Here is a 57,671-nt window from a genome sequence, read left to right on the forward strand (position 1 = left end):
CGACCAGACCTCCGAGGCCGCACACGCCTCGCTCGATGCAGCCCGCGTCCGCGGCGCGGTCGCCACCCTGACCGACGTGCAGCGCCAGGCCGTCGAGCTCACCTACTTCGGCGGCTACACGCACACCGAGGTGGCCACCTTGCTGGACGTCCCGCTCGGGACGGCGAAGACACGAATACGCGACGGACTGATCCGCCTGCGGGACCTGATGGGAGTGGCGTCATGAGTGAGATGGACATCCACAAGCTCACGGGCGCCTACGCCATGGACGCTCTCGACGAGCTCGAGCGTGCGCGGTTCGAGCAGCACCTCGCGACGTGCGAGGACTGCAGGGCCGAGGTCGCCGAGCTCCGCGAGACGGCGGCGCTGCTGTCCGAGACCGTCGCGGTCCCGCCACCGGCGGCCCTGCGCGACTCGGTCCTCGCCGGCATCTCCCAGATCCGCCCGCTCGCCCCTGAGGTGACCGCCTCCCCGTCGCGCCACGCCGACCGCCCGGCAGCACGGGGGCGGGGCTGGATGCCCTTTCTGGTCGCGGCGGCACTCGCGCTCATCGTCGGGGTCGGCGCCCTGGTGACGCAGCCCTGGGCCCCGTCCGACGACGTCCAGCGCCTGACCGCGGCCGAGCAGGTCCTGCAGGCGCCCGACGCTCAGGCGGTCTCCGTCGACCTCGGCGAAGCAGGCAACGCGACCCTCACCCGGTCGAAGTCCCAGGACCGTGCGGTGATCACCACCGAGGACATGGCCTCCGCCCCCTCGGGCAAGGACTACGAGCTGTGGTTCATCGACGGCGACACGTTCGTCTCCGCCGGGCTGATGCCCGACGAGCCCGACCAGACGGTCGTCCTCGACGGGTCCGCCGGGGCAGCCGCCGCCGTCGGCATCACGGTCGAGCCGGACGGAGGCTCCAAGCAGCCCACCAGCGACCCGATCGCCGTGTTCGACCTGGCCGAGGCGACATGAGCGCCGCCACCACGCCACAGCGGATCGCCGTCGTCGGCTCCGGCGTGGCGGGGCTCACCGCTGCCTGGGTGGCCTCGCGCACCGCCCACGTGACCCTCTACGAGGCCGACGACCGCCTGGGTGGCCACGCCGACACCCACCGCGTCGCGACCCCCGACGGCGAGCTGGCCATCGACACGGGCTTCATCGTCCACAACCGTCGGACCTACCCCACCCTGCTGCGGCTCTTCGCCGAGCTCGGGGTGGCGACCCAGCCCTCGGAGATGTCCCTGTCGGTCAGCGACGCCGGCACCGGTGTCGAGTACGCCGGTGCGCTCGGCGCGCGCGGCCTGTTCGCCCAGCGGTCCTCGCTCCGCTCGCGCGACCACTGGCGGATGCTGCTGGAGATCCCCCGCTTCCACCGCCGGGCGAAGGCCGTGCTCGCCGACGGCGCTGCGTCATCCGGATCGGCACCTACTGGTGCGGGTTCGCATGACGCAGAGGCCGACCAGACGCTGCGCGACTTCCTGCGCGACGGCGGCTTCTCGCCCGGTTTCGTCCGGCACTTCATGGAGCCGCTGGTGGCGGCCGTCTGGTCGTGCGACCCGGCGACGTCCCTGGACTACCCCGCCCGCTACCTCTTCACCTTCCTCGAGCACCACGGGATGCTCGGCGTCTTCGGCTCGCCGGAGTGGCGCACCGTCACGGGCGGCTCGGCGACGTACGTCGCCGCGGTGGCCGCCGGCCTGCAGGAGGTCCGGCTGGAGACCAAGGTGACGTCGGTGCACGAGCTCGCCGACGGTGTCGAGGTCACCGACGGCAGCGGCGCCACCACCCGCTTCGACGCGGTCGTGGTCGCCACGCACCCCTCGCACGCGCTCGCGATGCTCGAGTCGCCCACCGACCTCCAGCGCGAGGTCCTCTCCGCGCTGCCCTACAGCAGCAACCCCGCGCTCCTCCACACTGACACCTCCCTGCTCCCGACCGCCCCCGACGCACGGGCGTCGTGGAACTTCCACCGCCCTGCGACCGAGCCTGCGACGTCGCAGGGCGGCGTCACGGTCACCTACGACCTCACCCGCCTCCAGCGGCTGCCCACCGACACCCACTACCTCGTCACCCTGGGCGGCGAGGACCTCGTCGACCCGGCGAGCGTGATCGACCGGATGGAGTACGAGCACCCGCTCTACACGCCCGCGGCGGTGGCCGCGTCGCGCCGGCTGCCCGAGATCAACACGTCGCGGATCGCCTTCGCCGGGGCGTACCACGGCTGGGGCTTCCACGAGGACGGCGCCCGCTCGGGTCTCGCGGCGGCCACCCACCTCGGCCTCCCCTGGGTCCGCACCACCCCGACGCTGCCGCGGCCGGGTCGCTTCGAGACCACCATCCGCCACACCCGGCGCAGCCCGTTCCGGCGCACCTTCGAGCACCACTCGACCTTCTGGCTCGTCGACCTCGACGACCTGCCCGACCACGGCGTGCTGGCGCGGTTCGAGGCGCGCGACCACCTCGGTGCGCCCGACGCCACGCTGCGCGACAACGTCGAGTCGTTCCTCGCCGACAACGGCGTCTCGCTCGGCGACGGCGACCGTCCCGGCACGATCCTGATGGCGGCGCACCCGCGCTCCCTCGGTCACTGCTTCAACCCGATCAGCGTCTTCTGGTGCTTCGACGACGAGGCCCGCCAGGCAGGCGTGGTCGTCGAGGTGCACAACACCTACGGCGACCGGCACGCCTACCTCGTCCACCCCGACGGGCAGGGCCGCGCCCGCACCGACAAGGCGCTCTACGTCTCGCCCTTCCACGGCGTCGATGGCTCGTACGACGTCGCCGTGCCCGTCCCGACCGACCGCCTCGACATCGCGATCACGCTGCGTGGTCACGACGACGGGTCCGCGCCGTTCAGCGCGAGCCTCACCGGCGCCCGCAGCGACGTGCCCGTCCGCCGGACTATCGGCGCGACCCTGCGTGGCAGCGCACTCATCCGCGCGCACGGCATCTGGCTGTGGGCCCGCCGGCTGCCGGTCCGCCCCCGACCACAGACCACCCACCGACAGGAGGGAGTCCGATGACCCTCGAGAAGAACCACGAAGACCGGTCTCGTGACAGGCGCCAGGGCGCCTTCCTCGACCACCGGGAGGAGCGGCGGGGCATGCCCGCCCTCGAGCAGCTGCCCGCCGGCCCCCGCACCGCGGTCTCGGCCGCCGTCGCGCGCCGCCTCTTCCGCGCCGCCGTCGCCCGCCTCGACATCACGGTCGTGGAGGAGCCGACCGGTCGCCGGTTCGGGCGCGGCGGACCGCTGATGCGCCTGCACCGGCCCGAGGAGTTCTACGCCCGGGTGGGCCGTGACGGCCTGATCGGCTTCGGCGAGGCCTACCTGACCGGCGCCTGGGACGCCGACGACCTGGCCGGCTTCCTCACCGTGCCGGCAGCCCGCATGTCCACGCTGGTGCCCGAGCCGCTGCAGCGCCTCCGCGCCCTCGTGATGCCCCGGCTGCCCCATCACCAGCGGAGCACCGAGGCCAACAGCCAGGCCAACATCTCGCACCACTACGACCTGTCCAACGAGCTCTTCGCGCTCTTCCTCGACGAGACCCTGAGCTATTCGTCCGCGCTCTTCGACACCTCCGTCCTCCCGGCCGGGGCGGGCCCCGGCTCCGTCGGTGACCACCTGGTCGCCACTCCACCAGAGCCCACCGACGACCGGGACCCGACCGTCCACAGCCCCGACCTCGCGGACGCGCAGGGTCGCAAGGTCGAGCGCCTCCTCGACGAGGCCGGAGTCACCGCCGGCACCCGCGTCCTCGAGATCGGCACCGGGTGGGGCGAGCTCGCCATCCGCGCCGCCCGGCGCGGCGCGAGCGTCCACACGATCACGCTGTCGGTCGAGCAGCTCGAGCTCGCCGAGAGGCGGATCGCCGCGGCCGGGTTCGCCGACCGCGTCCACGTCGAGCTGATGGACTACCGCGCGCTCGCCGCCACCGGTGCGACGTACGACGCCGTGCTGTCCGTGGAGATGATCGAGGCCGTGGGCCACGAGTTCTGGGGCACCTACTTCGGCACCATCGACCGCGTGCTGGCGCCCGGCGGCCGGGTCGCCATCCAGGCGATCACGATGCCGCACGACCGGATGCTCGCCACGCGCGACGGCCACACCTGGATCAACAAGTACATCTTCCCCGGCGGCTTCCTGCCCAGCGTCGAGGTCATCGACCAGGTCACCCGCGGCGAGACCACCCTCCGGCTGACCGGGCAGCTCGCCATGGGCGACCACTACGCCGAGACGCTGCGCCGCTGGGACCGCCGGTTCCTCGCCCAGCGCGACGCCGTCCTCGCCCTCGGCTTCGACGACCTCTTCATGCGGGTCTGGCACTTCTACCTCGCCTACTCGCAGGCCGGTTTCGCGAGCGGCTACCTCGACGTCTCGCAGCTCACCTTCACCCGGGAGGACCGGTGACACCCGCGACCCGGACCGCGCCGTCCGACACCACGCTGACCTCCGCGGGCGTCGCCGACCGCCTCGCCGCGGCGGTCCGCCCGTTCATCGGCGGCGACCTGCCGGTGCGCCTGCAGGCATGGGACGGCTCGGTCGCCGGACCGGCCGGCGCCCCGTTGGTGGTCCTTCGGTCGCCCGACGCGCTGCGCCGGCTGCTGTGGCACCCGGGCGAGCTCGGCGCTGCCCAGGCCTACGTGACCGGCGAGCTCGACGTCCCCGAGCAGGACGGCTGGGACCTCGGCTCCGCGCTGACGCACGCCTTCGAGGTCGGCGCCGAGCGCGGGCTGTCCGGCGTGCGCCTCTCGCCGCGCGCCCTGGTCGACGCGGTCCGCACCGCCGCCGGGCTCGGCGCGCTGGGCCGACCCCCAGCGCCCCCGGCCTCGCAGGCGCAGGTCACGGGACGGCTGCACAGCCTCGCCCGCGACCGGTCGTCGATCAGCCACCACTACGATCTCTCCAACGAGTTCTACTCCCTCGTCCTCGAGCCGCAGATGGCCTACAGCTGCGGCTACCACGCCTCCCCCGACGTCTCGCTCGAGGAGGCGCAGCGCGCCAAGCTCGACCTCGTCTGCACCAAGCTCGGCCTCGAGCCCGGCATGCGGATGCTTGACGTGGGCTGCGGGTGGGGCTCGCTGTCCCTGCACGCGGCCGAGCACTTCGGGGCGCAGGTCACCGGGGTGACGATCTCGGCGGAGCAGAAGGCGTTCATCGACGCCCGGATCGCCGAGCGCGGGCTGCAGGACCGGGTCGAGATCCGGCTGCAGGACTACCGCGAGGTGCCCGAGCGCGACCACTTCGACGCTGTCGGCTCGCTGGAGATGGGCGAGCACGTCGGTGCGCGCAACTACCCGACCTACGTCGAGGTGCTGCGCCGCTCGGTCCGGCCGGGCGGGCGGGTTCTCGTCCAGCAGATGTCGCGCCAGGGCGCCGGCGGCGGCAAGCACCCGGGCGGCGGCCCGTTCATCGAGTCGTTCATCGCCCCCGACATGACGATGCGGCCGGTCGGCGAGACCGTCGGCCTGATCGAGGCGGGCGGGCTCGAGGTGCGTGACGTGCACGCGATGCGCGAGCACTACGTGCACACCGTGGCGGGCTGGATGGCCAACTTCGAGGCCAACCTGCCCCGGCTCCAGGAGCTCGTCGGCGAGGAGGTCGTCCGCGTCTGGCGGCTCTACCTCGTCGGCGGCGCCCTCGCCTTCCGCGACGGCCGGATGGGCGTCGACCAGGTCCTGGCCGTCCGCCCCGGCGGTCCTCACACCCTGCCGGCGGTGCGCGCGTGCTGAGTGCCGCACTGGTCGCGCTCCTCGCCGCCGCCGTCGTCATGGGGTCGACGGCGGCGGTGAGCCGTCGTCTGGACCGGGTCGCCGTGGTCGACGTGGCCTGGGGGCTGGCGTTCGTCGCGATCGCCCTCGCCCTGGCGCTCGTGTGGCCCGACGCCCACTCCTGGCTCCTCGCCGCCCTCGTCACCGCGTGGGGCGGCCGCCTCGCGTGGCACATCGGGCGCCGCTCGCGCGGGCACGGCGAGGACCCCCGCTACGAGAAGATGCTCGGCGGGCCGGGCTGGTCCGCCGGCGCCGGACGCGTCGTCACCAAGGTCTTCCTGACGCAGGCCGTCGTCGCGTTCCTCATCTCCGCGCCGCTCCAGGTCGCGGCGGCGTACGACGTCCGCTGGTGGCCCGTGGTGTGGGCGGGTGTCGTGGTCTGGGCGGTGGGGGTGTTCTTCGAGGTCGTCGGCGACGCGCAGCTCGAGGCCTACAAGGCCCGGCCGCGCGAGTCGCGCCCACGGATCCTCGACACGGGCCTGTGGGGCTGGAGCCGGCACCCCAACTACTTCGGCGACGCCTGCGTGTGGTGGGGCCTCTGGATCGCGGGCGCGCTGGCGGTGGGCTGGCTACCGGGCCTGCTCACCGTGTGGGCGCCCGCCGCGATGACGTACTTCGTGCGCAACGTGACCGGCGCCAAGCTGCTGGAGCGGACGATGTCGCAGCGTGAGGGGTGGGACGAGTACGCCGCCCGGGTGCCGCTGTTCGTCCCGCGTCCCCCGCGGGGCTGAGGTCGGAGCGGGATCTCCGGGCGCCCGCAGGGGGGGTTCTGTGGGCGTGACGACCGTCTTCGGGTGACAATGCGCCGGTGGGTGAGCAGGAGGGGCTCGACTGCGCCGTCGAGGCGATGCAGGCGGGGGACGAGGCGGCGTTCCGCGTCGTCTACCGTCATGTCCAGCCATCGCTCCTGCGCTACCTCACCGTCCTCGTCGGCCCCGTCGAGGCCGAGGACGTCGCCAGCGAGGCCTGGGCGCAGGCCTTCCGCGACCTCGACCGGTTCAGCGGCGACGCTGACGGCTTCCGCGGGTGGATCACCACGATCGGCCGCAACCGCGCCCTCGACCACCTGCGCCACGCCCGGCGCCGGCCCGTCGCCGACGACTCGGTCGAGGACCTCGTGGACCTACCGGACGACGTTGACGTCGAGGCCGACATCATCGGCAGGGCCGAGTCCGAGGCGGTCATCCGACTGATCGGCAGCCTGCCCCGCGACCAGGCGGAGGCCATCATGCTGCGCACGGTGCTCGGCTTCGACGCCCCCACCGCGGCCCGCATCCTCGGCAAGCGCCCGGGCGCCGTGCGCGCTGCGGCCCACCGCGGCCTCAAGCAGCTGGCCAAGCGAATCTCCGAGGAGCCGTAACACCTGTGACTGCCGTGACGCTGAAGGGAGTGAGATGAGCACCCCGGACCCCCGCCTGTCCCGCCGTGATGCCGAGCGCCTGCTCGACGCCCCCGCGGAGCACGACAGCGTCCTCGGGTGGGCCCTCACCGCCGCCAGTGCTCCCGCACACCCGAGCGAGCTCCACGGCGAGGACGCAGCAGCAGCGGCCTTCCAGGCCGCGCGACTCTCGCCGGCACCGTCGACCAGGATCGGCTACGTCTCGCCCTCGCGCCTCGGGAGCCGCGCCGCCGCCCGGGCCGTGATCGCGACCGGCGCCGTCGTCGCCCTCACCTCCGGCGGCTTCGCCCTCGCCAGCACCACCGGCCTCCCGGGCCTGCCCGACCTGCCGGGGCTGCCCGCCCTTCCCGGCCAGGCGTCCGACCGGGCCAGCGACGCCACGGCCGACGCACCGCGCGGCGCGGCCGGCTCCGTCACTCCGGGTGACAGCGGCAGCACGGACGGCAGCCCCTCCGGGTCGACCAGCGGCTCGCCCAGCACCTCCGGGTCGACCGGTTCCTCCAGCTCGACGGCGTCGCCCGGGTCCCCGTCCGCCACTCCGTCCCAGTCACCGTCGGAGTCCCCGTCCGCGACCTCCGACGGTCCGGCCACCCCGTCGCCCAGCTTCGAGGGCCTCTGCCGGGCCTTCCAGGCCACCGACCGCTCCGACGTCGGCTCGTCGCTCGACAGCGCCGCCTTCCTCGCGCTCGCGACCCAGGCCGGCGGTGCCGACCGGATCGCCACCTACTGCATCGACCTCATCGGTCCGCCGAAGCAGACCGCCAAGCCGACCCCGTCTCCCGGCAAGCCCACCGACCAGCCTACGAAGGGCAACCAGGGCAACCAGGGCAACCAGGGCAACCAGGGCAACCAGGGCAACCAGGGCTCCGGCAACAACAACGCCGGCAGCAACGCCAGCTCGGGCAACAACAGCTCGGGCAGCCAGAACAACGGCTCGACGAACCAGCCGAACCCGAACAGCCAGACCAACAACGGCAACGGGAACGGCAACGGGCCGGGGAAGTCCGGCAGCTCGTCGAACCCGAGCCCGGTGACCACGCCGGCCACCCCCACCAGTCCTGCAGCTCCAGCCAGCCCGACCACCAGGCCGACCGGCCCCGGCAGCTCGGGGACCCCGGACAAGGGGGGCGGCGCACACACGTCCGGGTGACTCCCGGCGGCGGCCGCGTTCCGCAGGACCGGCTCTCGCACCCCGCACGTCGACCTCCCGCCGACGTACGGGATCCCCCCAGAACCGCGAGATCCACGTCCTACCAACGCACAGACGACGGCATGGCCCTCCCCCGGGGTCATGCCGTTGTCGTGTCCCCGTCGGCCCCGCACTGTCCGCGTCACGCGTTAGGTTCGGTGGCATGGGCCGCCCGCTCTCCGCGCAGGAGGACACCAACCGACGGATGCTGCGCGCCCGCGACGAGATGGACCGCCGCTACGCCGAGCCCCTCGACGTACCCACCCTTGCCGCCATCGCCCACCTGTCGGTGTCGCAGTTCGGGCGCGTGTTCCAGGACGTCTACGGCGAGACGCCCCACCGATACCTCCAGCGGCGTCGGGTGGAGCGGGCGATGACGCTGCTGCGCCAGACCGACCGACCGGTGACCGACGTGGCGTGGGACGTCGGCTTCGCCAGCCTCGGCACCTTCAGCCGCACCTTCAGCAACGTCGTCGGGTGCTCACCCACGGAGTTCCGCGCGGGCCACACCCCGGTCGCCGTTCCGTCGTGCTTCATCGCCGCATGGACGCGCCCCCGCGAGCGGCAGGCGCCGGCCGTGCCCAGCCGCGCTGAGGGGATGGCCGCCCCGAGGACAGCGGTTTCGGAGAAGCGGGAGGGGGTCGTCGCTGGCTAGCGTCGTCGCCATGAACACCAACCACATCACCAGCCTCCACATCCGCAGCGTGCCGGTCCTCGACCAGGACGAGGCGCTGGACTTCTACACCACCCACCTCGGCTTCGAGGTGCGCGACGACATCGACCTCGGCTTCATGCGCTGGCTGACCGTCGGCGTCCCGGGCCAGGACACCTCGATCCTGCTCGAGCTCGTCGGGGCGCCCATGCACGACGAGTCGACCGCCGCACAGGTGCGCGAGCTCGTGGCCAAGGGTGCCCTCGGCGGCGTCTTCCTGCTGAGCGACGACGTGCACGCGACCTACGCCGCGCTCCGCGACGCCGGCGTCGAGATCACCCAGGAGCCGGTCGAGCAGCCCTACGGCACCGACTTCGGCATCCGCGACCCGTTCGGCAACCACGTCCGCATCAACCAGCCGGCCACGGCCTGAAGGGACCTCGATGAGCTACCCACCGCCGATCTACCACGGCGACTCCGGCGAGGTGTCCGCCAGCGTCGTGCCGGCGGACGTCGAGCCCGCCGTCGTCTACCCCAACGGCAACAAGGTCTTCTACCTCGCCCAGGGCACGGGCACCCAAGGCACGTTCGGCCTCTACCGGTGGGAGTTCGCCGGCCCCGAGAGCGGCCCCGACGCGCACTTCCACCGCACCGTCACCGAGTCGTTCTACGTCCTCGAGGGCACCGTCACGATCTACGACGGCACCGACTGGGTGAAGTGCCACGCCGGCGACTTCGCGCACGTCCCCGCCGGCGGGATCCACGGCTTCCGCAACCAGGACGGGGCGGCCAAGATGCTCCTCCACTTCGCGCCGGGTGCGCCTCGTGAGGCCTACTTCGAGGGGCTGGCCGCCGGCAAGGGCAACCTCGACGGCGATGCCTACGACCGGTTCATGCGAGAGCACGACAACCACTGGGTCTGAGCGAGGTCGGGTGGATCAGGTCACTGCGGCGTTCGACGCCACCCCGCGCCGGGACTTCCTCCCGCGCGGGGTGCGGCGTCGAGCGTCGTACGACGGTCCGCTGGCGATCGCGGCGGACCAGACCAACTCCCAGCCCCGCACCGTCGACGACATGCTGCGGCTGCTCGACGTCCGCGCCGGCCAGCGGGTCCTCGACGTAGGGTCGGGGAGCGGGTGGACGACCGCACTGCTGGCGCACCTGGTCGGGCCGGCCGGGTCGGTGCTCGGCGTCGAGCTGGAGCCGGAGCTGGTGTCGTTCGGCACCGGCAACCTGGCGCGCACCGACCGCCCGTGGGCGTCGATCCGTCGGGCGGAGCCCGGGGTGCTCGGCGACCCCGACGGAGCGCCGTACGACCGCATCCTCGTCTCCGCGATGGCCGACGAGCTGCCGCTCGCCCTGGTCGACCAGCTCACCGATGACGGCGTCCTCGTGGTGCCGGTGGACGGGACGATGCTGCGGGTGACCAACCCGGGGGCCGTCGCCACCGAGCACGGGCGCTACCGGTTCGTGCCGCTGCGCTGAGGTTCTGGCCGGCCCGACCTCCGGGCCAGCCGGACCGGCAGGCTCGCCGCCGCCTCGAGCGGTCCGCGGACCCGGAGCAGCCGGAGCGCCGCCCCGATCGCCAGGAGCACCACGACGTGGGTGAGGTAGGTCGAGGGCTCCTCCGGCGGCCACACGGCATCGGTGCGCATCACGACGTGGAGCGAGTAGAGCGTGAGCGTCGCCGCGCCCGCTCCGAAGAGGACGGCGAGAACGGCGGTCGCCGGTCGGGGCAGCAGCCGCTCCACGAGCAGGCAGAGCGCGATCACCAGGACCGCGCTGCCGATGGTCTGGGCGAGGTCGATCGGCGTCGCCGAGTGGGGCGCGACGAGCAGCAGCCAGTGCCAGTCGCCGTCGGCGGGCGTCGTGCCGTACATCCCGGTGGCGTTCTCCGACGCGACCGCCGGGTCGACCAGCGACTGCGAGACCTGCGTCGCGAGCACCGCCACCGAGAGTCCGCCGAGGGCCAGGCCGCCGAGCAGCGAGGTGTCGCGCAGGTCGAGGCGCCCGAGCACGAGACCGGCGAGGAGGTAGGCCAGCCACGGCACGACCGGGTAGTAGCCGGTGAAGAGCAGCTCGCTCGCCAGCTGCCCGGGGTCGGCGAGCTGCTGGAAGGTCGGGCTGTCGAACCCCCGCTCCGGCAGGTGCGGTCGCACCAGGTGCGAGACCACCGGCGCGAGGGCGACCCACGCGACGGTGAGCGGCAGGAGCCAGCGGACACCCAGGAGCGTGAACGGCAGGCCCAGGACGAACAGCACGCCGTAGTAGGTGAGGATGATCGCGATGCCGGTGTCCAGGCCACCGAGCAGCAGGCCGAGCCCGCCGATCAGCAGCGCCCGGACGGCGATGCCGAGGGTGCGCAGCGCGAGCGGCCGACCCCGCAGCGGCTCGCGGGTCATCAGGGCGAGGCTCACCCCGGCCAGCACCGCGAAGAGCGCCGACGCCCGGCCACCGGCCAGCCACTGGGCGGTGGTGAGGTCCCCGGCAGGTGTGCGCTCGTCGAGCACGTGGGTGGCGACCATGCCGAGCAGCGCGAGGCACCGGGCGACGTCCAGCCCGACGAGGCGGCCGCTCCGGGTCCCGGTCATGGGCCCCATCCTGCCGGGCGGCTCGCGAACGGGCGGGTGGGCTCAGGCGTCGGGCCGGGCGACCTGGTCGGCGAGGCGTGCGGGCGCCTGGATGCAGTAGGAGTCGGTCAGCAGCTCGGCGAGCTCGTCCCAGTCGGTCTCGACGTCGAGGAGCATCCCGATGTAGTTGCCGCCCCAGCCGGCCCGGAAGTAGGGGTCACCCATGTGCTCGAAGGCGGCCACCTCGTCGGGCTCGCCGCGGAAGGTGATCCGGAAGAGCTGGTCCTCCCCGCCGAAGACGTGGGCCACCGTCGCACTGCCCACGCGCCACCGGGTGCCGGTCCACGCCGACTCCTGCCGGCAGCGCGGCAGCGCGCCGAGCACCGCGTCGATGCGCAGCACCCACTCCTCGGGCACGAGGGGACGGTCGGCGAGGGCCACGGCGCGATCCTGCCACCGCGCACCGACACCGACATCCCGCCGCCGGGGTCGGTTGGTCGGACGGACAGCAGGGTGGTGCCCGGCTCGGCCGGACACCACCCCGTGCGTCGCTGCGTCAGCCCAGGCGACCGAGCTTGACCACCCGCGCCGAGCGGGCGCCGTAGTTGGCGTCACCGCGGTAGGTGGCAGCCAGCTTCCACGAGCCGCGGGTCACCTTGGGCAGTGCCACGACGGCCTTGCCGCGGACCAGGGTGGCCCGGACCTTCTTGGTGACCTTGCCCGAGGTGAGCTTGACCAGCACCTTGCCGGTGGGAGCGACGCCGGTGGCGACACCGACGACCTTGACGACGGCCTTGCCGGCCTTCTTGGTCGTCGGCTTCTTCGTCACCGTGACCTTGACGGACGTGGCCCTGGCCTTGCCGACCACGAGGGTGCCCGTGCCGGCCGAGGTTCGCACGGACGCGTCGCCGGCGTAGCTCGCCGTCAGCGTCCGCGTGCCGGCGGCCAACGACGACGGCAGGGTGAAGACCGCCTTGCCGCCGCTCAGCGGCGCGGTGAGGTCGGACCCCGTCCCGGTGAGGGTGACCACTCCGGTGGGCTGGGCACCGGTCGCCGCGACGGAGACGGTGACGGTGGCGGCCTTGCCGTGCGTGGTGGAGGGGGCGCTGACGGTGGTGGTCGACGCAACCGCTGCGGCGGTGGCGGCGATTGCGGCGGCGGTCACCTGCCGGGTGGCAGTGGACTCGCGGACGATGCCGTCGGCGGAGCCGCTGTAGTGGAACGTCAACGAGTGGCTGCCGGCCGCCAGGCCGGGCAGGTCGATCGCGGCCGCCCCGTCCACGAGGTCTGCGGCGGTGAGCACGGTCGCGCCCTCGCGGACCTCGATCCGACCCGTCGGCTTGTCGACCGTGCTCGCCGGGGCGGTGCCGGCGTTCGCCGTGTTGAGCGAGCGGAAGCCGCTGTAGTCGGGAGCGGTGACGCTCACCTGCACCGGCGTGGCGACGCCGGGCGCGACCGACTCCGACAACGTCGCCGACACGGTGCTGGCGTGTCCGCCGCCGAGGATGGCGAGCACGTCCCTGACGCGACCGATCCCCTCCTTGGCGAACGCGCGCTGGTTCTCCATCGCGTTGAGGTTGGCCTCGGAGGCACTGGGCGCGTTGCCGATGAGGGTCGTGTCGGAGCGCGGAAGGTCCTGTCCCTGGACGTACCACCACTCGGTCATGTACTCGGTGAAGGTCCCGTCGGCGTTCTTGCGGATCGCCTGGTCGAGGACCGGCGCCGGGTTGCCCTGGGCGTCCTTGTGGTCCTTGTTGTACGTCAGGAGGTGGCCGACCTGGATCTTGCGGGCCTCGGCGAGGGTGCCCGAGGGGTCCCCGCCGGGGTAGTAGCGCACCGGGTTGACGCCGGCCGTGCCCGGGTCACCGGTCTTGCGGTACTGGGTGAAGGCGTTGGAGAGGTAGGTGTTGACCAGGTCGCCGTAGAGGTAGGACGGGCGACTGTTGACGGCCTCCGCGCCGACGAGCGCGTTGTCGCGGATGTGCAGCAGGTTGCCGCTGCCGTTGGACGCCGTCGGGTCGTTGGTGTTCAGGACGAAGTCGAAGGCGTACACGGTCTTGATGCCGTTCTGCTGCGCAGCCTTGTTGGTGGCCTTGATGATCGCGGCCGTGTTGTGGCACCAGGTGCCGCCGAAGAGCAGGGCGAAGTCGCCGGGGCTCTGCAGGATGTGCAGCAGCTCGGGGTAGGTCACCGACTGCACGCGGAACCCGTCCGTCGCGTCGGAGGAGTCGAAGATGTCGCCGCCGAACTTGGCGTCGTCGGGGTAGCGCACGTCGTGGCGTCGATTGTGCTCGCCGCCGAGGAAGTCGAACTGCGTGTCGACGCCCAGCGTGCCTGCCGAGGTGAGCACGTCGGCGACGTCCTCGCGGTAGGCGGTGACCTCGGCGGGGGTGTCCAGGTCGGCCGCGGCGACCGGGGCGGTGAGGGCGGCCGTGATCCGGTTGGTGTCGCCGCCGGACCCGTCGTAGACGAAGAGGTAGGGATCCTGCGTGTGGGCCTGGGTGAACGGCGTCTCGGCGTCCTTGCCGAGGTAGTTGTCGACCAGCGCGGTGCCGTACTTGCCGACGAAGGCCTTGCCCGCGTCCGAGAGCTTGAGGCGGCTGGGGTCGAAGACGTCGAGGTCCTTGCCGTCGAGACGGGGGTCGAAGTTGTAGACCTTCGTGATCCCGTTGGCCTTGGCCACCGCGTCGATGTGGCCGAGCGCGTTATGCAGCGTGGCGTCCTCGGGACCGCCGATGACGAAGGCGAACTTGCCGGGCTTCTTCAGCAGGTACTCGAAGCGCTCGAGGGTGGCGGTCTCGAACACCGACCCGGGGGCGACGGCCGCGTACTTGGCGTCGAACCAGTCGATCGTCGCGCCCTTGGTCGCGGGAGGAACGGCGGAGGTGGCTGCCGCTGCGGTCTGACCGGCGGCCGTCGACGGCAGCGCGCCGGCGAAGGTGGCGCCGACGGCCAGGGACAGCACTGGCACGAGGGCGCCGAGCACCCGGCGTACGTTGCGTGGTCTGGACATGGATGTTTTCCTGTTCTCGAATGAGTCGTGTCGATGCGGATCGGCAGATGTGTTCGCGCGGGAGGCCCGGTGTTGCCGCACCGGGCCACCCGTCTTTCGTACGGAGGTCAGGCCCGGGCGGGCTCGACCTCGGTGTCGGCCAGGGCCGAGCTGCCGCGACGGCGCTTGGTGACCGCGTGGCCCCCGAGGGCCACTGCCGTCGCGCCGACGAGCCCGAGCAGGAGGAGCAGGCCGCCTCGGCTGGACGAGGCAGGAGCCGCAGCGGCGGCCGTGTCGGTCGGCGCTTCGGACGCCGCGGTGGCCACGGCGGCCGCGACCGTGACGGGGTTGCTGCTCAGCTCGACCCCGTCGTAGAGCACGACCACGTGGTGGTCACCGGCCTCGACCGTCTCCGGCAGCAGGGCCTCCACCTCGAAGCGTCCCTTGCCGTCGGTCTGGACCTGGGCGAGCAGGACCGGGTCGGAGTGGAGCTCGACGCTGAGGTCCGGGACGTTGCGGGCGAATCCGCGTCCGGCGACGACGACCCGCTCGCCCGCGATGAGGTCACCGGTGACCGTGACGGTGCCGCGCACCTGGGTGGGGTCCTGACCGATCGTGACCTTGTCGGAGGAGCCCGAGGTCTCGGGACTGCCCGACGCGTACACCGCGCTCACGGTGGCGCGGTAGACGCCGTCGGGGACGTCGGTGAAGGTGTGGGTCGTGGTGGTGCCGGCCACGGTGGCCCGGGGTCCGCGCAGCAGGGCGACCCGGTACTCGACGAGCCCGGTTCGATCGCCCGTGGGCGGCTGCCACGTCACGGTCGCGTCCGTTCCGTCGACGGTGACCGTGGGCGGAGCCAGCAGGGCGGAGACCTGCTCGGCCTGCTCCTCCGCGGTCCCCTCGACCGTCGGGGTCGCTGACGGGGTCGCGGTCGACGTGGACGTGGTGCTGTCCGTGCTGTCACTGGCGTCCGTCGTGCCGCTGCTGCCGTTCTTGCCGCCACCACTACCGGTGTTGCCCGTGTTGCCGGTGCCACCACCACTGCCGTTGTTGCCGGTGCTGCCGTTGTTGCCGGTGTTGCCGGTGCCCGGGGATGGCGTCGCGCTCGGGCTGTTCGTGGTCGGCTGCGCGGTGGGGCTCGACGTCGTCGGCTGCGCGGTGGGCGACTGTGTCGCGGTCGGCGTCGGGGTGGGGGTCGGCGTCGGGGTCGGGGTGGGTGTCTGCTGGTCGGCATAGCTGTGCGGACCACCGCCGACGTGGGTGCCGTTGCGGTTGGGGTAGACCGGGTTGTTGTTGCCGTCGAGGATGCAGCCCGAGATCCACAGGCAGGTCTCGTCGTCGACGCAGGGCAGGTCGTCGCCGCCGTCGATCCAGCGGTCGCTGGCCACCTTGTCCGAGACGGACGGCTCGGCGGACGAGGCGGCAGCCGTGGCGGCGGACGGGGCGGAGTGCGCAGGACTCAGCAGCGCCGGCAGGAGCGCGACCGAGCCGGCGATGGTGAGGCCTGCGAGCAGGCGGGAGGAGCGTCGTCGAGGGATGGGTGGCATGGGTCGGGACCTTTCGGTGGTGGGATCGGGCTCAGGGGGCCAGCGCCGGTCGGCGCGGCTCGGTGTCGGACTCGGTCTCGTGCTCGGTCTCGTGCTCGGCCAGGACATCGCGGTGCCCGTCCTGGTCGCTCGGTGCCTCGGTCGGCGTGTCCACGCCCCGGCTGAGGAAGACGGCGTCGTCGAGGCGGCCCTCGCGCCGGGCCACGATCGTGGTCGCCACGCCGGCGGCGGTGACGTTGGTCAGGGTGCGGGCCATGTCGGCGACGGTGCTGATGGGCAGGGTCAGGGCGAGGAACTCGAGCGGCAGACCGGCTGCCGCGAGCACCGTCGTGGTGGTGATCGTGGCGGTGCCGGGAACCCCCGCGGTACCGAGCGAGACCAGCAGGCACAGCACCGCCAAGACGGCGTAGTCGGCGGCGCCGTACGCCATGCCCGTGGCGTTGATGCCCCAGATCGCCACCAGGAGCGGCCAGATCGCGGCGCAGCCGGGCATGCCGAGGTTGGCGCCGAGCGGGGCCGTGAAGCCGGCGATCTCCCGCGGGACGCCGATGCGGCGCGTGAGCACCTCGGTCGTCACCGGGAGGGTGCCGATGCTGCTCTGGGTGGTGAAGGCGGTGGTCTGCGCGGGCAGGAACGACCGGAACCAGGTCACGGGGTTGACGTCGGCCGCAACCCGGAGCAGGACGCCGTTGACGAGGTAGGCGTCGACGAAGCAGAGCAGGTAGGTGATGCCGAGCAGCCCGATCAACGACCACAGGGCCGCGCGGTTGCCCGAGGCGTCGGAGACCGCGACCGTGGTGAGGCCGAGCACGGCGTACGGCGTGAGGGCGATGACGTAGCCCACGACGCGGTAGATGATCACCCTGGCGGCCTCGAGCAGCCGGGTCACCGGCTCGACGACCTGCGGCTCACGAGCGGCGACGGCCGCGTAGGCGACCGCGATCAGCAGTGTGAAGATGATGACCGGGATCACCTTGCCGTCGGCGAGGTCACCGACGATGTTCTTCGGGAAGAAGTCGACCACCACGTCCGGCACCGGCCGCACGATGCGGCTGAGCGACTCGGTGTCGACATCGCTGCCGCCGCCGAGCTCGGCGCCCCGTCCGACGCCGAGGCTGAGGGCGACGCCGAGGGTGAGGACGATCGCGATCCCGGTGGTGAGGACCAGCCAGCCGACCGACCGCAGGCCCACCCGGCGCAGGGTCCCTGCCGTGCCGAAGCCCGTCACGCTGGAGAGGATCGAGACGATGATGAGCGGCCCCACGAGGGCCATGAGCCCGTTGACGTAGATGCTGCCGATCGGCTCGACGTACTCGACGTGCCCCTGGAACCCGACGCCGACCGCGACGCCGAGCGGGATCGCGAGGAGCGTGCGGGCGGTGAAGCCGATGCGGCGACGGACGAGATGCAGGCCGAGGATGAGCAGGGCGACGACCGCAAGGGCCGCCAGGTCGATCCAGTTCACGGGCGTGTGCTTTCTTCGGGCGGCCTGGGCGCGCTGCCCGGCACTATTGTCTAGTTAATTACTGGAGAATAGTGCGAAGTTGCGCGGCCAGGAGCCGAAAGTCGCTCGTGGGTGGCAGGAAGTGCCGAGGGTTGCGACACGAAGTGCCGACCACTGCGCAGCACAGCACCCCGAGCGCGCGGGGCTCGAGGTGCTGCTGCGTGGTCGGGCGCGTCAGTAGGACTTCGGCAGCCCCAGGCTGTGCATCGCGACGAAGTTGAGGATCATCTCCCGGCTGACCGGGGCGATCCGGCCGGCGCGGGCGGCGACCAGCAGGCCGGCCATGCCGTACTCCTGCGTGATGCCGTTGCCGCCGTGGGTCTGCACCGCGGCGTCGACGGCGTGCACGGCGGCCTCCGCAGCGGCGTACTTCGCCATGTTGGCGGCCTCGCCGGCCGCCATGTCGTCGCCGGCGTCGACCAGCGCGGACGCCTTCTGCGTCATCAGCCGGGCCAGCTCGTTCTCGATGTGGGCCGTCGCGAGCGGGTGGGCGATGGCCTGGTGGGAGCCGATCGGGGCCTTGAAGACGGTCCGCTCCTTGGCGTACGACGACGCCTTCGCGAGGGCGTGGCGGGCCAGGCCGGTCGAGAAGGAGGCCGCCATGATCCGCTCGGGGTTGAGGCCCGCGAACAGCTGGACCAGCCCGCCGTCCTCGTCGCCGACCAGCGCCTCGCGCGGGAGCCGGACGTCGTCGATGAAGACCTGGAACTGCTTCTCGGGGCTGACGATCTCCATCGGGATCGCGGTGTACTCGAGGCCGGCCGCGTCGGTCGGCACGACGAAGAGGCACGGCTTGAGCTTCCCCGTCCTCGCGTCCTCCGCGCGGGCGACGACGAGCACGTTGGCGGCCTCGTCGACACCGGAGATGTAGATCTTCTGGCCCTTGAGCACCCACTCGTCGCCGTCGCGGCGGGCGGTGGTCGTGATGTTGTGCGAGTTGGTGCCGGCGTCGGGCTCGGTGATCGCGAAGGCCATCGTGGCGGTGCCGTCGCAGATCCCGGGCAGCCACTGCTGCTTCTGCTCCTCGGTGCCGTAGCGGGCGATGACCGTGCCGCAGATCGCCGGGCTGACGACCATCATCAGCAGCGGGCAGCCCTGCGCGGCGAGCTCCTCGCAGACCGCGGCCACGTCACCGATGCCGCCGCCCCCGCCGCCGTACTCCTCCGGGATGTTGATGCCGAGGTAGCCCGCCTTGGCGATCTCGAGCCACAGCTCGGTCGTCTTCTCGCCGGAGCGGGCGCGCTCGACGAACCAGTCACGTCCGTAGCCGCTCGCCAGCTTCGCGACCTGCCTCCGCAGCTCCTGACGCTCCTCGGTCTCCGTGAACGTGCTCATGCGGTCTCCTCGACTTCCTTCGTGGCCACTACTGCCAGGACCTCCCCGGACGCGACCTGCGACCCGGGCTCGACGTTGATCTCGGCGACGGTGCCGTCGTGCGGCGCCGTCACGGTGTGCTGCATCTTCATGGCCTCCAGCACGAGGACGACGTCGCCCGCGGCCACCTCGACCCCGGCCGCCACCTTGACCGCCACGACCGTGCCGGGCATCGGCGCGAGCAGCGAGCCGCTCGCCACCGCGTCGGCGGGATCGGTGAAGCGCGGGACCTCGCGGAGCGTACGAGCCGAGCGCGGGCTGTCGACGAAGACCTCGCGCGTGCCGGGCAGACCCGGGCCGAAGCGCACCTCGCACCAACCGCCCTCTCCCTCGCCCGTCCAGTCGATGCGCCAGCCCTCGGGGAGGCGTTGTGTGCGTGCCACGTCGAAGTCGGCGTTGGGAAAACCGATCCCGGACCGCGTCGCGATCCACTCCCCCTCGAAGACGTCGTCGTCGTAGCCCGTGCGGAACCGCTCCACCTGCCACTGGCTGCGAACATTCCGCCATCCGGTGGGTACGCCTTGCTGGACCGTGCGTCGTTCGTCGCGGTCGAGGACGACCGCGGTCGTCGCGCAGAGCAGTGCAGCCCCGAGCCAGTCACCGCGCACGTCAGCGGGCTCGCGCGACTCCAGCCAGGTGGTCGTCATCTCGCCGGCCACGAAGACCGGGTCGGTGAGGATCTCGACGAGCTGGTCGCGGTTGGTGGTGACGCCGTGGATGCGAGAGCTGCGGAGGGCCGCGACGAGCTTCCGGATCGCCTGCTCGCGGGTCGGCGCCCACGCCATCACCTTGGCCAGCATGGCGTCGTAGTACGTCGACACCTCGTCGCCCGACCCGAAGCCGCTGTCCACGCGGATGCCGGAGGACGCGAGCAGGTCGAAGCCGCCGTCGGCGGGCAGGTCGAAGGTGACCAGCCGCCCGCTCTGGGGGACGTACGACGCGTCCTCGGCGTAGAGCCGGACCTCGATCGCGTGCCCGCCGCGTGGCGGCGCGACGTCGAGAGCTCGGCCCTCCGCGACCGCGACCTGCGCCTCGACGAGGTCGGCGCCGGTCACCAGCTCGGTGACCGGGTGCTCGACCTGGAGCCGCGTGTTCATCTCGAGGAAGAAGAAGCGGTCGGCTGTCGGGTCGTACAGGAACTCGACCGTGCCCGCGCCGCGGTAGGCGATGCCGTCGGCCAGGCTCTCCGCGGCCGCGCACATCGCCTCCTCGGTCGCGGCGGGCAGGCCGGGGGCCGGCGCCTCCTCGACGACCTTCTGGTGACGACGCTGCACCGAGCAGTCACGGGTGCCGAGCGCCCGGGCACCCGAGGCGTCCGCCATCACCTGCACCTCGACGTGGCGCCCGGCCTCGACGTAGGGCTCGACGAAGACCGTGCCGTCGCCGAAGGCCGACGCGGCCTCGGCGCGCGCTGCCTCGATCTCGGCCTCGAGCCGGTCCAGGGTGCGTACGACGCGCATGCCGCGCCCGCCGCCACCGGCCGATGCCTTCACCAGCAGCGGGAAGTCGGGCGCGGTCGGCTCGTCCGGCGCCGTGAGGACCGGGACCCCGGCCTTCTCGGCGATCTCCTTGGAGCGGACCTTGTCGCCCATGGCCTCGATGGCCTCGGGCGGGGGTCCGACCCAGGTCAGCCCGGCGTCGATGACGGCCCGGGCGAAGGCGGCGTTCTCGGACAGGAAGCCGTAGCCGGGATGGATCGCGTCGGCACCGGACCTGAGTGCCGCCCCGATGACCAGGTCGGCGCGGAGGTAGGTGTCGGCGGGCGCGTTGCCGGCGAGCCGGACGGCCCGATCGGCCTCGACCACGAACGGCAGTCCGGCGTCGGCGTCGGAGTGGACCGCCACGGTCTCGATGCCGAGCCGGCGGCAGGTGGCGAACACGCGACGGGCGATCTCGCCGCGGTTGGCGACCAACAGTCTCTGGATCATCTCGGGGTCCCCTCGATGGTGTTCCGGAGGAGCGGAGCGGGGGAGCGAAGAACATCGTGGGGTGAGATCACGGCCGGAACACCCCGAATCCTTCGGCACCCTTGAACGGTGCGTTCTCGATGACGCTGAGGCAGATGGCCAGCACGGTGCGGGTGTCGCGAGGGTCGATGACGCCGTCGTCGTAGAGCATCCCGGACAGCACGTAGGGCAGCGACTGCTCCTCGACCATCTGCTCGACCATCGCGCGCATGCCGGCGTCGCCCTCCTCGTCGTACGCCTGTCCCTTGCCCTCGGCCGCCGCACGGGCGACGATCGACAGCACGCCGGCGAGCTGGGCCGGGCCCATCACGGCCGACTTGGCACTGGGCCAGGTGAAGAGGAAGCGCGGGTCGTAGGCACGGCCGTTCATGCCGTAGTTGCCGGCCCCGTAGGACGCACCCATGATCACGCTGACATGGGGCACGGTGCTGTTGGAGACGGCGTTGATCATCATCGCGCCGTGCTTGATGATGCCGCCCTGCTCGTACTCCTTGCCGACCATGTAGCCGGTGGTGTTGTGCAGGAAGAGCAGCGGGGTGTCGGCCTGGTTGGCGAGCTGGATGAACTGGGTCGCCTTCTGCGCCTCCTCGGAGAACAGCACGCCCTGCGCGTTCGCGAGGATGCCGATCGGGCGGCCGTGCAGCTGCGCCCACCCGGTGACGAGGGAGGTGCCGTAGAGCGGCTTGAACTCGTCGAACGGCCGACCGTTGCGCTCGCTCGTCCCGTCGACGACCCGCAGGATCACCTCGCGCGGGTCGAACGGCTCCTTGAGGTCGGTCGGGACCAGGTCGAGCAGGCCCTCGGGGTCGGCGTCGGGCTCGGCGAAGAGGGCCGCGTGATCCCCGGATATCCGGGGAACTTCCCGCTTGTCGGCCGAAGTACCACCCACGAAGCGGGAAGTCCGGCCGACAAGTGCCGGCTTGCGGCGGTTCAGCCGGGCCACGATCCGGCGCCCGATGCGGATCGCGTCGTGCTCGTCCTCGGCGAGGTAGTCAGCGAGGCCGGAGACCCGGGCGTGCATCTCGGCGCCGCCGAGCGACTCGTCGTCGGACTCCTCGCCGGTCGCCATCTTCACCAGCGGCGGACCGCCGAGGAAGACCTTCGCGCCGCCACGGACGAAGACGGTGTAGTCGCTCATGCCGGGGACGTACGCCCCGCCGGCGGTCGAGTTGCCGAAGACCAGCGCGATCGTCGGCTGCCGCCGCGCGGAGGCGCGGGTCAGGTCGCGGAAGAGGCGACCTCCCGGGATGAAGATCTCCTTCTGCGTCGGCAGGTCGGCGCCGCCCGACTCGACGAGGGAGATGGTCGGGAGGTTGTTCTCCTCGGCGATCTGCGAGGCGCGGAAGATCTTCTTCACCGTCCACGGGTTGGAGGCGCCGCCCTTGACGGTGGGGTCGTTGGCGCTGATCAGGCACTCCACGCCCTCGACGACACCGATGCCGGTGACGACGGACGCGCCGACGGTGAAGTCCGAGCCCCACCCGGCCAGCGGCGAGAGCTCCAGGAAGGCCGACCCGGGGTCGAGGAGCAGCTCGATCCGCTCGCGCGCGGTCAGCTTGCCGCGGGCGTGGTGGCGGTCGACGTACTTCTCCCCGCCGCCCGCCACCGCGACCGCGTGCTGCGCGTCGAGGTCGGCAAGCTTGTCGAGCATCGCGTCCCGGTTGGCGCTCACGCTTCGACCACCGCCTTCATCCGCTCGAGCGTCGTCCGCATGCCGCGACGGTTCGTCCGGCGGCGGAGCGGACCGAGCACCAGCCAGTAGAGGCGGGTCGGCAGGTTGGGGTCGAGGCGGAAGTACTCCGTGACCAGCGTCCCGCCGTCCTTCTCCTCGAGGCGGTAGCCCCAGTTGTTGACGGTGATCGCGTCGGTGCCGACGGAGAACTCGAAGACGCGCTCCGGCTCGCACGCAGTGACGCGGCACGGCGACCAGTACGTCGGACCGACGCCGTTGCGCTTCACGTGCCCGGCGAAGAAGGCCCCCACCTCGGGCCCGGTGGACCCGCGGGTCCACTTCGCCTCGAACGTCTCGGGGCTGAACTCCCCGATCCGCGTCACGTCGCTGACGAGGTCCCAGACCTCGGCGGGCGGGGCGTCCATCCAGAGCGACACCTCGTCGCCCAGGGACGGGAGCTTGATCATCGCTGTCCTCTCATCCTGCGTAACCCATCAGCTTGGCCGTCAGGTCGCGCAGCACCTCGTCGGCGCCGCCCCCGATCGGCAGGAGCCGGGCGTCGCGGTAGTGCCGCTCCACCTCGGTGCCGTGCATGTAGCCGGTGCCGCCGAAGAGCTGCACCGCCCGGTCGCAGACGTACGCCGCGCAGTCCACCGCGGTCTGCTTGGCCAGGCAGGCCTCCGCGACGACGAACTCGCCGGCGGCGTGCCGCGCAGCCACGTCGCGGGTGTAGGTGCGCGCGACCTCGACCTGGCGCCGCATCTCCACCAGCGTGTGCTGGACGGACTGGTTGGCCGACAGCGGCCGGCCGAACGTCTCGCGCTCGCGGGCGTACGCCGCCGCGAGGTCGAGCGAGCGGGCGGCGATGCCGTAGCCGTGGACCGCCAGCGCGATCCGCTCCACGACGAACTGGTCCGCGATCTGACCGAACCCCGAGTCCTCCGCACCGACCAGGTTGGCGGCCGGCACCCGCGCGTCGACGAACGACAGCTCGGCGGTGTCGGAGCAGTGCCAGCCCATCTTCTGCAGCGACCGGGAGACGGTGAAGCCGGGAGTCCCCTTCTCGACGACCACCAGCGAGATGCCACCGTGGCCGGGGCCTCCCGTGCGGACCGCGGTGGTCACGAAGTCGGCGCGGACGCCGGAGGTGATGAAGGTCTTGGCGCCGTTGACGACGTAGTGGTCGCCGTCGCGCGCGGCGGTGGTCGTGATGCGTGCGACGTCCGAGCCGCCGCCGGGCTCGGTGATGGCGAGCGACCCGATCGTGTCGCCGGCGAGCGTCGGGCGGACGAACCTGTCGACGAGGTCGGCGTTGCCGCTGGCAGCGATGTGGGGCAGCGCGATGCCGGCCGTGAAGAGCCCCGCCATCAGGCCGCTCGACGCGCCGGCGTCGAACATCGCCTCCTGCAGCACGACGCTGTCGACCAGGTCGCCGCCGCCGCCGCCCACGTCCTCGGGGAAGGCTGCACCGATCAGGCCGAGGTCACCGGCCGTGCGGTGCAGCGCGCGCGGGATCTCCCCGGCGTCCTCCCACTCCTGCAGGTGCGGCACGACCTCGCGGCGGACGAACTCCGCCGCGGTCGCCCGCAGCGCCGCGTGCTCGGCGCTCATACGAGGCTCTCCTCGATCGAGACCAACCGCGAGCGCAGCCATTCACCGAGCGCCTTGGCCTGCGGGTCGAACCGGGTGGACGCCGCGACGCCCTGACCGAGCAGGCCGTGGACGACGAGGTTGACCGCCCCCAGGTGGGGCAGCAGCCACACGTCGACGTCGAGGTCGGCCGCCTCGGGCAGCAGCGCGGGGATGCCGCGTGGCGACATCAGCTTGAACAGCCACTGCACGCGGGCGTCGTACGTCGCCGGGTCGGTGCCGTCGTGGGCGACCCAGAGACCGATGTTGGCGTCGCCGCCCTTGTCGCCCGAGCGCGCGTGGACGAACGTCCCCAGCGGCAGGCGTCGGGTCAGGGTGTCGGCGTGCGCCGGGTAGGGCGACGGGCGCCGGCCGGGAGCCTCGACCACGGTGGTGTACGCCGTCGGGTCGGCGACGACCTCCCGGCGGCCGTCGGCGTGGACGACCGTGTGCGTGACGTCGGAGCGGTCGACGTACTCGGCGCGGTAGACGCCGAACGGCGTGGCCGGCGCAGGCGGGGCCGTCATCGTGAAGCCGGGGTAGGAACCGAGTGCGAGCTCGACGGCCGCGGCGGTGAAGGCGCGGCCGACGGGGTCGGGCGAAGGGTCCTTCACGGTGCAGCGCAGCAGGGTGGAGGCCGCCTCCTGCGTGTCGGCGTCGGCGGTCGGCTCGCCGGCCTCCGACCACGTCACCTCGTCCGCCGTGAGCCGCGGCCCGAGCTGCTCGCGCACCCAGGCCGCCTTCGCGCCGACGTCGAGGCCCGTGAGCACGAGCTCGACCTGGTTGCGCCAGCCACCGAGCTCGTTGACGCACACCTTGAGCCGCTCGGGTGGGGCCTCGCCGGTGACACCGGCGATCGCGACGCGGTCCTCGGCCTCCTGCTCGAGCCGGACGGAGTCGAGGTGGACCGTCACGTCGGGTCCGAGGTAGCGGGTCGACTGGATCTCGTAGACGAGCTGCGCGGTGACGGTGTCGACGGTGACCGCGCCTCCGGTGCCGGCGTGCTTGGTGATCACGCTCGACCCGTCGGCCGCGACCTCCGCGACCGGGAAGCCGAGCGGCCGGTCGCGGTGGGGCAGGTCGAGGAAGCCGCTGAAGTTGCCGCCCGTCGCCTGGGTGCCGCACTCGATGACGTGGCCGGCGACGACCGCGCCTGCCAGCTCGTCGTACGACGTCGGGATCCAGCCGTGGTGCGCGACGGCCGGACCGACGACGAGCGAGGCGTCGGTGACCCGGCCGGTGACGACGACGTCCGCGCCCGCGGTCAGCGCCGCGGCGATGCCGAAGCCGCCGAGGTAGGCGTTGGCGGTGAGCGCGTCGGCCCACCCGTTCTGGCTGGAGAGGTGCCGCACGTCGTCACCCTCGACGTGGGCGACCTGCGGGTGGAGGCCGAGTCCCGAGGCGACCTCGCGCACCTTGTCGGCCAGGCCGGCCGGGTTGAGGCCGCCGGAGTTGGCGACGATCCGCACACCCTTCTCCAGCGCGAGCCCGAGGCAGTCCTCGAGCTGGCGGACGAAGGTGCGGGCGTAGCCCAGCGAGGGGTCCTTGAGCTGGTCCTTGCCGAGGATGAGCATCGTCAGCTCGGCGAGGTAGTCGCCGGTCAGCACGTCGAGCTCGCCGCCCTCCAGCATCTCGCGCATCGCGCTGAGCCGGTCGCCGTAGAAGCCCGAGCAGTTGCCGATCCTCACGACACCGCCGGTCGAGGAGGTCACTTCGGGCTCCGTCCCTCGCCCGGCTGGCCCGCGAAGGCCTGGGCGATGTCGAGCCACCGGTCGACGTCGGCGCCGGTCGCGACGAGGTCGGTGTCGGCGCGGTGGAGCCGCTGCGTGACGAGCCGGCAGAAGTCGCCCGCGCTGCCGGTGAGCGTCTGCGCGGCGTCCTCAGGTCCCCACGACCACACGTCGCCGGAGGGCGCGGCGAGGTCGACGCGGAACTCCTCGGCGGGTGCGTCGAGGCCGTGCACGGCGAAGGCGAAGCCCCGGGTGCGGACGCCGAGGTGGGCGACGTGGCGGATGCGGTCGGTGTCGTCGACCGGGGCGCCGAGGCCCTCGTGCACGTCGAGGCTGTGGGCCCAGGTCTCCATCAGCCGGGCCGTCGCCATCGACGTCGCCGACATCGGCGGACCGAACCACGGCATCTTCTCGCCACGCGGCATCGCGACGAGCGTCGTGCGTAGGTCGGCCCGCGCACGCTCCCAGCGCTCGAGGAGGCCAGGTTCCCGGGCGATGGCGAGCGCCTGCGCGTCGACGTAGCCCGTCGGGTCGGCGATGGCGCCGAGGACGACCTCGTCCCACGCCTCCTTGTCGGTCGCCGCCTTGACCGCGACGTCGTCGGTCCAGGCGAGGTGGGCGACCTGGGTCGCGACGTCCCAGCCGGGGGCGGGCGTCGGCATACGCCATCCGTCCTCGTCGAGGCCTGCCACCAGCTGCTCGAGCCGGTCGCCCTCGGCCTCGAGGTCGGCGAGCACCTGCGTCAGTACGTCGGTCATGCCAGGGTCCCCTCGTCGTCGCGGTCCAGCTCGCGGTCGAGCACGTCGGCCCACTCCCGCAGGATCCGACGACGCCGCGCGGAGTCGTCGGTGATCGTGGAGGCCAGGCCCAGCCCGCGCACCAGGTCGAGCGTCGCCTGCACCAGCTCGCGCACGCCGGGCCGCGACTCGTCGACGCCGAGCGCGGCGACCGTCAGCCGGTGCGCCTCGCGGCCGACCCGCTGCTCCAGCGGGCCGACGGCGGCGAGCAGGGCCTCGTCGGTGCGGGCCGCCACCCACAGCTCCAGCGCGGCGGCGAAGACCGGTGAGGCGAAGTGGTCGCCGAGCATCTCGACGACCGCACGCGTACGCCGTCCGCCCTTCGGCAGGTGCGCCACGGCCTCGGCCAGCTCCGCACCGCGGCGCTCGGTGAGGTGCTCGACGGCAGCGACGACGAGGTCGTTCTTGGTCGGAAAGTGGTGCAGCTGTGCGCCGCGGCTCACGCCCGCCCGGTCCGAGACGAGGGTCGTCGAGGTGCCCGCGAAGCCGCGCTCGACCAGCAGCTCGACGGTCGCCTCCAGCAGTCGTGCCCGCATCGCCCGGGTCCGGTCGGCCTGCGGCACGCGCGTGGCGGCCGTCGAGGACGCGGAGGGGGAGGTCACGGACGCAAGACTGCCGTCAGACAAACAAACAGTCAAGCCTGACTTTTTATAGTCAGGGTCGGGTAGTCCAGTGAGAAATGGTCGTCAGATCGGCCTTCCGACGACCGATCACCACTGGACTACCCCTGGACCGGGACGCGTCAGGGAGACACCTGGGTCCTCGAACCCGGTGCGCCGCACACCGACTCGGCGCCCTGCCACAGGTCGCCCGGGTCTGCCTCGACCTTCCACGAGTACGTGCCAGCGGTCTCGAGCAGCACGGATCCGGACACGACCTGGCCGTTGCCCAGCCGGCTCATCGACGACGTGCTGATGGCGTTGCTGCAGGCCGTGTCGCCAGGCCCGTAGAGCTTGAGCCGTACGTCCACCCTCATCGGGAAGGGCATCCCGCTGATCGTGACGGGGACCTGGACGCTGCTGCCGACGCCAGCGGTCGCCGGCGCGGACGCGGACACGGTCGGCCTGCCGCGCACCTTGACCACGGCACCGCACGAGGCGGCCGGGATGACCGTGCCGGTCCCGTCGACGTCGACCTGCCAGGCGTAGTAGCCGCCCGCACCCGGCTGTACGGCCGGGAGGGTGTAGGCCGCCTCGCTGGGGAGGGTGCCGGTGGTCGTCGCGACCGCCTGGCCCGTGCACGTGGCCGAGGCGGCGGTCGCGAAGGGTCCGTGCAGCGCAGCCCTCGCGCCACGCGGTGTGGCGTCACCCTGGGCCGTGACGGACACGGCGGCCGGGCTGCCCAGCACGAGCGAGCTCGGCACCGCCGCCAGCGTCAGCGACTGCGGGCCGCGGACCGCGACCCGCGTGCTGGCCACGATCGTGCGCCGGACGCCGCCCTCCGCCGCGGAGGCCTGCCGCTTGCGGTCCGCGCGGCGCACCCGCAGCCAGTGCAGGGGCACCTGGTCCACCTCGGCGACGACCGTCCGCCACCCGGCGAGCGGCGCGGCCAGCCGCACCACCGCCCGGCCGTCGTCACCGGTGACGGTGTCGATCGGACCGGCCGCCGGCCGGGACGGCCCGCCGTCGGGCGAGGTCACGCGCACCGGCAGGCCCGCGACCGGCCCTCCGTGACCGTCGGTCACGCTGACCGTCACGCCGGTCACCCCGCCGACGTCCGCGGTGGTGGCGGCCACGGCGACCTGGTGCTGCCCGGCGCTGGCCCGCGAGCCGCGCAGCATCAGGCGTACGTAGCGGCGCACCGTGGCCGGGTCGCCGGAGGACCGGATCCGGGCGGCCCCTCGCGGCGCACCGAACCGCCACGCGCGGCCCCCGAGCAGGTGGAGCACCGCCGCGTCGACGGCAGCGGCCTGCACGGCGTCCTTGTGGCCGCCGTACTTCGAGAGGATCCAGGCGGCGCGCTCGGTGGCGGCGCCCGAGGGGCCCTTCGACCCGCGGAGGTCGGAGGTCGCGTCGGCCGGGCGGAAGCCGGCCCGGTTGGGGCGTCGTCCCGGCGTGATCACGAAGACGGGGGTGCCGTCGACGCGGTAGCCACCGATCCAGCCACCCGCCGCGTGACCGGTCCTCGGGATGTGGAAGCCGGCCCAGTGCCGGCCCCGGTCGTCGGCGCCGGCCGCCCGGGACGCCGGCAGCGCCACGAGGGCCGCGGCTGCCGCCAGAAGGACTGCGAGCAGCGCGGCGGTCGCGCGTCGTCGTACGTCGAGGGCGGTGGCGGTCGGTGTCGTGGTGGTGGACATGCGCTGGCTCCTCACCCCAGGGGCCCGGGGTCCTGCGTCCCCGGGTCGGTGGGCGTGCCGGACGGGCTCGGGTGCCGCGTCGGGGTGGGCTGGGGGGTCTGGCTGGGCGTCTGGCTGGGGCTGGGGTGGTGGGTCGGCGTCGCGGTGGGCGTCGGCGTGGGAGTCGGGGTGGGAGTCGGGGTGGGAGTCGGGGTGGAGGTCGGCGCGGAGGCCGGGGTGTACGTCGGCGTGGGTGTCGGGGTGCTCGTCGGGGTGCTTGTCGGGGTGCTCGTGGGGGCCGGCCCGCCGCTCGGCTCCGGTGCCGCGGCGAGGGCGGGAGCCTCGACCTCGGCGACGCGGACCTGGCCGGCGACGGGCGCGGCGGTCGGCGAGGTCGCGGACCACTCGTAGGTGCCACCGTCGAGCCCGTCGAGGACGAGCCGGTTGCCGTCGCGGCTGCGGACGACGACGCTGCGTACGACGCTGCTGCCGGACGGGCCGGCGACCTCGAAGCGCACCCGGGCCGGGCGCTGGGTGGCGCGGACGACGAACGCCGCGGCTCCCTCCATGGCGGCGACCGGACGCACCAGCACCTCCCGGGGGGCCGGCACCGCACCGCTCCCGCCCGGCGCGGTGGGCGCCCCCGTCGACTGGTCCGCGGTGCCGCGCGCGGGGGCCGGCCGTGCGCCGTCGGGGCCGAGGTTGGCGATCGACAGCGAGGCTGCCAGGACGAGGGCCGCCCCCACCGCCAGCCGGGCGGCGGTCGCCCGCCAGGACGATCCGGCAGGCCCCGTGGGGGACAGGGCGATCGGTGGGGGCGGCGGTCCGTGGGGTACCGCGGCGCGGGTGGCGCGGCGTGGGCGAGGCACCACCACACGAGCGGGTGGCGGTGCGGCGTCCCGGACGGCGACGGGGACGGGGACCGGGACGGGGACCGGGACGGCGACCGGCGCGGTCTCGACGAGCGTCACGAGCGCGGGGGACGGCACGACCCCGAGCTCGGTGCGGACGACCTCGCGGTAGCGCTCGAGCTCGCGCACCGCACCGGCGCGGTCGTCGCGTCCGAGGAGGGCACGGATGAGCAGCGCGCTCGCCGACTCCCGCAGCGGTTCGAGGCGGGCCACGGCGCGGGCGGCGTCCTCCGCGAGCACGGTGTCACCACGCTCGAGCGCCCGGCCGGCGAGGCGCTCGAGTGCACCGACCCGCTCGCGCTCGAGGTCGTCGCGCTGCTCCTCGACCCACGCGTCGTACCAGCCCGGGAGCAGCTCTTCCCCCGCCAGCGTGACGAGCAGTGCCCGGTCGGCCACCGGGTCGGTCACGGCCGCCCGGAGCGCGTCGACGTCGACCACCACGTCGGCCGCGAGCCCGATGCTGGTCCGGTCGGCGGCGAGCAGCCCGTCGCACCGCTGGTGGGTCTGTGCCACCGCCCGACGGAGGCTCGCCAGCGCACGCGCGTCGGTGCTGTCCGGCCACAGCGTGCCGGCGACCTGCGCGCGAGCCCGCGTGCCGCTGAGCGCGAGCAGGGCGCACAGCCGCTGCTCACGGCCGCCGAGCGTGACGACGTCGCCGTCCACGACGAGCTGCCACCCGCCGAGGAGGCTCAGGCCACGGCTAGTGGCGAATGTGGTGGCACGACTGGTCTCCCGCATGGTCGATCACCGAGACATCCCTCTCCCCAGCACCGCTCCTCGCGGTCCGAGTCGCGGTCATCCCATGCGGGCAGCCTGATGGGGCCCCACCCCTAGGGGCGAGGAACCGACGGGATCTCCCCACGATTGGGGTCGACGTCTGGACCGGTCACGGTGCAGGACCCGCGTGTTCCCCGGTGGTACGGCGCGGTCACGCAGGAGTCACGCGAGGTCGTGTCGGATGTGCCGGCCAGACCAACCGCACAGAGGGGGGAGGTGAACATCATGCGGGAACTGTCATTCGCCGAGCTCGACACCGAGCGCACGGAGCTTCTTCCGACCCGGGAGACGCTGACCTTCGGCAACACCAACTGGGCCAACATCTTCGCGAACAACTCGTCCATGGCCCTCAACGCTGCGTCCGTGTACGCCGTGGCGAACAGCGCTGCCGGGCAGACGATCAACGTCTACCAGGGCTGACGACCTCGCGTGGCCTCCCTGCGGAGGGGGAGGCCACGCAGGTCACCGCCCTCCGCCCCGACCAGCACGAGAGGAGGTGAACCGGCATGGTCCGACCCCAGCTCGCCATGGCCGAGCTCGATGCAGAGACGGCCACGCCGCTGCCCCGACGGGAGACGCTGAGCTGCTACGTGGGCTGCGTCAACGTCACCAACGTCGTGGGCGTCAACCTCGCCCTCGCCGTCAACGCGGCCACGATCGGTTCCCAGGCCAATGCACTGGCGTTGCAGTACCTCGCCTCGGTGCAGATGCACATGCCGTGAGACCCGGCGGCGGGTGCGTTAGCTCTGGCGCACCCGCCGCTGTCACCCGATCCACTTCCGGAGCACAGAGCAGACAGAGCACCCAGAGCGATGAACCTGACGACCGCAGACCACCACACGACCACCCCACCACCCGCCCTCGGGCAGCGGTGGCGACAGGCGCGCGGCCTGGAGTTCCTGGGCCCCGTCCAGGGCTCGGGCCTCAAGGACCCGGCGTTCCTGGTGAAGCGCGTGGACGACCAGGTGGTGCAGCTCTCGGAGCTGCTCCACCTGGTGGTGCGCGCTGTCGAGCCGCCGAGGCCCGCGGAGCAGGTGGCCGACGACGTCAGCGCGGCGTACGGCCGGACGTTGAGCGTGGAGGGCCTGACCCACCTGGTGACCACGCGGCTCGAGCCGCTCGGGCTGGTGATCCCGGACGAGTCTCCCGAGCCGACGCGGTCAGCGCGGGCGCGTCCGCTCCTGGTGCTGACCGCGAAGGGCACGCTGGTGCCGGCCCGGGTCGTCGACAAGCTGGCCCGTGTCCTGGCGCCGGTCTTCTGGCCGCCGCTGGTGGTGCTCGCCCTCGTCGCGCTCGTCGTCGCGGACGTCGCCCTGCTGAGGCGAGGGGACCTGTGGGCCGCGGTCAACGAGCTCTTCGCGACCCCGACCATCGCCCTGCTCATCTACGGCCTCCTCACGGCCGCGGCCCTCGTCCACGAGTGCGGGCACGCGGCCGCCTGCCGCTACGGCGGCGCGACGCCGGGTGAGATCGGCTTCGGGCTCTACCTCGTCTTCCCCGCCTTCTACACCGACGTCACCGACTCCTACCGCCTCGGCCGGGCCGGTCGGGTGCGCACCGACCTCGGCGGGCTGCACTTCAACGCGCTCACCGTGGTCGTGCTGGCGGTGGCGTACGTCTCCACCGGCAGCGGCGTGCTGCTCCTGACCGCGCTGGTCCTGCAGATCCAGATGCTGCAGCAGCTCATCCCGGTGGTGCGCTTCGACGGCTACTACGTGCTGTCCGACCTGGCCGGCGTGCCGGACCTGTTCGCCCGCGTCGGCCCCGTGCTGCGGAGCCTGCGGCCCGGGCACCCGGTCGACCCACGCGTCACCGAGCTGCGTCCACGCTCGCGGCGGTTCGTGACCGGCTGGGTGGTGGTCGTGGTGCCGCTGCTGGTCGGTGCGCTGGCCTGGGCGGTCTGGCACATGCCGGAGTTCCTCGAGCGGGGCCGCGCCGGCGTCCAGCTGCAGCAGCTGGTCTTCGACCTCGCCTGGGAGCGCCGCGACTGGGCGGCCATGGCGCTGGCCGTGGTCTCGATCGCCCTGCTGCTGCTGCCGATCCTGGGTGCGTTCCTCGCCCTGTGGCGGGTCGCGACGAGCCTGTTCCTCCTGGTCCGGAGCAGGCTCGCCGCGCGCCCGCCCGAGGCGTACGAGCCGAGCGTCGTGCCCGACCCGCCACGGGTCGTCTCCGCGGCCGACTTCACCGACGAGGTGATGTACGCCGCCCCGGCGCCGGTCCCGACGCAGGGCTGGCGCGGCGCGGTCTACCGCGGCAGCGGCCACGTGCTCAACCCCGGGCCGAGCCTTCCCGAGCAGCGACGCCGCGAGCTCGAGCACCGGTTGCGGACGCCGATCGAGGGCTCACGTCGCGTGGTGGTGATGAGCCGCAAGGGCGGCGTCGGCAAGACCACGATCACGCTCGCCCTCGGCAGCACCTTCGCGCTGCTGCGCGGCGACCGCGTGATCGCCGTGGACGCCAACCCCGACGCGGGCAACCTCGCCCACCGGGTGGCCCCGCCGCACGACCGCACCGTGACCGACGTGCTGCGCGACCTCGACCTGATCACGACGTACGCCGCGCTGCGGCGCTACACCTCGCAGGGCGTCGAGTCGCGCCTCGAGGTGCTCGCCTCGGACGACGACCCCGGCATCGGGATGGCCCTGGCGCGCGACGACTACCACCGGCTGATCGGGCTGCTCGACCGCTTCTACAACGTGATCCTGCTCGACACGGGCACCGGCATCCTCGACAGCGCCAACCAGGGTCTGCTCACCGAGGCCGACCAGGTCGTGCTGGTGGTGCGGGCCGGGCTGGACGGCGGGCGGGCCGGGGCGCTGACCCTGGACTGGATGGACCAGCACGGGTTCGACGACCTCGTCGCCCGGACGGTCGTCGTGGTCAACGCGGAGCGGCGCGGGAGCGAGCCGCCGGAGCCGATGCGGCGGCACTTCGAGAAGCGGTGCGCCCGCGTCGTGACGGTCCCGTGGGACGACGCCCTCGAGCCCGGCGCGCTGACCGACATGTCCTCGCTGCACCGTCGTACGCGCGACGCGCTGGTCGACATCGCCGCGGCGGTCGCCGACAACTTCGTCGTCGAGGACCAGTCGTGAGGGCGCGCGCAGTGGTCGCGCACGCTGTCGTGGCGACCCTGCTGCTGGCCGGTGCCGCCGAGGCGACCTCGCGGGGGCCGGCCGACGAGCGGCGCCAGCTCGACCTCGTCGCCAGCGCCCAGCCCAGCGACCAGCGCCGCGACGACCGCGACGTCGTCGTCGACGAGGTCGTGGTCCGCGAGGGCGACCTCAAGGCCGATGCGGTCGCGACCAGCGTGACCGCCTGCCACGGCTGCCGCGGGGAGAGCGCGGTGCTGCAGGTGATCTACGTGCCAGGGCCGGCCGCGGCGCGCTTCGACAACGTGGCCACCGCCTGGACCCAGGACTGCTGGGACTGCCGGGCGACGGCGCTCTCGGTGCAGGTCATCGTGATCGGGCCGGGCACCCGGGCGCGACCGACCAACCGGGCGCTGTCCGTCGGCGGCTCGTGCGCCACCTGCGTCACCGCGACGGCGGCGTTCCAGGTCGTCGCGCAGGTGGACGCGGTGGGTCCGCTCCCCGACCCGGTCCTCGCCGAGATCACGGCATGGTTCGACGCGCAGGCGGCCGCCCTCCAGTCCGCTGTCGTGGCCCCGCCCGCACCACGCCGCGCGGAGCGGGCGGCGACCCGCTCGCTCGGCGACCTCCGCCGGGTCGTCGTACGCGCCCTCGACGGACGCACCCGGTCCGCCCGGGTGTCCGTCACCCGCTGATCAGTCGAGGCGGGCGACCAGGGGCAGCCGCGACCGGGCGGTGAGCCCGACGACGGCCGCGGTCAGCAGCGGCAGCGCGAGCACGATCGTGACGACCAGCAGCCAGGGGATGTCGAGGTAGGACGCGGGGTCGCCGACCAGCGCACCGGTCGTGTCGGTCGCGTATCCGCCGCGGCGAGCGGTCAGCGGTTGCGCGATGGCGACGCCGGGGATGAAGCCGACCGCAGCTCCGAGGACCGCGCCGACGAAGCCGACGACGAGGGCGTACGACGCCGCGACCCGCCGCCGGGTGCGCGGAGCCGCTCCGACCGCGGACAGCGTGGCCAGGTCGGGCCGGGCGTCCGAGAGGGCGAGGAAGGTGGCGGTGAGGGTGCCGCCGAGCATCAGGACGCCGCCGAGCGCGCCGAGGACCAGCAGGACCACGACGACCTCCGGGGGGCGCTCGTAGCCACGCTCGACGTAGAGGTAGGCGTCGTCCGCGATGCCTCGGACCGACTCGGAGATGCGCGTCTCGGCGGCGGGGTCCAGGTCACCGGAGAGGCGCAGCTGGAGGGTCGACACCTCGATGCCGAGGGCATCGGCGACGGCGGTCGGCAGCACGGCCGACGTCGGGGCGGGCAGCCGGTCCGACGGCCCCCAGGCCACCAGGTCGGCCGGCACCGTCTCGTCGAGGGTGACCTCGGCCTGGTCGTTGCCCTCGCGCCACGTCTCGGTGCGCACGGTCACGTCGTCGCGACCCTCCACGCCCTCGGTGAGGACCACCGCCCGACCGGCCGCGAGCGCGCGGTCGACGGTGGCGGCCATGGCCTCGTCGAGCCCGAGCCCCGCCGAGGTGTCCGCGACCACCACCTGCGGACCCCAGGTGGACAGGCAACAGGCCGCTGCGGGGTCGGTCGACTGGACGGAGGTGGAGGTCCACCCGCCACCGGACGCGAGGCTCTCGGACGGACCGCGGAGCTCGCTCGTGTCCACCCCGGGCGCGGCCTCGGCCACGGCTGCCTCGATCCGGTCCCAGACCGGCGCCGGGTCCGGCGCCTCCTCCCCCGGCAGCACGGCGGCCGTCCAGGCGAGGACGCCGGTGCCCATCGGCGCCTGCGCGGTGTAGGTCTTCTCGTCGGCGAGCTCCTGGCTCTCGGTGGCGATGCCGAGCGCCACGACGCCGGCCACGGTCGCGGCGACGGCGGCCACGGCCGGCACGGTGCGGGTGCGGTGGCGCGCGGCGTCGCGTGCGGCGTACCTCGGCGTCAGCGGCAGGCGTCGGGCGAGCCGAGCCACGGTCGACACCACGACCGGCACCACCAGGATCATGCCGAGCACCGACACGATGGCGGACGCGCCGATCCAGTAGGCGCCGGCGCTGCTGTTGTCGGAGGTCGCCGCGCCGTAGACGGACGTCGCGATCCCGGCGCCCAGCAGCGCCAGGCCGACGACCGGGGTCGACGCGCGCGGCTTGCGGTCGCCGCGCCGCCCGGCCAGCACGGCGACGACGTCCTGACGGCTGGCCAGCCACGCGGGCACGACCGAGGCGAGGATCGCGGACACGATGCCGAAGGCGGCGATGGCGGCGAGGTAGCTCCACGGCAGCTCGAGCGGACCGAACCACTCGTTGTTGAAGCGTTGGACGAGCGGCAGGACCGCCCACCCGACCGCGAGGCCCAGCACGAGACCGACGGCGGACGCGACCAGTCCGAGCACGACGCCGCTGCCCAGGATGACGCGGCGCGCCTGGGCCGGCGTGCCGCCGGAGGCGGCGATCAGGGCGAGCGTGCGGGCGTGGCGGCGGGCGCCGACGGCGAAGGCCGGTCCGGCCAGCAGGACGACCTCGATCAGGGCCATCACGATGATCAGGGTGGCCACCGCGAGCAGCTCGTCGCGGCCGGTGTCGTACCCCATCTGCTCGGCCGTCGAGGCGACGTCGGGCGGGTCGGCCAGGACCGAACGCGACGTGACGATCGCCCCGAGCGCGTTGAGGTCGAGCACCGTCGACCACGGCACCGGGCCGGCCTCGACGAGCCACTCGCCCACGTTGTCACCGGGTGACGGGAGGTCGTCGGGGGCCCCGAGCAGGACCGGGGTGTCGCGGATCGTGGCGTCCGCGCCGAGCCCGACGAGCGTGAGCGTCGTCCCGTCGACATCGAGCGTGTCACCGAGCGCGAGGCCCTTGGCGAGCATCGCCGCGTTGGTCACCACCTCGCCGGGCGCGCTGGGCAGGCGGCCGCTCTCGAGCTCGAACAGCCCGTCGGCCATCGGGTCGGTCAGGTCGACGCCGGTGGTCGAGAAGTCGATGAGGCGGTCGTCCAGCCGAGCGCGGGACCAGCCGCTGGTGATCGGCAGCAACCGGGCGTCGGCGGGCAGGAGAGCGCGTACCTCGTCCTCGGTCGGGGGCGCATCGGTGTCGAGCTCCTCGACCTGCCCCCACATGCCCCCCATGGGGTCGGGGCTCTGGAAGACGCGCCCGCGGCCCTCGGTGCGGATCCGGGCGTCGGCCGCGCCCAGCTGTCGGTCGGCTCCCTCGATGCCGCTCACGTCGGCGGTCTGGATGACGACCGCGGCGGCGCTGACGGCCAGCACCGGCAGGCTGATCATCACCAGGACGAGCGCGCTGCGCCCGCGGTGGCGCAGGGCGTCGCGCCAGGCGATGAGCAGGGCCGGGCGCCAGCCCTTCATCTGCCGGCTTCTTCGGCGAGGAGCGTCTCGGGCTCGTCGGCGCCGGTCTCGTCGACCACGACGCCGTCGCGCAGGAAGACCACCCGGTCGGCCCACGCGGCGTGACGGGCCTCGTGGGTCACCATCACGCCCGCCGCGCCGGCGTCGCACCGGGCACGGAGCAGCCGGAGGATCTCCTCGCCGGTGTCGGTGTCGAGGGCACCGGTGGGCTCGTCGGCGAGGATCAGCCGGCGGTCGCCGACGATCGCGCGGGCGATGGCGACGCGCTGCTGCTGACCGCCCGACATCTCGTCGGGGAAGCGGTCGGCGAGGTCGACGATGCCGACCTCCTCCAGCGCGGCGAGGGCGAGCCGGCGCGCGACGCGGCCCTTCTCACCGTCGAGCTCGCGCGGGAGGGCGACGTTCTCGGCGGCGGTGAGCGCGGGGATGAGGTTGAAGTCCTGGAAGACGTAGCCCACCGACGTACGTCGCATCCGGGCGCGCCCGGCGTTGTCGAGCGAGGCCAGGTCGGTGCCCTCGATCCAGACCGATCCGGACGTGGGGCCGTCGAGCCCGCCGGCCAGGGTCAGCAGCGTCGACTTGCCGGAGCCGGACGGTCCCATCACGGCGACGAGCTCGCCGGGGTGGGCGCGGAAGGTCACCCCGCGCAGCGCGTGGACCTCGGTGGCGCCCTCGCCGTGGACGCGGGTGACGGCGGCGAGGTGGAGGACGGCGTTCATCGGGCGGCCCCCTCGGTGCTCGTCGCGGCGGGCGCGTCACGGCGTACGACCTCGCGCTCGGTCGCGGCGCGGCGCAGCCTCGCCTCGCAGTGGTCGAGCCAGCGCACCTCGGCCTCGGCGTCGAAGACGAGCGAGTCGAGGACCAGGCTCCAGGCGAGGTCGGCGGGCTCGACGGGCTGGGCGGCGCGGCCCGAGCGCTTGAGCCGGGTGTAGTCCTGCAGCGAGGCCATGGTGGCGCTGCGCTGGCGCTGGATGATCGTGCCGACGTCGGTGCCGGGCAGGGTCACCGCGATCGCGAGCTTGATCGCCAGCTCGTCGCGCGCGGGCTGGGTGCGAGGCACCGGGGTGGCGAACCACTCCGACACCTCGCCCCGTCCCGCCTCGGTGGCGCGGTAGCTGACGTGCTGGCGGTCGCTGGCTGCCTGGTCGGGTCGGCCGTCCTGGTCGCTCTCGTCGGCACCCCCGTGTCCGACGATCTCGACCAGTCCGTCGCGCTCGAGCCGGGTCAGGGTCGTGTAGACCTGCCCGATGTTGAGCGGCCAGGTCTCCCCCGTCCGCTGCTCGAACTCCGCCCGCAGCTGGTAGCCGTACATCGGCCCCTGCTCCAGGATCGCCAGCATCGCCTGCCGGATCGACATCCGCGCCTCCGTGATCCGTCCACCGCCCCCCGTCGGTCGATGGATACCGGGTATGTATACCACGTATGCATGGGTCGACCCGCCTTCTGGATCCCCGGTCGACCGGGGATCGCCGAGGTTGTCGGCCCGTGCACGGCCTGACAACGTCAGGGAGTGCCGGTCAGCCGGGGATCGCTGACACGTCAGACCGCCGCGACCGTCAGCACCACCCGCGCGCGCTCGTCCCCGGCCAGCCAGCGACGGCGGGCGCGGAGGAGGCGGCGGGTCGACCAGGCGAGGAAGGGCAGGGCCATCACGGCGGGCGCCCAGGCCCACGGCAGCGCAGCGAGACCGGTGAAGAGCATCGCGGTCAGCGTCGTCACGAGCGAGAGCCGCCCGGCGTAGCCGGCCATCGCCGCGTGCGGCGCGGGGGTCGCGCGGGGCGAGGAGAGGTCGACGGAGTACGGCGATCGGACCGACCAGGTCATCACGATCGCGAGCACCTGCACGAGGACGACCAGCCAGCACGACGCGACGGCGACCCCGGTCACGAGCGGCGGCAGGCCGTTGCGCAGCAGCGCGAGCACGACGGTCACCCCCGACACGGCCGCCATGCACTCGGCGACCACCAGGGCGCGTACGTCGAACACGTCGGACGACGAGATCGGCAGCGTCTCGCGCCAGACCATGCCCTTGCCGTCGAGGCACCAGGCGTTGACGCCGAAGAGCAGCGCGGCGCCGCTCGCGGTCAGGCCGGGGAGCAGCAGCACGGTCCCCCACTCGAGTCCGGCGACGAGCGCGACCAGACCAGGGCCGATCCCGAGGACCATCAGGCCGCGGCGCATGCCGACCGAGCGCCACACCGACCCGCGGTCGAGGCGGCGCAGGAGGGCGCGGTCGGCGGAGCCCCATCGCGGCTCCGGCGCGGGGCGCGCCTCGTGCACGCCCGACTGCACCCGCAGCTCCTCGCGCGGCGACAGCCCGAGCGCCCAGGCGGCCGGGCGCGCGCCGAGCACGAGCCCGGTCACCGTCAGCAGGAGGAGCGCCCCGAGGGCCAGCGGCCAGCGCCCGGTCTGCGAGGTGTCCGCGAGCCACGTGGTGGGGAGCGACCTGGCGAGCGGCGCGAGGAGTCCGGCGAGGTGGAGCGCGGCGAGGGCGACGGCGACCGCACCGGCGCCGATGCGTACGACGAGCACGCCGCGAGCGGTGCGTCGTACGCCCTCCACGGCCCAGCCGGCTGCCTGCCCGAGCGCGGTGGCGGTGAGGACCCACGCCAGCACGACCAGCTGGGCGCCGACCAGGTTCCCGGGCGGCGTCACCAGAGCCGTGACGGCGAGGAGGGTCCACGCCTGCACCATCCAGGCGAGGTTGACCGGGGCGAGCAGCAGCGCACCGAGGTGCTCGGTGACGGGACTGATCGGGTGGACGGCCGCCTCGCTCCGCGACAGCAGCTCGCGGCCGCCGCCGCTGCCCATGGCGGCGCCGACCGCCAGCAGCAGGAAGCCGGCGAAAGCGGCGCCGAGGTTGCTCTCGAGGGCGGCGAGCGCCCGCTCGAACGGGGCCGAGCCGCCCGACCGCAGGTCGACCCGCGAGGGCACCACGGCGAAGACCGCGGTCAGCACGACCACCACGGCCAGGCCGAGGAAGGCGGCACCGCGGCGGCGTACGGTCCGCGCACGGAACGCCATCAGGTGTCGGGTGTCGCGCGCCGCCTCCAGCCAGGCGTGCGGCCCGGTGTCAGTCGAGGAGGGCACGGTAGGCCTCGCCGGTGAGGTCGCCGGCCTGCATCGCGGCGACCCGGTTGCCGCCGCGCAGCACGACTGCCTCGCCGCAGGCCTCGAGCGCGAGGTCGCGCAGGTGGGTGGAGAGCAGCACGCAGGCGCCGCGGGCGCGGGCGTCGGCGACGACCTCCAGGGTCGCCTCGACGCCGAGCGGGTCGACGCCGTCGAAGGGCTCGTCGAGGAGCAGCACGTCCGGCTCGTGGAGCGACGCCAGCACGACGCTGAGGCGGCGGCTCATGCCGTGGCTGAAGCCGCCGACCACCCGGTGCGCGACGTCGCCGAGCTCGAAGCGCTCGAGCAGGTCGCGTCCGCGCTCCTCCCAGTCGTCCATCCGCCGCAGGCGCGCGCTGAGCTGGAGGTGCTCCCACGGCGTGGCCCGCGGGACCAGGCCACCCACGTCGGGGCAGTAGCCGACGGCTCGCTTGACGCCGAGGGCGTCGGTAGCTGCGTCGTGGCCGGCGACGGTGACCGAGCCGGAGGTCGGTGGCACGACCCCGGCCAGCACCTTCATGGTCGTCGACTTGCCGGCGCCGTTGCGCCCGAGGAGCGCCGTGGCGCGGCCGCTGTCGGCGGTCAGGTCGACACCCGAGACGGCCTCGACGTCCCCGAAGCGGACGTGCAGGTCGCGGACGACGACGGCGGGGGTCTGGCTCACCGCACGATTCTCGCCGCTCGTGCCCGGCTGCGGGCGGGAATACGCCGACCGGGCACTTCGTGCCGTGTTGCGGCAGGAAGTGCCCGGTCGGTGGGGCTGACGGGCACGAAGTGCCCGCTCGGGTCAGGCGGGGAAGGTCTCGCCCTTCGCCGCGAGGTCGCGGAGGTACGCCGTCGGGCGGAAGCGCTCGCCGTAGGCCTCGGCCAGCTCGTCGGCGCGGTCGAGGAAGGCCTGGAGGCCGACCGGGCCGACGCCGTGGCCGGTCTCGTCGAGCGCCTGCCAGCCGGTCATGAACTGCGCCGCACCGCCGGTGAGCGCCGGGAAGCCGATGCCCATGATCGAGCCGATGTTGGCCGCCGCGGCCGAGGTGATCACGCCCTCCTCGAAGCACTTCGCGGTCTCGATCGCCTCGATGAACAGCATCCGGTCGCGCACGTCGCGGATCGGGACCTGCTGCTCCGCGACCGGGAAGTGCTCGGCGAGCCCGGGCCACAGCGTCGTACGACGCCCGTTGTCGTCGTAGTCGTAGAAGCCCGCACCCTTGAGCCGCGACGGCCGGCCGAGGCCGATCATCGTGGAGATGACCTCGCCCGCCGGGTAGTCGCCGAGGTCGATGCCCTCGCGGGACGCGGCGTCCTCGGTGGCCTTGCGGATCTTGGCCATCAGCTCCATGTTGAGCTCGTCGCTGATCTGCAGCGGCCCGACCGGGAAGCCGGCCGACGTCGCGGCCCGCTCGAGCGACACCGGGTGGACGCCCTCGGCGAGCATCGCCAGGCCCTCGTTGATCTGGGTGCCGATGACGCGCGAGGTGTAGAAGCCACGCGAGTCGTTGACGACGATCGGCGTCTTGCGGATCTGCTGCACGACGTCGTACGCCTTGGCCAGCGCGGCGTCGGAGGTCTCCTTGCCGCGGATGATCTCGACCAGCGGCATCTTGTCGACGGGGCTGAAGAAGTGCAGCCCGATGAAGTCGGCCGGGCGGTCGACGCCCGTCGCGAGCTCGGTGATCGGCAGCGTCGAGGTGTTGGAGCACAGCAGCGCGTCGTCGTCGACGTACGGCGCCACCTCGGCGAACACCTTCGCCTTGAGGGACGGGTCTTCGAAGACGGCCTCGATGACGAGGTCGCAGCCGGCCAGGTCGGCCGCGTCGCCGGTGGGCGTGATGCGGGCGAGGAGCTCGTCGGCCTTGTCCTGCGTGATCTTGCCGCGCTCGACGCCCTTGGCGTTGAGCTTGGCGGTGTAGGCCTTGCCCTTCTCGGCCGCCTCGAGCGAGACGTCCTTGAGGACGACCTGCATACCCGCGCGGGCGCAGGAGTAGGCGATGCCGGCGCCCATCATCCCGGCGCCGAGGACGGCGACCTTCGTCGCCTGCCAGCGCTCGATGCCCTGGGGGCGCAGCGAGCCGGAGTTGATCGCCTGGAGGTCGAAGAAGAAGGCCTGGATCATGTTCTTGGCCTGCTGGTTGACGACCAGGTTGGTGAAGTAGCGGCTCTCGATCCGCGAGGCGGTGTCGAAGTCCACCTGCGCACCCTCGACCGCGGCGCTCATGATCGCGCGCGGCGCGGGGTAGACCGCGCCCTTGGTCTGCTTGCGGAGCAGCGCCGGGAAGGCGGGCAGGAACTGCGCCAGCGCGGGCGTCCTCGGGGTGCCGCCGGGCATCTTGTAGCCCGCGCGGTCCCAGGGGTTCCTCGCCGCGTCCTCGTCGTCGCGGTGCTCGAGGATCCACGCCTTCGCCGCAGGGACGAGCTCCTCGCGGGTCGGCACGACGGCGTCGATCAGACCCTTGCCCAGTGCGCCCTGCGGGTCGAACTGGGTGCCCGGCATGAGGACGTCCATCAGCGCGGACTGGAGCCCGAGCATGCGTACGACGCGGGTGACCCCGCCGCCGCCGGGGAGCAGGCCGAGCGTGGCCTCGGGCAGCCCGATCTTCACCGAGCGGTCGTCGACGGCGATCCGGCGGTTGGCCGCCAGCGCGATCTCGAGACCGCCGCCCAGCGCGGCGCCGTTGATGGCGGCCACGACGGGGCGGGGGAAGGTCTCGAGGCGACGGAGGCTGGCCTTGACGGCCTCCCCCATCGCGAAGATCTCCTCGGCGTCGTCGGGCGTCGCCTTCATCATGCTCTTGAGGTTGCCGCCGGCGAAGAAGGTCTTCTTGGCGCTGGTGAGCACGACGCCGGTGACGTCGGCCTGCTCGTCGTACAACCGCTGGACGGCCGCCTCCATCGACGACTGGTAGAGCTCGTTCATCGTGTTGGCGCTGGCCGTCGGGTCGTCGAGGGTCAGGGTGACGATGCCGTCGCTGTCGCGGTCGTAGCGGACGGCGGTCTGGGTCTGGGTGTCAGTCATGTGGGGTTCTCTCACTCGTTGGTCGAGTAGGGCCGAGGAACGAGGTCCGTATCGAGACCTGGCTCCGGGGTGGGGGCTGCTTGTCGTCTGACCGGGTCTCGATACAGCGCGGTCACGGCCTCGTTCCTCAGCCGTGCGCGCCACTCGACCACCATCAGCTGGCCTGAGCTCGTGCCTCGCTCAGACCAGCTCGACGATCGTCGCGATGCCCATGCCACCGCCGACGCAGAGCGTGGCGAGGCCGCGCTTCTGGTCGCGGCGGGCGAGCTCGTCGACGAGGGTGCCGAGGATCATCGCGCCGGTGGCGCCGAGCGGGTGGCCCATGGCGATGGCGCCGCCGTTGACGTTGGTGACGTCGTGGCTGATGCCCATGTCGCGCATGAAGCGCATCGCGACGGCGGCGAACGCCTCGTTGATCTCCCACAGGTCGATGTCGTCGACCTCGAGGCCGGCGCGGGCCAGCGCCTTGCGGGCGGCGGGCGCGGGGCCGGTGAGCATGATCGTCGGGTCGGCGCCGGAGACGGCGGTCGAGATGATCCGCGCCCGCGGCGTCAGGCCCAGCGACGTACCGACCTCCTCGGTGCCGATCGCCATGACGGCCGCGCCGTCGACGATGCCCGAGGAGTTGCCGGCATGGTGGACGTGGTCGATCGACGGGATCCAGTGGTACTTCTCGAGCGCCACGTCGTCGAAGCCCGCGTCGCGGCCGATCTGCGCGAACGACGGCTTGAGCCCGGCGAGGCCCTCGACGGAGGTGTCGGGGCGGACGGTCTCGTCGCGGTCGAGCACGGTCACGCCGCTGAGGTCCTTGACCGGGATGACGGCACCGTCGAAGTAGCCGTTGGCCCACGCCTTGGCGGCGCGGTGGTGCGACTCGGCGGCGTAGGTGTCGACGTCCTCGCGGTTCCAGCCCTCGATCGTCGCGATCAGGTCCGCGCCGATGCCCTGCGGCACGAAGCCGGTCTGCAGCGCGGTGGCCGGGTCCATCGCCCAGGCGCCGCCGTCGCTGCCCATCGGCACGCGGCTCATCGACTCGACGCCGCCGGCGATGACGAGGTCCTCGAAGCCCGAGCGCACCCGCTGGGCGGCCTGGTTGACGGCCTCGAGGCCCGAGGCGCAGAAGCGGTTGAGCTGCACGCCGGCGACGGTCTCGGGGTAGCCGGCCTTGAGTGCTGCGGTCTTGGCGATGTCGCCGCCCTGGTCACCGATGGGGGTCACGACGCCGAGCACGACGTCGTCGACGCGGCCCGGGTCGAGCGTGGGGTTGCGGGTCTTGAGCTCGTCGAGGAGTCCGACGACCAGGTCCACCGGCTTCACCTCGTGCAGCGAACCGACGGCCTTGCCGCGGCCGCGAGGTGTGCGGATGTGGTCGTAGACGAATGCTTCTGCCATGTGGCTGATTGTGACACCATTACTGTCACAGTCCAACAGGTGTGGCGCGCGTCACCTCTCCCCCCGGTCCGCCCACCCGGCGGGGTCTTCGGCGGGCGGGACGCAGACGAGAGGATGGTCCGGTGGAGACCGAGCTGCAGGCCGACCTGCCGGAGGAGCACGACGCCGACCTGCTGACACTGGACGAGCTGACCGAGCGCACGGGCGTCAGCGCGCGCAACGTGCGGTTCTACGCCTCGCGCGGCCTGGTGCCCTCGCCCGTACGACGCGGCCGCTCGGGCTACTACGGACCCGACCACGTCGCGCGCCTCGAGCTGGTCCGCGAGCTGCAGGGCCACGGCTTCACGCTGTCGGCGATCGAGAAGTACGTCGAGCAGATCCCCGCCACCGCCACGCCGTCCGACATCGCCCGCCACCTCTCCCTGCTCGCACCCGTCACCGGCGACCGTGACGTCGACGTGCCGGGCGGCCTGTCCGGGATGGGCATCTCCCCCGATGCCGCGCAGGCGGTCGCGGAGGTCTACGCCGAGCACGGCCGCCAGGTCGCCGAGGAGCTCTCCGAGATCGTGCGCACCAAGGTGTGGCCGCAGTTCCGCGAGGCCGGCTACACCGCCGAGCAGCTGCGCGAGTTCATCCACCGCCTCAAGCCGCTGACCATCGCCGGCCTGGTGACGGCCTACGAGCAGGCCATCGACGACAGCCAGGCGTCGTACGACGGCAGGCGGCGATGACCGCAGGCGCGGTCTACCTCCTGCTCGGCCTCTCGCTGCTCCTCGCGATCGTCCTGCCCCAGCTCGTCCACCGCTTCCCGGTGTCGCCGCCGATGGTGCTCGTCGCGCTCGGCATGGCCATCGGCCTGCTCCCCCTCGACGACTCGATCAGCCTCGACCCGCGCGACCACCACACCCTGATCACCCACGTCACCGAGTTCACCGTGCTGGTCTCGCTGATGGGCGTCGGGCTGGCGATCGACCGCACCTTCGACCCGCGCTCGTGGCGCTCGTGGCGCACCTGGTCGCCGGTGTGGCGGCTGCTGCTGGTCACCATGCCGCTGACCATCCTCGGCATGGCGGTGCTCGGCTGGTGGGTGGCCGGGCTGGCGCCGGCGGTCGCGCTGCTGCTGGGTGCCGCGCTCGCCCCGACCGACCCGGTGCTCGCCTCCGACGTGCAGGTCGGCGAGCCGCTGACCGAGGACGTCGACGACGGCGAGGGCACCGAAGACGTAGGTCCCCGCGACGAGGACGACGACATCCGGTTCTCGCTGACCGCCGAGGCCGGGCTCAACGACGGGCTCGCCTTCCCCTTCGTGCACCTGGCGCTGCTCCTCCTCGCCGGCGGCTTCGGCCTCGCGGACGTGGGCGCCTGGCTCGGCTGGTACGTCGTCGGCAAGATCGCCCTCGGCGTCCTCGTCGGCCTGGCGATCGGCTGGCTGCTCGGCCGACAGGCCTTCCGCTCCCGCAGCGACAAGCTCCGGCTGGCCGACCACGGCGAGCCGATGCTGGCGCTCGCCGCACTGCTGGCGGCGTACGGCGCCGCGGAGGTCGTCGGCGGCTACGGCTTCCTCTCGGTCTTCGTGTGCGCGATGAGCCTGCGCGCCTCGCACCGCGGCCACGCCTACCAGCGCGCGATGCACGCCGTCGTCGAGCGGCTGGAGCGGCTGATGACCCTGCTCGTGCTGCTGGTCCTCGGCATGGCCATGACCGAGGGGCTGCTCGAGCACCTCGACCTGCGCGGCGTGGTCGTGGCCCTCGCGCTCGTCCTCGTCGTACGCCCGCTCGCCGGCTGGGTCGCGGTGGGGGTGCTGCCCCGCGACGAACGCCTCGACGGCGGTCTCGACCGGGGCGAGATGGCGGCCGTCGCGTTCTTCGGCGTCCGCGGTGTGGGGTCGCTGTTCTACCTGGCCTACGCCGTGAGCCACGAGCACGTCCCCGGCGAGGCGTGGCTGTGGTCGACGGTCGCCTTCACGATCATCGTGTCGGTGCTGCTCCACGGCATCACCGCGACACCCGTCATGGCGCGCCTCGATGCCCGCAGGAAGGCCACGGCTGCGACTGGATGAGGTTCGCGTGCGGGTCTGCCTGACAGAGTGGAGGCATGGTCACCGTCCTCGTCACCGGCGCCACCGGCTTCATCGGCCGCCGCCTCGTCCCCGCCCTGCTCGACGCCGGGCACGACGTCCGGGCGATGACCCGGCGACCGGAGTCGTACGACGGCCAGGGCGAGCCGGTCGGTGCCGACGTGTCGGACCGCGCCTCGCTCGACGAGGCGCTGCGCGACGTCGACGTGGCGATCTACCTCGTCCACTCGCTCGACGACCCGGACTTCGAGGCCAAGGACGCCGAGGCTGCACGCACGTTCAGCGCCGCGGCCGCCGCGGCCGGGGTGAAGCAGATCGTCTACATGGGCGGGCTCGGCGACGACGACCAGGACCTGTCGGCCCACCTGCGGTCGCGCCGCGAGGTCGAGCAGCTGCTCGGCGGCGACGGCGTGCCGGTGACGGTGCTGCGGGCGGCGATCGTCGTCGGCCACGGCGGCATCTCGTGGGAGCTCACCCGGCAGCTGGTCAAGAACCTGCCGGCGATGGTCGTGCCCAAGTGGGTCGGCACGCGCACCCAGCCCATCTCGATCGACGACGTGGTGCGCTACCTCGCCGGGGTCGTCGACCATCCCGACGCCCTCGGCCGGGTCTTCGAGATCGGCGGACCCGACCAGCTCACCTACCGGGAGATGCTGCTGGTCGCCAACGAGGAGAGCAACGGCCGTCAGATCCCGATCGTGGTCCTGCCGCTGCTCACGCCCCGCCTGTCGTCGTACTGGCTTGCGCTGGTCACCGACGTCGACGTGACGACCGGGCGCAACCTCATCGACTCGATGTCCACCGAGGTGGTCGTGCGCGACACCTCGATCCGCGACGTGGTGCCCGGTGAGCCGCTGTCCTACCGCGAGTCCGTGCGTCGTGCGCTGGCCGAGAGGGCCGCCGAGCAGCGCGGGTCAGAAGAGCAAGGGTAGCAGGAACAGCATCGACAGCGACCACGTGATGTGGGTCAGGATCGGTGCGAGGATCCCGCCGCTGGCCCGTCGCTCGAGACCGCAGACCGTGCCGAGCAGGACGGCGGCGAAGGCGAGCATCACGTTGCCCGTCGCGAGCGTGGCGACGACGTAGGCGATCGTCGTCCAGAGCACCGGGTGCCGCGGGATCGCGGCGTACATCGCGCCGCGGAAGAACAGCTCCTCGGCGATGCCGTTGACGAAGGTGATGGCCGCGAGCAGCACCAGCGAGCCCTGGTCGGCGTACTCCAGCACGCTGCTGACGTAGTCGGCCAGCGGGTCGATCTCGCGCACGACGAGCGCGCCGAGGACGAAGACCCCGACCATGAGCAGGCCGAGCATGATCGGCGCCAGGATCGGCCGGATGAACACCTCGCCCTCGCCGGCGATGCGGCCGAGGTGGAGCCGGCCGGACAGGAAGGCACCGGCCGCCCACACGCCGGCCAGCACGACGGCCGCGACGTAGAAGAGGTTGCCGCCCGGCTCGAGCCGCAACGACCAGCCGAGGACACCCGCACCGACGAGGACGACGACCGCCGCCACCACCTGGCGCCGACGGAAGGCCTCAGGGGTGTCACGTTGGTCGCGCGGGACGACGTCCCACAGCGATCGCTGGATCCAGGAGCGCATGCGAGTCAGCCTAGGAGGACGCCTCTAGGAGTCCGCCCCCGCCAGGAGCTCGCGGACCCGCGGGATGACTTCCTCGCCGTAGAGGCGCACGGACTCCATCCGCTGGTCGTGCGGCAGCGAGCCGACGGAGTACTTCAGCTGGAAGCGGCTCAGGCCGAGCAACCTGGCCGCCCACGCGATCTTCTGTGCGACCGTCTCCGGGGAGCCGACGAACAGCGCGCCCTCCTTGGAGGCCGCCTGCTCGAACTGGATGCGGGTGTACGGCGGCCAGCCGCGCTCGCGACCGATGCGGGTGTAGAGCTCGGCCTGGTTCGGGTAGAGCTGCTCGCGGGCCTGCTCGTCGGTGGCTGCCACGTGACCCGGGGAGTGCATGCCGATCGGCAGCTCGGGCAGCTCCATCCGGCCGAGCGCCTCGCGGTAGAGGTCGGCGAGCTGGACGAAGCCCGCCGGGGAGCCGCCGATGACGGCGAGCATCAGCGGCATGCCGTACTGCGCGGCACGCACGACCGACTGCGGCGTACCGCCGACGCCGATCCAGGCGGGCAGGCGGCCGGCCGCGGTGGTCGGGTAGACCCGCTGGTCGACCAGCGGCGGGCGGACGGTGCCCTCCCACGACACGGGACCCTCGTCCTGGAGCGCGGCGAAGAGGTCGAGCTTCTCGGCGAAGAGCCGGTCGTAGTCGGACAGCTCGAGCCCGAAGAGCCCGAACGACTCGATGAACGACCCGCGGCCCAACTGGACCTCCGCGCGACCGTTGCTCACCGCGTCGAGGGTGGCGAAGCGCTGGTAGACCCGGATCGGGTCGTCGGAGGACAGCACCGTGACACCGGTGCCCAGCCGGATCCGCTCGGTCTGCCCGGCGATCGCGGCGAGCACGACGTCGGGGGCCGAGATCGCATAGTCCGGGCGGTGGTGCTCGCCCAGGCCGATGTAGTCGACGCCGACGCGGTCCGCGAGCACCGCCTCCGCGACGGTCTGCCGCAGCGTCTCGGCGTGGTTCGCCGGTGCGCCGTCGAGCGGGGCGTCGCCGAACGTGTCGAGGCCCAGCGTGGGGTGCTCGCGCGTGCCGAGCACGGAGAAGTCGAAGTCAGGCATCGGTCCCGCCCTCCTGGTTGGTTGAAGGGTGAACGACCGCCGGGGGTCCGGCATTCCGTCCGTTCGCCCGCTTCAGTGATCCCCGGTCGACCGGGGATCACTGAACTTGTCAGGCTTTGCACGGGCCGACAACCTCAGCGATCCCCGGCTGACCGGGGATCGCTGGTGAAGGAGCCCGGGCGCACGACGCGCCCGGGATGCACGGTGAGTCTCTCGGAGACTCAGTGGCGAGTACGCCGGTCAGCGACCGCGGCTGAACGACGCGGCGCTGTGGCCGCCGCTGCGGGACTGGCCACCCTGGCCACCGCCCTGGCTACCACCCTGGCCGCCGCGACGACGACGGTTGCCGCCGCCACCCTGGCCGCCGGAGCCGCCCTGGCCGCCGCCCTGACCGCCGCCGGAGCGACGACGCTGGCCGCCGCCGGTGGACGAGCCGCTGGGGGTCTCGCTGGTGTAGCTGGTCGGGTTGCCGCGCCGCGACTGGCCGTTGGTCTGGCCCTGGCTGCGAGCCCGCTTGCGCTGGGCGTTGGCGCCGGTCGAACGACCGCCGCCACCCGAGGTGGGCACCTCGACGACGAGGCCACCGGGGGTGCTGCGCTCACCCGGGGCGAGCTGGACGAGCATGGGGTGGCCGGGGCCGTTGACCTTGGTGGTGGTCGGCTTGATGCCGGCCAGACGGGTCAGGTCGCGCACGTCGCGCACCTGCTCGTCGGTCATCAGGGTGATGACGGTGCCCTCGGCGCCGGCGCGGGCCGTACGACCGGAGCGGTGCAGGTAGGCCTTGTGCTCGACCGGCGGGTCGGCGTGGACGACGAGCGAGACGTCGTCGACGTGGATGCCGCGGGCCGCGATGTCGGTCGCGACCAGGGTGGTGGCGCTGCCGGAGTGGAAGGCCTCCATGTTGCGGGTGCGGGCGTTCTGCGACAAGTTGCCGTGCAGGTCGACCGTGGGCACGCCGCTCTTGTTGAGCTGGCGGGCGAGCGCCTTGGCGCCGTGCTTGGTGCGGGTGAAGACCACCGTGCGACCAGGAGCGCTGGTCAGGTCGACCAGCACCGGCACCCGCTGCTCGCGCGAGAGGTGCAGCACGTGGTGGTGCATCGTGGCGACCGGCGACTGCGCCGAGTCGGCCTCGTGGGTCATCGGCTTGTCGAGGTAGCGCTTCACCAGCACGTCGATCGCCTTGTCGAGGGTCGCGGAGAACAGCATCCGCTGGCCCTGCCGGGGCGTCTTGTCCATGATCCGGCGCACGCCGGGCAGGAAGCCGAGGTCGGCCATGTGGTCGGCCTCGTCGAGGATGGTGACCTCGACGGCGGAGAGGTCCGCGTAGCCCTGGCCCATCAGGTCCTCGAGGCGACCGGGGCAGGCGATGACGATGTCGACGCCCTTCTTCAGCGCGGTGACCTGCGGGTTCTGGCCGACGCCGCCGAAGACGGTGCGCGTGGTCAGGCCGGCGGCCTTGGCAAGAGGAGCGAGGGAGGCCTCGATCTGACCGACGAGCTCGCGCGTCGGGGCCAGGATCAGGGCGCGCGGCTTGCGCGGCATGGCCGGGAGCTTCGACGCGTCGAGGCGGGCGACCAGCGGGAGGAGGAAGGCGTACGTCTTGCCGGAGCCGGTGCGGCCACGGCCGAGGACGTCGCGGCCGGCGAGGCTGTCGGGCAGCGTCGCGGCCTGGATCGGAGTGGGAGTGGTGATGCCCTGCTGCTCGAGGATCTGGACGAGCGAGGACGGTACGCCGAGGTCGGCGAAGGTCATGTGACTGCTTTCGGTTGGCGTCTCGCCACCGTGAGCCGCGCTGGTCGTTCTGCGATTGCGCGGCGTACGTGCCTCAGTTGTGAGGGAGGGTTTCCCGAAGGAAACCTGCGTCCGGGGCAAGACCGGCCGGACGTCTGTGGGCACAACGCTAGTGGGACTGGTGGTGTTCCCGCGAATCGATTGCCGTGTGAGTCGTGACTCAGGCGCTGGCGCGCCGGATGAGCGTCGGCGGGATGATCACCCGCATCGGGCGGCTGGAGCCGGGCTCGTCGACGCGCTCGAGGAGCAGCCGGGTCGCGCGCTCGGCCATCTCGTCGACCGGCTGCCGGACGGTGGTCAGGGCCGGGGAGGTGCGCTCGGCGACGCCGAGGTCGTCGAAGCCGACGACGGCGATGTCGTCGGGCACACGGCGGCCGAGCTCGGCGAGGACCTTCAGTGCGCCGGCGGCCATCAGGTCGGAGGCGACCACGAGGCCGTCGATGTCGGGGTGGCGCTCCATGAGCGCCCGGGCCGCGGCCTCGCCGCTGGCCTCGGTGAAGTCGCCGTGCTCGACCGCGTCGGCGGCCAGCCCGGCCGTCGACATCGCCTGGCGCCAGCCGACGATCCGGTCCTCGGAGGCCGTCATGTCGGCGGGCCCGGCGATGGTGCCGATCCGCGTGCAGCCGCGGGCGATCAGGGCCTCGGTCGCCTCGCGCTCGCCCGCCACGTTGTCGACGTCGACGTAGGCCACCCGGTCGCCGCCGGTCCAGGGGCGACCGCCGAAGACGCAGGGCAGGCCGATGTCGGCGAGGTGCTCGGCGAGCCGGTCGTCGCGGTGGTGGGAGACGACCAGGGCGCCGTCGACGTGGCGGTTGGTGAGGTAGCGCAGGGTGCGTGCCGTCGACGCGCCGGGGCGGGCCAGCAGCAGCACCAGCTGGATGTCGCGCTCGCCCAGCACCCGGGTCACGCCGCGCAGCGTGCCGGCGAAGAACGGGTCGGAGAAGACGCGGTCGTCAGGCTCGGGGACGACCACGGCTATCGAGTCCGTACGCCGCGTGACCAGGCTGCGCGCCGCCGGGTTGGGGACGTAGCCGAGGGTGCGCACCGCCGTGTCGACGGCCGACTGGGCGCGCGCGCTGACGCGCTGGCCGCCGTTGATCGCACGGGACGCCGTGGCGCGCGAGACGCCCGCGACCCGGGCCACCTCGTCGAGGGTGGGCTGACCCGCGCTCACAGGGCTGCGCGGGGTGGTCACTCGCGCCACGCTAGTGGTCCACGGCTGGGTGCGCGGGCAGGGTCCCGGTGCGGGCGAGCTCGGCGTACCAGTGGGCGCTCGACTTCGGCGTACGACGCTGCGTCGCGTAGTCGACGTGGACGAGCCCGAAGCGCTTGGCGTAGCCGAAGGCCCACTCGAAGTTGTCGTAGAACGACCACTGGAAGAACCCGCGGACGTCGACGCCCTCGTCGATCGCCCGGTGCACCGCACGCAGGTAGGAGTCGAGGAACGCGATCCGGTCGGGGTCGTGCACCTGTCCGTGCTCGTCGAGCCGGTCGTCGAAGGCCGCGCCGGTCTCGGTGAGGTAGATCGGCAGGTGTGGGTAGTCGTCGTGGAGGCGGCGCAGCAGCCGGTGGAGGCCGTCGGGCTGGATCTCCCACCCCATGGCGGTCAGCGGCAGCCCGCGGCTGGGGAAGGTGACGTGCTCGGAGCCGGGGAACGGCGACAGCGCGACCCGTGCGGGGTGGTCGGCGCCGACGCCGACGACGTCCGTGCGCGGGTGACCCGAGACCTCGTTGCCGTGGTAGTAGTTCACGCCCAGCACGTCGATCGGGGTCGAGATGACGTCGAGGTCACCGTCGCGCACCACGTCGAGCCAGGGCCGGCCCTGCCACGTCCGGTCGGCGGTGTCCTCGAGCACGTCGACGGGGTAGGCGCCGCGGAAGATCGGGTCGAGGAAGAACCGGTTGTGCATCCCGTCGATCCGGCGGGCGGCGTCGACGTCGACCGGGTCGCCTCCGTCGCTCGGGTCGGGCACCGTGAGGTTGAGGCTAAGCCCGAGCCGGTCGGCGCCGCGGCTGCGCAGCTCCTGCGTCGCGAGGCCGTGCGCGAGCAGCAGGTGGTGACCGGCGACGAGACCGGCGGCCCCCTCCTGGCGACCCGGCGCGTGGTGGCCCGCGGAGTAGCCGAGGAAGGCCGAGCACCACGGCTCGTTGAGGGTGGTCCACGTCGGCACCCGGTCACCGAGCGCCTCGTGCACCGAGACGGCGTACTCGACGAACCGGTCGACGGTGTCGCGGTTGGTCCAGCCGCCCGCGTCCTCGAGCACCTGCGGCAGGTCCCAGTGGTAGAGCGTCAGCCACGGCGCGATCCCGTGGCCGAGCAGCTCGTCGACGAGCCGGTCGTAGAACGCGAGCCCGGCGGCGTTGACCGGTCCGGCGTCGGGGCGCACGCGCGGCCACGCCACGGAGAAGCGGTACGACGTGGCGCCGAGGTCGGCGAGCAGGGCCACGTCGGACGGCATCCGGTGGTAGTGCTCGCAGGCCACGTCGCCGGTGTCGTCGTTGAGCACGGCACCGGGGATGCGGGAGAACGTGTCCCAGATCGACGGCGTACGTCCGTCCTCGGCGACGGCGCCCTCGATCTGGTAGGACGCGGTCGCCATCCCCCACACGAAGTCGTGCGCGAAGTGCGCTCGGGGCGTCGACTCGACGGTGGCGGCGGGCGTGGTGTGGGTGGTCATCCCTTGACGGCTCCTTGCATGATGCCGGACACGAGCTGGCGGCCGGCGACGACGAACAGGACGAGGAGCGGGATGGTGGCCAGGGTGGTCCCGGCAAGGACCAGGCTGAAGTCCTTGAAGTACCCGCTCTGCAGCTGGTTGAGCGCCACCTGGATGGTGGGGTTGTCGGGCGGCAGCGCGATGAGCGGCCAGAAGAAGTCGGTCCACACCTGCATGAAGGTGAACAGCCAGAGGATCGCCGCGGCGGGCCGCGCGGCCGGGACGGCGACGGTCAGGAACACGCGGATCTGCGAGCACCCGTCCATCCGAGCGGCCTCGATGAGCTCGTCGGGCACGGCGTCGACGAGGTACTGGCGCATGAAGAACACGCCGAACGCCGTCACGAGCCACGGGATGATCACCGAGAACGTGCTCCCCGCCCAGCCCAGCTTGGACATGAGGATGAAGAGCGGGACCACGCCGAGCTGGGTGGGCACCGCCATCGTGGCGATGACGAAGACCAGCAGCGGCGCGCGGCCACGGAACCTCAGCTTGGCGAAGGCGTAGCCGGCCAGCGTGCAGAAGAACACCACCGAGCAGGCCGTCACCGTCGAGACGAGGAGGCTGTTGCCCAGGGCCTTCCAGAACGGGATCGAGTCCATCGCGCGTTGGGCGTTGGCCATGAAGTGGCCACCCGGCAGGAGCGGCGGGATGCCCTGCGCCGCGACCTCCTTGGTCTGCGAGCCCAGCAGGAACGACCAGTAGAGGGGTGCGGCCGAGCCGAACGCGAAGGCGATCAGCAGGCCGTAGGCGAGGAATCCGGGGCGGCGGCTCATCGCTTCCCTCCGAGCGCGCCCACGCGACGCATGAGCAGGACGTTGAGGACGGCGAACACGCAGATCACCAGGAAGAGCAGCCACGCGGTGGCGGAGGCACGGCCGAGGTCGCGCAGCTGCCAGCCGAAGTCGTAGATCAGCATCGTGATCGTGCCGAACTGGCGGTCGCTGCCGCCGTTGCGCGCCATGGTGTCGTCGAAGAGCCGGGGCTCGGCGAAGATCTGCAGGCCACCGATGGTCGAGGTGACGATGACGAAGATCATCGTGGGGCGGATCATCGGCACCGTGATGGAGACGAGCTGACGGATCCGCCCGGCGCCGTCGATCGACGCCGACTCGTAGAGCTCGCGGGGGACCGCCTGCATCGCGGCGAGGAAGATCAGCGCGTTGTAGCCGGTCCAGCGCCAGTTGACCATCGTCGCGATCGCGACGTGGCTGGCCCACCGGTTGGTGTGCCAGGCGACCGGGTCGATGCCCACCATGCCGAGGACCTCGTTGACGAGGCCGTAGCGGTCGCCGTAGAGGCTGCCGAAGATGATCGCGACGGCGACCGGCGAGACCACGAACGGCAGCAGGACGCTCATCCGCCACGCCGTGCGTGCCCGGAGCTGGTTGTCGAGCAGTGCGGCGACGACGAGGGCGATGAGGATCTGGGGCACCGAGGAGATGAGGAAGATGCTGATCGTGTTGACCAGCTGCTTGGTGAAGTAGGGGTTGGCCAGCACCTCGCGGAAGTTGTCGAGGCCGACGAACTCGCCCTTGCCACCGAGCAGGCTCCAGTCGTGGACCGACACGTAGGCGGTGTAGGCCAGCGGGAACATGCCGACCACGAGGAACAGGACGAAGAACGGCGCGACGTAGAGGTAGGGCGAGAACCGGTGGTCCATCCGGCTCAGCCGCTGCCGCCACTGCGGGGCCTCGCGTCGGCCGGCTGGGGCGGCCGGCCGGGGCGGCGACACCTGCTCGGTGTCGCCACCCCGAGTGGGGAGGTGAGTGGTCACGTCGCGCCGTTCGGTCGTGGTGTGCCCGGGCCTGTCAGCCCAGTGCTTCGACGTCGGTCAGGAACTGGTCCCACGACTTCTGGGGGTCCTGGGATCCGTCGTCGACCCGCAGGAGTGCAGCCTGGAACGCCGACAGGATGTCGGAGTACTTCGGGCCCTTGAAGGGCTGCACCGTGATCGCGGCCGCGCGCTCGGCGGTGATCTCACCGATGGGCGCGTCGTTGAAGAACTCGTTCACCGCCTCGTTGACCTCCGGCGAGTCCTGCGCCTCCACCTGGCTGGGGAACGCACCCACCGCGGCGAACGCCTTGGCCTGCTGCTCGGGGGCGGTCAGCCAGGCGGCGACCTTCTTGGCCTCCTCGGGCTGGTCCCCCTGGGCGGGGACGGTCAGGAACGAGCCGCCCCAGTTGCCGCCGCCACCGGGGAAGACGTTCGCGATGTCCCAGCCGTCGATCCCCTCGGAGTTGCCCTCGATGATGCCCATCATCCAGCCGGGGCAGGCCATCGTGGCGAAGCCGTCGTCCTGGAACTGCGCGGTCCAGTCGTCGCTCCACTGGGGGATCTTGGACGAGAGCCCGCGCTCGACGTTGCCGGTGACGGTCTCGTAGACCGCCTTCAGCTCGGGGTTGTCGACGTCGACGGTCTCGTCGTCGGTCTCGAAGGGGTTCGCCACCTGGTTGAGCATCGCTTGGGCGAGGCCGCCGGAGGAGTCGTACCAGGCGGTGCCGGGCATCGCCTTGACGAACTTGTCCCCGGTGGCGAAGTAGTCGTCCCACGTGCCCATCAGCTCGGCGACCTCGTCGCGGTCGGTGGGCAGGCCGGCCTTCTTGAACAGGTCGGAGCGGTAGCAGATGCCCTCGGGGCCGACGTCGGTGCCGTAGCCGATCATCTGGCCGTCGGAGTTGGTGGCGGCGGCGGCCTTCCAGTCGAGCCAGCGGCCGTCGAGCTCCGGGTCGGTGAGGTCGACGAAGGCACCGCTCTCGGCCATGATCGCGGGCATCGCGTCACCCTCGATCGCCTCGATGTCGGAGAGGCCCGAGCCGGCGGCGAGCTTGGTGTAGAGGTTGGCCTTGGCGTCGTCCCACGTGCCGACCTTCACCTGCTTGATCTTGATGTCGTCGTTGGCGGCGTTCCACTCGTCGATGAGTCCCTCGTAGCCGAACTCGTTGAACGTCGCCACGGTGATCGTGGTGACGCCGTCTGCGGTCGCCCCGTCGTCGTCGCCGCCGCTGCACGCGGCCGCGGTCGTCGCGAGGGTGAGCGCCAACAACGCGCTCGAGGCGAGTCGGAATCGCCGGGTCTTCGATGTCTGCACCACTGCACTCCTGCCGTCCTGGGCCGCCGGACTAGCTGCCCGGCTGGAAGGTGGACGTGAGCGGCGTGAGAGCGCTTCCACTTCCGTCCGGCTGCAACTATGACGGCGGTCACATCCACCTGTCAACGGTCGCGGCACGTGGCGTCCCACAAATGTGGGAGCGCTTCCACAATTACCCCGCTCACGACCAGCGCAGCACCCCGTCGTCGAGGCGCGCGCGCCGGATCGTCCGCGCGTCGTGGAGGTAGTTCTGCTTGAGCGACCACGGGGCCTGCGTGCCCTGCCGGGGCAGCGTGTGGACCACCCGCTGCACGTAGCCGGCGTCGAAGTCCATCAGCGGCACCTCCTCGACGTCCGGGTCGCGCACCGGGACGACCGACCGGGTGCCGGTCGACCGCAACTGCTCGAGCAGCCGGACGACGTACTCCCCGACGAGGTCGGCCTTGAGCGTCCAGGAGGCGTTCGTGTAGCCGATGGTGAACGCGAAGTTGGGCACGCCCGAGAGCATCATCGCGCGGTAGGCCATGGTCCGGCTCGGCTCGACCGGATCGCCGTCCACACTGAGCTCGGCGCCGCCGAACACCTGCAGGTTGAG

The 57,671-nt window shown here is 72.7% G+C and carries 50 protein-coding genes (2 of these 50 cut by a window edge); 19 read left to right on the top strand and 31 right to left on the bottom strand.

Annotated elements, in window-relative coordinates; translation table 11 throughout:
* The 12 genes from sigK to AC1DP1_RS03960 all read left to right on the top strand — a co-directional run.
* Nucleotides 1–226, top strand: the 3' end of a protein-coding gene (gene sigK, locus AC1DP1_RS03905; protein WP_477505727.1) for an ECF RNA polymerase sigma factor SigK. 389 nt of this gene lie to the left of the window's left edge; 226 of the gene's 615 nt are visible here — the last part of the coding sequence; the start codon falls outside the window, past its left edge; it ends in the stop codon at nt 224–226.
* Nucleotides 223–960 carry an anti-sigma factor gene (locus tag AC1DP1_RS03910; RefSeq protein ID WP_457184604.1) on the top strand — a complete coding sequence of 246 codons (738 nt, stop codon included), beginning with the start codon at nt 223–225 and terminating at the stop codon, nt 958–960. The genes sigK and AC1DP1_RS03910 overlap by 4 nt, the downstream gene beginning before the upstream one ends.
* On the top strand, nt 957–3,011 hold the full coding sequence (locus tag AC1DP1_RS03915) for a DUF1365 family protein (protein ID WP_477505728.1): 2,055 nt from the start codon (nt 957–959) through the stop codon (nt 3,009–3,011). The genes AC1DP1_RS03910 and AC1DP1_RS03915 overlap by 4 nt, the downstream gene beginning before the upstream one ends.
* Nucleotides 3,008–4,396, top strand: coding sequence for a class I SAM-dependent methyltransferase (locus AC1DP1_RS03920; RefSeq protein ID WP_477505729.1), 1,389 nt, complete (start codon nt 3,008–3,010; stop codon nt 4,394–4,396). The genes AC1DP1_RS03915 and AC1DP1_RS03920 overlap by 4 nt, the downstream gene beginning before the upstream one ends.
* Entirely contained in the window at nt 4,393–5,718 is a 1,326-nt protein-coding gene (locus tag AC1DP1_RS03925) for a class I SAM-dependent methyltransferase (RefSeq protein WP_477505730.1), read from the top strand. The genes AC1DP1_RS03920 and AC1DP1_RS03925 overlap by 4 nt, the downstream gene beginning before the upstream one ends.
* Complete coding sequence (locus tag AC1DP1_RS03930) at nt 5,712–6,488, top strand: DUF1295 domain-containing protein (RefSeq protein ID WP_477505731.1); 777 nt, start codon at nt 5,712–5,714, stop codon at nt 6,486–6,488. The genes AC1DP1_RS03925 and AC1DP1_RS03930 overlap by 7 nt, the downstream gene beginning before the upstream one ends.
* A 77-nt stretch (nt 6,489–6,565) precedes the next feature.
* Nucleotides 6,566–7,117: an RNA polymerase sigma factor gene (locus AC1DP1_RS03935; protein WP_477505732.1), complete on the top strand. Its 552-nt coding sequence runs from the start codon at nt 6,566–6,568 to the stop codon at nt 7,115–7,117.
* Nucleotides 7,118–7,151: 34 nt separating this feature from the next.
* On the top strand, nt 7,152–8,306 hold the full coding sequence (locus tag AC1DP1_RS03940) for a hypothetical protein (RefSeq protein ID WP_477505733.1): 1,155 nt from the start codon (nt 7,152–7,154) through the stop codon (nt 8,304–8,306).
* 202 nt (nt 8,307–8,508) lie between these two features.
* Entirely contained in the window at nt 8,509–9,000 is a 492-nt protein-coding gene (locus AC1DP1_RS03945) for a helix-turn-helix domain-containing protein (RefSeq protein WP_477505734.1), read from the top strand.
* A gap of 10 nt (nt 9,001–9,010) precedes the next feature.
* Nucleotides 9,011–9,430 (top strand): VOC family protein, encoded by a 420-nt coding sequence (locus AC1DP1_RS03950; protein WP_457184612.1) that lies wholly within the window; start codon nt 9,011–9,013, stop codon nt 9,428–9,430.
* Nucleotides 9,431–9,440: 10 nt separating this feature from the next.
* Nucleotides 9,441–9,920, top strand: coding sequence for a cupin domain-containing protein (locus AC1DP1_RS03955; RefSeq protein ID WP_457184613.1), 480 nt, complete (start codon nt 9,441–9,443; stop codon nt 9,918–9,920).
* 10 nt (nt 9,921–9,930) lie between these two features.
* Complete coding sequence (locus tag AC1DP1_RS03960; RefSeq protein WP_457184614.1) at nt 9,931–10,482, top strand: protein-L-isoaspartate O-methyltransferase family protein; 552 nt, start codon at nt 9,931–9,933, stop codon at nt 10,480–10,482.
* Here the strand turns inward: AC1DP1_RS03960 and AC1DP1_RS03965 are convergent.
* The 15 genes from AC1DP1_RS03965 to AC1DP1_RS04035 form a co-directional block, all read right to left on the bottom strand.
* Nucleotides 10,458–11,588 (bottom strand): heparan-alpha-glucosaminide N-acetyltransferase domain-containing protein, encoded by a 1,131-nt coding sequence (locus AC1DP1_RS03965; protein ID WP_477505735.1) that lies wholly within the window; start codon nt 11,586–11,588, stop codon nt 10,458–10,460. The genes AC1DP1_RS03960 and AC1DP1_RS03965 overlap by 25 nt on opposite strands.
* A 42-nt stretch (nt 11,589–11,630) precedes the next feature.
* Nucleotides 11,631–12,008 carry an MmcQ/YjbR family DNA-binding protein gene (locus tag AC1DP1_RS03970; RefSeq protein ID WP_477505736.1) on the bottom strand — a complete coding sequence of 126 codons (378 nt, stop codon included), beginning with the start codon at nt 12,006–12,008 and terminating at the stop codon, nt 11,631–11,633.
* 115 nt (nt 12,009–12,123) lie between these two features.
* The gene (locus AC1DP1_RS03975; RefSeq protein WP_477505737.1) at nt 12,124–14,580 is read right to left on the bottom strand and encodes an Ig-like domain-containing protein; all 2,457 of its coding nucleotides are present in this window, start codon (nt 14,578–14,580) and stop codon (nt 12,124–12,126) included.
* Nucleotides 14,581–14,687: 107 nt separating this feature from the next.
* Complete coding sequence (locus AC1DP1_RS03980; protein WP_477505738.1) at nt 14,688–16,106, bottom strand: hypothetical protein; 1,419 nt, start codon at nt 16,104–16,106, stop codon at nt 14,688–14,690.
* A gap of 31 nt (nt 16,107–16,137) precedes the next feature.
* A complete protein-coding gene (locus tag AC1DP1_RS03985; RefSeq protein ID WP_477505739.1) occupies nt 16,138–17,571 on the bottom strand; it encodes a dicarboxylate/amino acid:cation symporter in 1,434 nt (477 codons plus the stop codon).
* A 213-nt stretch (nt 17,572–17,784) separates the two neighbouring features.
* A complete protein-coding gene (locus AC1DP1_RS03990; RefSeq protein ID WP_477505740.1) occupies nt 17,785–18,945 on the bottom strand; it encodes an acyl-CoA dehydrogenase family protein in 1,161 nt (386 codons plus the stop codon).
* The gene (locus AC1DP1_RS03995; RefSeq protein WP_477505741.1) at nt 18,942–20,912 is read right to left on the bottom strand and encodes an acetyl/propionyl/methylcrotonyl-CoA carboxylase subunit alpha; all 1,971 of its coding nucleotides are present in this window, start codon (nt 20,910–20,912) and stop codon (nt 18,942–18,944) included. The genes AC1DP1_RS03990 and AC1DP1_RS03995 overlap by 4 nt, the downstream gene beginning before the upstream one ends.
* A 67-nt stretch (nt 20,913–20,979) precedes the next feature.
* Entirely contained in the window at nt 20,980–22,602 is a 1,623-nt protein-coding gene (locus AC1DP1_RS04000) for an acyl-CoA carboxylase subunit beta (protein WP_477505958.1), read from the bottom strand.
* 17 nt (nt 22,603–22,619) lie between these two features.
* On the bottom strand, nt 22,620–23,090 hold the full coding sequence (locus AC1DP1_RS04005) for an SRPBCC family protein (protein ID WP_477505742.1): 471 nt from the start codon (nt 23,088–23,090) through the stop codon (nt 22,620–22,622).
* A gap of 10 nt (nt 23,091–23,100) precedes the next feature.
* Nucleotides 23,101–24,234: an acyl-CoA dehydrogenase family protein gene (locus AC1DP1_RS04010; RefSeq protein WP_477505743.1), complete on the bottom strand. Its 1,134-nt coding sequence runs from the start codon at nt 24,232–24,234 to the stop codon at nt 23,101–23,103.
* Entirely contained in the window at nt 24,231–25,964 is a 1,734-nt protein-coding gene (locus AC1DP1_RS04015) for an acyclic terpene utilization AtuA family protein (protein WP_477505744.1), read from the bottom strand. Before AC1DP1_RS04015 ends, AC1DP1_RS04010 begins: the two co-directional genes overlap by 4 nt.
* Complete coding sequence (locus AC1DP1_RS04020) at nt 25,961–26,740, bottom strand: TIGR03084 family metal-binding protein (protein ID WP_477505745.1); 780 nt, start codon at nt 26,738–26,740, stop codon at nt 25,961–25,963. Before AC1DP1_RS04020 ends, AC1DP1_RS04015 begins: the two co-directional genes overlap by 4 nt.
* Nucleotides 26,737–27,381, bottom strand: coding sequence for a TetR/AcrR family transcriptional regulator (locus AC1DP1_RS04025; protein ID WP_477505746.1), 645 nt, complete (start codon nt 27,379–27,381; stop codon nt 26,737–26,739). Before AC1DP1_RS04025 ends, AC1DP1_RS04020 begins: the two co-directional genes overlap by 4 nt.
* Before the next feature lie 140 nt (nt 27,382–27,521).
* A complete protein-coding gene (locus AC1DP1_RS04030; protein WP_477505747.1) occupies nt 27,522–29,075 on the bottom strand; it encodes an Ig-like domain-containing protein in 1,554 nt (517 codons plus the stop codon).
* Between the two features lie 11 nt (nt 29,076–29,086).
* Complete coding sequence (locus AC1DP1_RS04035) at nt 29,087–30,703, bottom strand: AfsR/SARP family transcriptional regulator (protein ID WP_477505748.1); 1,617 nt, start codon at nt 30,701–30,703, stop codon at nt 29,087–29,089.
* A gap of 264 nt (nt 30,704–30,967) precedes the next feature.
* Here AC1DP1_RS04035 and AC1DP1_RS04040 point away from each other — a divergent pair, with 264 nt between their 5' ends.
* The 4 genes from AC1DP1_RS04040 to AC1DP1_RS04055 all read left to right on the top strand — a co-directional run bounded on the left by AC1DP1_RS04040 (nt 30,968) and on the right by AC1DP1_RS04055 (nt 34,526).
* Nucleotides 30,968–31,162 (top strand): hypothetical protein, encoded by a 195-nt coding sequence (locus tag AC1DP1_RS04040; RefSeq protein ID WP_268113337.1) that lies wholly within the window; start codon nt 30,968–30,970, stop codon nt 31,160–31,162.
* Between the two features lie 86 nt (nt 31,163–31,248).
* Nucleotides 31,249–31,464 carry a hypothetical protein gene (locus AC1DP1_RS04045; protein ID WP_457184630.1) on the top strand — a complete coding sequence of 72 codons (216 nt, stop codon included), beginning with the start codon at nt 31,249–31,251 and terminating at the stop codon, nt 31,462–31,464.
* A 90-nt stretch (nt 31,465–31,554) separates the two neighbouring features.
* Nucleotides 31,555–33,834, top strand: a complete 2,280-nt coding sequence (locus AC1DP1_RS04050; RefSeq protein WP_477505749.1) for a MinD/ParA family ATP-binding protein — start codon at nt 31,555–31,557, stop codon at nt 33,832–33,834.
* The gene (locus AC1DP1_RS04055) at nt 33,831–34,526 is read left to right on the top strand and encodes a hypothetical protein (protein WP_477505750.1); all 696 of its coding nucleotides are present in this window, start codon (nt 33,831–33,833) and stop codon (nt 34,524–34,526) included. Before AC1DP1_RS04050 ends, AC1DP1_RS04055 begins: the two co-directional genes overlap by 4 nt.
* Here the strand turns inward: AC1DP1_RS04055 and AC1DP1_RS04060 are convergent, their stop codons facing one another.
* The 7 genes from AC1DP1_RS04060 to AC1DP1_RS04090 all read right to left on the bottom strand — a co-directional run bounded on the left by AC1DP1_RS04060 (nt 34,527) and on the right by AC1DP1_RS04090 (nt 44,703).
* The gene (locus AC1DP1_RS04060) at nt 34,527–37,193 is read right to left on the bottom strand and encodes an FtsX-like permease family protein (protein WP_477505751.1); all 2,667 of its coding nucleotides are present in this window, start codon (nt 37,191–37,193) and stop codon (nt 34,527–34,529) included.
* A complete protein-coding gene (locus AC1DP1_RS04065) occupies nt 37,190–37,912 on the bottom strand; it encodes an ABC transporter ATP-binding protein (RefSeq protein ID WP_457184634.1) in 723 nt (240 codons plus the stop codon). Before AC1DP1_RS04065 ends, AC1DP1_RS04060 begins: the two co-directional genes overlap by 4 nt.
* Nucleotides 37,909–38,550 carry a PadR family transcriptional regulator gene (locus AC1DP1_RS04070; protein ID WP_457184635.1) on the bottom strand — a complete coding sequence of 214 codons (642 nt, stop codon included), beginning with the start codon at nt 38,548–38,550 and terminating at the stop codon, nt 37,909–37,911. Before AC1DP1_RS04070 ends, AC1DP1_RS04065 begins: the two co-directional genes overlap by 4 nt.
* Before the next feature lie 182 nt (nt 38,551–38,732).
* Nucleotides 38,733–40,283, bottom strand: coding sequence for a hypothetical protein (locus AC1DP1_RS04075; protein ID WP_477505752.1), 1,551 nt, complete (start codon nt 40,281–40,283; stop codon nt 38,733–38,735).
* Nucleotides 40,267–40,965 carry an ABC transporter ATP-binding protein gene (locus AC1DP1_RS04080; protein WP_477505753.1) on the bottom strand — a complete coding sequence of 233 codons (699 nt, stop codon included), beginning with the start codon at nt 40,963–40,965 and terminating at the stop codon, nt 40,267–40,269. The genes AC1DP1_RS04075 and AC1DP1_RS04080 overlap by 17 nt, the downstream gene beginning before the upstream one ends.
* Before the next feature lie 123 nt (nt 40,966–41,088).
* Nucleotides 41,089–43,311: a 3-hydroxyacyl-CoA dehydrogenase NAD-binding domain-containing protein gene (locus tag AC1DP1_RS04085; protein WP_477505754.1), complete on the bottom strand. Its 2,223-nt coding sequence runs from the start codon at nt 43,309–43,311 to the stop codon at nt 41,089–41,091.
* A gap of 180 nt (nt 43,312–43,491) precedes the next feature.
* On the bottom strand, nt 43,492–44,703 hold the full coding sequence (locus tag AC1DP1_RS04090; RefSeq protein WP_477505755.1) for an acetyl-CoA C-acetyltransferase: 1,212 nt from the start codon (nt 44,701–44,703) through the stop codon (nt 43,492–43,494).
* A 122-nt stretch (nt 44,704–44,825) separates the two neighbouring features.
* Between AC1DP1_RS04090 and AC1DP1_RS04095 the strand changes: the two genes are divergently transcribed.
* The 3 genes from AC1DP1_RS04095 to AC1DP1_RS04105 are packed head-to-tail and all read left to right on the top strand — an operon-like array spanning nt 44,826 to nt 47,712.
* Complete coding sequence (locus AC1DP1_RS04095; protein WP_477505756.1) at nt 44,826–45,434, top strand: helix-turn-helix domain-containing protein; 609 nt, start codon at nt 44,826–44,828, stop codon at nt 45,432–45,434.
* Nucleotides 45,431–46,762: a cation:proton antiporter domain-containing protein gene (locus AC1DP1_RS04100; RefSeq protein WP_477505757.1), complete on the top strand. Its 1,332-nt coding sequence runs from the start codon at nt 45,431–45,433 to the stop codon at nt 46,760–46,762. Before AC1DP1_RS04095 ends, AC1DP1_RS04100 begins: the two co-directional genes overlap by 4 nt.
* A gap of 35 nt (nt 46,763–46,797) precedes the next feature.
* Complete coding sequence (locus AC1DP1_RS04105; RefSeq protein ID WP_477505758.1) at nt 46,798–47,712, top strand: NAD(P)H-binding protein; 915 nt, start codon at nt 46,798–46,800, stop codon at nt 47,710–47,712.
* On the opposite strand, the gene AC1DP1_RS04110 is transcribed toward AC1DP1_RS04105, so the two are convergent.
* The 9 genes from AC1DP1_RS04110 to AC1DP1_RS04150 all read right to left on the bottom strand — a co-directional run.
* A complete protein-coding gene (locus AC1DP1_RS04110) occupies nt 47,695–48,381 on the bottom strand; it encodes a CPBP family intramembrane glutamic endopeptidase (RefSeq protein WP_477505759.1) in 687 nt (228 codons plus the stop codon). The two genes, AC1DP1_RS04105 and AC1DP1_RS04110, sit on opposite strands and share 18 nt — an antisense overlap.
* A 24-nt stretch (nt 48,382–48,405) precedes the next feature.
* Nucleotides 48,406–49,476, bottom strand: coding sequence for an LLM class flavin-dependent oxidoreductase (locus AC1DP1_RS04115; protein WP_477505760.1), 1,071 nt, complete (start codon nt 49,474–49,476; stop codon nt 48,406–48,408).
* A 240-nt stretch (nt 49,477–49,716) separates the two neighbouring features.
* Nucleotides 49,717–51,228, bottom strand: a complete 1,512-nt coding sequence (locus AC1DP1_RS04120) for a DEAD/DEAH box helicase (RefSeq protein ID WP_477505761.1) — start codon at nt 51,226–51,228, stop codon at nt 49,717–49,719.
* A gap of 199 nt (nt 51,229–51,427) precedes the next feature.
* Nucleotides 51,428–52,462, bottom strand: coding sequence for a LacI family DNA-binding transcriptional regulator (locus tag AC1DP1_RS04125; protein WP_477505762.1), 1,035 nt, complete (start codon nt 52,460–52,462; stop codon nt 51,428–51,430).
* Nucleotides 52,463–52,472: 10 nt separating this feature from the next.
* Nucleotides 52,473–53,945: a GH1 family beta-glucosidase gene (locus AC1DP1_RS04130; RefSeq protein ID WP_477505763.1), complete on the bottom strand. Its 1,473-nt coding sequence runs from the start codon at nt 53,943–53,945 to the stop codon at nt 52,473–52,475.
* Nucleotides 53,942–54,760: a carbohydrate ABC transporter permease gene (locus AC1DP1_RS04135; RefSeq protein WP_477505764.1), complete on the bottom strand. Its 819-nt coding sequence runs from the start codon at nt 54,758–54,760 to the stop codon at nt 53,942–53,944. Before AC1DP1_RS04135 ends, AC1DP1_RS04130 begins: the two co-directional genes overlap by 4 nt.
* Nucleotides 54,757–55,761, bottom strand: coding sequence for a carbohydrate ABC transporter permease (locus AC1DP1_RS04140; protein ID WP_477505765.1), 1,005 nt, complete (start codon nt 55,759–55,761; stop codon nt 54,757–54,759). The genes AC1DP1_RS04135 and AC1DP1_RS04140 overlap by 4 nt, the downstream gene beginning before the upstream one ends.
* A 34-nt stretch (nt 55,762–55,795) precedes the next feature.
* Nucleotides 55,796–57,076, bottom strand: coding sequence for an ABC transporter substrate-binding protein (locus AC1DP1_RS04145; protein ID WP_477505766.1), 1,281 nt, complete (start codon nt 57,074–57,076; stop codon nt 55,796–55,798).
* A gap of 181 nt (nt 57,077–57,257) precedes the next feature.
* Nucleotides 57,258–57,671: the end of a flavin-containing monooxygenase gene (locus AC1DP1_RS04150; protein WP_477505767.1), read on the bottom strand. 1,035 nt of this gene lie beyond the right edge of the window; the window shows 414 of its 1,449 coding nt (coding positions 1,036–1,449); the start codon falls outside the window, past its right edge; the stop codon is at nt 57,258–57,260.

The sequence above is a fragment of the Nocardioides sp. P4_G10 genome, assembly GCF_056401175.1.

Coding starts and splice junctions, on each gene's coding strand:
- AC1DP1_RS03910 (WP_457184604.1), top strand. CDS start 223: ATGAGTGAGATGGACATCCACAAGCTCACGGGCGCCTACGCCATGGAC.
- AC1DP1_RS04100 (WP_477505757.1), top strand. CDS start 45,431: ATGACCGCAGGCGCGGTCTACCTCCTGCTCGGCCTCTCGCTGCTCCTC.
- AC1DP1_RS03975 (WP_477505737.1), bottom strand. CDS start 14,580: ATGTCCAGACCACGCAACGTACGCCGGGTGCTCGGCGCCCTCGTGCCA.
- AC1DP1_RS03950 (WP_457184612.1), top strand. CDS start 9,011: ATGAACACCAACCACATCACCAGCCTCCACATCCGCAGCGTGCCGGTC.
- AC1DP1_RS04040 (WP_268113337.1), top strand. CDS start 30,968: ATGCGGGAACTGTCATTCGCCGAGCTCGACACCGAGCGCACGGAGCTT.
- AC1DP1_RS04130 (WP_477505763.1), bottom strand. CDS start 53,945: ATGACCACCCACACCACGCCCGCCGCCACCGTCGAGTCGACGCCCCGA.
- AC1DP1_RS04070 (WP_457184635.1), bottom strand. CDS start 38,550: ATGTCGATCCGGCAGGCGATGCTGGCGATCCTGGAGCAGGGGCCGATG.
- AC1DP1_RS04035 (WP_477505748.1), bottom strand. CDS start 30,703: ATGCGGGAGACCAGTCGTGCCACCACATTCGCCACTAGCCGTGGCCTG.
- AC1DP1_RS04085 (WP_477505754.1), bottom strand. CDS start 43,311: ATGACTGACACCCAGACCCAGACCGCCGTCCGCTACGACCGCGACAGC.
- AC1DP1_RS04090 (WP_477505755.1), bottom strand. CDS start 44,703: ATGGCAGAAGCATTCGTCTACGACCACATCCGCACACCTCGCGGCCGC.
- AC1DP1_RS04010 (WP_477505743.1), bottom strand. CDS start 24,234: ATGAGCGCCGAGCACGCGGCGCTGCGGGCGACCGCGGCGGAGTTCGTC.
- AC1DP1_RS04065 (WP_457184634.1), bottom strand. CDS start 37,912: ATGAACGCCGTCCTCCACCTCGCCGCCGTCACCCGCGTCCACGGCGAG.
- AC1DP1_RS03945 (WP_477505734.1), top strand. CDS start 8,509: ATGGGCCGCCCGCTCTCCGCGCAGGAGGACACCAACCGACGGATGCTG.
- AC1DP1_RS03965 (WP_477505735.1), bottom strand. CDS start 11,588: ATGACCGGGACCCGGAGCGGCCGCCTCGTCGGGCTGGACGTCGCCCGG.
- AC1DP1_RS03920 (WP_477505729.1), top strand. CDS start 3,008: ATGACCCTCGAGAAGAACCACGAAGACCGGTCTCGTGACAGGCGCCAG.
- AC1DP1_RS04120 (WP_477505761.1), bottom strand. CDS start 51,228: ATGACCTTCGCCGACCTCGGCGTACCGTCCTCGCTCGTCCAGATCCTC.
- AC1DP1_RS03980 (WP_477505738.1), bottom strand. CDS start 16,106: ATGCCACCCATCCCTCGACGACGCTCCTCCCGCCTGCTCGCAGGCCTC.
- AC1DP1_RS04135 (WP_477505764.1), bottom strand. CDS start 54,760: ATGAGCCGCCGCCCCGGATTCCTCGCCTACGGCCTGCTGATCGCCTTC.
- AC1DP1_RS04030 (WP_477505747.1), bottom strand. CDS start 29,075: ATGTCCACCACCACGACACCGACCGCCACCGCCCTCGACGTACGACGA.
- AC1DP1_RS04060 (WP_477505751.1), bottom strand. CDS start 37,193: ATGAAGGGCTGGCGCCCGGCCCTGCTCATCGCCTGGCGCGACGCCCTG.
- AC1DP1_RS04020 (WP_477505745.1), bottom strand. CDS start 26,740: ATGACCGACGTACTGACGCAGGTGCTCGCCGACCTCGAGGCCGAGGGC.
- AC1DP1_RS04000 (WP_477505958.1), bottom strand. CDS start 22,602: ATGCTCGACAAGCTTGCCGACCTCGACGCGCAGCACGCGGTCGCGGTG.
- AC1DP1_RS03990 (WP_477505740.1), bottom strand. CDS start 18,945: ATGAGCACGTTCACGGAGACCGAGGAGCGTCAGGAGCTGCGGAGGCAG.
- AC1DP1_RS03995 (WP_477505741.1), bottom strand. CDS start 20,912: ATGATCCAGAGACTGTTGGTCGCCAACCGCGGCGAGATCGCCCGTCGC.
- AC1DP1_RS04105 (WP_477505758.1), top strand. CDS start 46,798: ATGGTCACCGTCCTCGTCACCGGCGCCACCGGCTTCATCGGCCGCCGC.
- AC1DP1_RS04050 (WP_477505749.1), top strand. CDS start 31,555: ATGAACCTGACGACCGCAGACCACCACACGACCACCCCACCACCCGCC.
- AC1DP1_RS03915 (WP_477505728.1), top strand. CDS start 957: ATGAGCGCCGCCACCACGCCACAGCGGATCGCCGTCGTCGGCTCCGGC.
- AC1DP1_RS03955 (WP_457184613.1), top strand. CDS start 9,441: ATGAGCTACCCACCGCCGATCTACCACGGCGACTCCGGCGAGGTGTCC.
- AC1DP1_RS04115 (WP_477505760.1), bottom strand. CDS start 49,476: ATGCCTGACTTCGACTTCTCCGTGCTCGGCACGCGCGAGCACCCCACG.
- AC1DP1_RS04110 (WP_477505759.1), bottom strand. CDS start 48,381: ATGCGCTCCTGGATCCAGCGATCGCTGTGGGACGTCGTCCCGCGCGAC.
- AC1DP1_RS04045 (WP_457184630.1), top strand. CDS start 31,249: ATGGTCCGACCCCAGCTCGCCATGGCCGAGCTCGATGCAGAGACGGCC.
- AC1DP1_RS03940 (WP_477505733.1), top strand. CDS start 7,152: ATGAGCACCCCGGACCCCCGCCTGTCCCGCCGTGATGCCGAGCGCCTG.
- AC1DP1_RS04005 (WP_477505742.1), bottom strand. CDS start 23,090: ATGATCAAGCTCCCGTCCCTGGGCGACGAGGTGTCGCTCTGGATGGAC.